The 46,042-nt window shown below is 30.0% G+C and carries 46 protein-coding genes and 1 pseudogene; 42 read left to right on the forward strand and 5 right to left on the reverse strand.

Features of this window, described 5'->3' with window-relative positions:
* Positions 1 to 1,356 (reverse strand): pyruvate kinase (gene pyk / locus JOC62_RS15630; RefSeq protein ID WP_204596226.1); only part of this gene is annotated, 1,356 nt, incomplete at its 3' end.
* A 182-nt stretch (positions 1,357 to 1,538) separates the two neighbouring features.
* On the opposite strand from pyk, the gene JOC62_RS15635 reads away from it, so the two are divergent.
* The 13 genes from JOC62_RS15635 to rodA all read left to right on the forward strand — a co-directional run bounded on the left by JOC62_RS15635 (position 1,539) and on the right by rodA (position 14,403).
* Complete coding sequence (locus tag JOC62_RS15635; protein ID WP_204596227.1) at positions 1,539 to 2,996, forward strand: aminoacyl-histidine dipeptidase; 1,458 nt, start codon at positions 1,539 to 1,541, stop codon at positions 2,994 to 2,996.
* A 96-nt stretch (positions 2,997 to 3,092) separates the two neighbouring features.
* Complete coding sequence (locus JOC62_RS15640; RefSeq protein WP_204596228.1) at positions 3,093 to 3,272, forward strand: HTH domain-containing protein; 180 nt, start codon at positions 3,093 to 3,095, stop codon at positions 3,270 to 3,272.
* A gap of 145 nt (positions 3,273 to 3,417) precedes the next feature.
* A complete protein-coding gene (locus tag JOC62_RS15645) occupies positions 3,418 to 4,185 on the forward strand; it encodes an SPOR domain-containing protein (RefSeq protein WP_204596229.1) in 768 nt (255 codons plus the stop codon).
* A 213-nt stretch (positions 4,186 to 4,398) separates the two neighbouring features.
* Positions 4,399 to 4,968 carry a Maf-like protein gene (locus JOC62_RS15650; RefSeq protein WP_204596230.1) on the forward strand — a complete coding sequence of 190 codons (570 nt, stop codon included), beginning with the start codon at positions 4,399 to 4,401 and terminating at the stop codon, positions 4,966 to 4,968.
* A gap of 46 nt (positions 4,969 to 5,014) precedes the next feature.
* Complete coding sequence (gene radC, locus JOC62_RS15655; protein ID WP_204596231.1) at positions 5,015 to 5,704, forward strand: RadC family protein; 690 nt, start codon at positions 5,015 to 5,017, stop codon at positions 5,702 to 5,704.
* An 18-nt stretch (positions 5,705 to 5,722) separates the two neighbouring features.
* On the forward strand, positions 5,723 to 6,736 hold the full coding sequence (locus JOC62_RS15660; protein WP_204596232.1) for a rod shape-determining protein: 1,014 nt from the start codon (positions 5,723 to 5,725) through the stop codon (positions 6,734 to 6,736).
* 4 nt (positions 6,737 to 6,740) lie between these two features.
* A complete protein-coding gene (mreC, locus tag JOC62_RS15665; RefSeq protein ID WP_204596233.1) occupies positions 6,741 to 7,586 on the forward strand; it encodes a rod shape-determining protein MreC in 846 nt (281 codons plus the stop codon).
* A gap of 11 nt (positions 7,587 to 7,597) precedes the next feature.
* Positions 7,598 to 8,089 carry a rod shape-determining protein MreD gene (gene mreD, locus JOC62_RS15670; RefSeq protein WP_204596234.1) on the forward strand — a complete coding sequence of 164 codons (492 nt, stop codon included), beginning with the start codon at positions 7,598 to 7,600 and terminating at the stop codon, positions 8,087 to 8,089.
* On the forward strand, positions 8,086 to 11,100 hold the full coding sequence (locus JOC62_RS15675; protein WP_204596235.1) for a penicillin-binding transpeptidase domain-containing protein: 3,015 nt from the start codon (positions 8,086 to 8,088) through the stop codon (positions 11,098 to 11,100). Before mreD ends, JOC62_RS15675 begins: the two co-directional genes overlap by 4 nt.
* Positions 11,101 to 11,300: 200 nt before the next feature.
* A complete protein-coding gene (gene minC, locus JOC62_RS15680) occupies positions 11,301 to 11,936 on the forward strand; it encodes a septum site-determining protein MinC (protein WP_204596236.1) in 636 nt (211 codons plus the stop codon).
* Positions 11,937 to 11,955: 19 nt separating this feature from the next.
* Entirely contained in the window at positions 11,956 to 12,753 is a 798-nt protein-coding gene (gene minD, locus JOC62_RS15685; RefSeq protein ID WP_204596237.1) for a septum site-determining protein MinD, read from the forward strand.
* A 12-nt stretch (positions 12,754 to 12,765) separates the two neighbouring features.
* On the forward strand, positions 12,766 to 13,038 hold the full coding sequence (gene minE, locus JOC62_RS15690) for a cell division topological specificity factor MinE (protein WP_204596238.1): 273 nt from the start codon (positions 12,766 to 12,768) through the stop codon (positions 13,036 to 13,038).
* A gap of 219 nt (positions 13,039 to 13,257) precedes the next feature.
* Positions 13,258 to 14,403 (forward strand): rod shape-determining protein RodA, encoded by a 1,146-nt coding sequence (rodA, locus tag JOC62_RS15695; RefSeq protein ID WP_423883116.1) that lies wholly within the window; start codon positions 13,258 to 13,260, stop codon positions 14,401 to 14,403.
* A gap of 146 nt (positions 14,404 to 14,549) precedes the next feature.
* Here rodA and JOC62_RS15700 read toward each other — a convergent pair whose 3' ends face one another.
* Positions 14,550 to 15,008: a hypothetical protein gene (locus JOC62_RS15700; RefSeq protein ID WP_204596240.1), complete on the reverse strand. Its 459-nt coding sequence runs from the start codon at positions 15,006 to 15,008 to the stop codon at positions 14,550 to 14,552.
* A gap of 21 nt (positions 15,009 to 15,029) precedes the next feature.
* The gene (locus JOC62_RS15705; RefSeq protein WP_204596241.1) at positions 15,030 to 16,520 is read right to left on the reverse strand and encodes a C69 family dipeptidase; all 1,491 of its coding nucleotides are present in this window, start codon (positions 16,518 to 16,520) and stop codon (positions 15,030 to 15,032) included.
* Positions 16,521 to 16,778: 258 nt separating this feature from the next.
* On the opposite strand from JOC62_RS15705, the gene JOC62_RS15710 reads away from it, so the two are divergent.
* The 14 genes from JOC62_RS15710 (at position 16,779) to JOC62_RS15775 (ending at position 29,153) form a co-directional block, all read left to right on the forward strand.
* Complete coding sequence (locus JOC62_RS15710) at positions 16,779 to 17,486, forward strand: M23 family metallopeptidase (protein ID WP_204596242.1); 708 nt, start codon at positions 16,779 to 16,781, stop codon at positions 17,484 to 17,486.
* 33 nt (positions 17,487 to 17,519) lie between these two features.
* Entirely contained in the window at positions 17,520 to 18,377 is an 858-nt protein-coding gene (locus JOC62_RS15715; protein ID WP_204596243.1) for a site-2 protease family protein, read from the forward strand.
* Positions 18,378 to 18,495: 118 nt separating this feature from the next.
* Positions 18,496 to 20,361, forward strand: coding sequence for a TIGR03960 family B12-binding radical SAM protein (locus JOC62_RS15720; protein ID WP_204596244.1), 1,866 nt, complete (start codon positions 18,496 to 18,498; stop codon positions 20,359 to 20,361).
* Positions 20,336 to 21,037, forward strand: coding sequence for a TIGR03936 family radical SAM-associated protein (locus JOC62_RS15725; RefSeq protein WP_204596266.1), 702 nt, complete (start codon positions 20,336 to 20,338; stop codon positions 21,035 to 21,037). The genes JOC62_RS15720 and JOC62_RS15725 overlap by 26 nt, the downstream gene beginning before the upstream one ends.
* 14 nt (positions 21,038 to 21,051) lie before the next feature.
* Positions 21,052 to 22,500 (forward strand): ribonuclease E/G, encoded by a 1,449-nt coding sequence (locus tag JOC62_RS15730; RefSeq protein WP_204596267.1) that lies wholly within the window; start codon positions 21,052 to 21,054, stop codon positions 22,498 to 22,500.
* A 128-nt stretch (positions 22,501 to 22,628) separates the two neighbouring features.
* Entirely contained in the window at positions 22,629 to 22,940 is a 312-nt protein-coding gene (gene rplU / locus JOC62_RS15735; protein ID WP_204596245.1) for a 50S ribosomal protein L21, read from the forward strand.
* Positions 22,941 to 22,943: 3 nt separating this feature from the next.
* Positions 22,944 to 23,330, forward strand: a complete 387-nt coding sequence (locus tag JOC62_RS15740; RefSeq protein WP_204596246.1) for a ribosomal-processing cysteine protease Prp — start codon at positions 22,944 to 22,946, stop codon at positions 23,328 to 23,330.
* A 4-nt stretch (positions 23,331 to 23,334) separates the two neighbouring features.
* On the forward strand, positions 23,335 to 23,634 hold the full coding sequence (gene rpmA / locus JOC62_RS15745) for a 50S ribosomal protein L27 (RefSeq protein ID WP_204596247.1): 300 nt from the start codon (positions 23,335 to 23,337) through the stop codon (positions 23,632 to 23,634).
* A 216-nt stretch (positions 23,635 to 23,850) separates the two neighbouring features.
* Positions 23,851 to 25,137, forward strand: coding sequence for a GTPase ObgE (gene obgE / locus JOC62_RS15750; RefSeq protein WP_204596248.1), 1,287 nt, complete (start codon positions 23,851 to 23,853; stop codon positions 25,135 to 25,137).
* An 11-nt stretch (positions 25,138 to 25,148) separates the two neighbouring features.
* Positions 25,149 to 25,457 carry a ribosome assembly RNA-binding protein YhbY gene (gene yhbY / locus JOC62_RS15755; protein WP_204596249.1) on the forward strand — a complete coding sequence of 103 codons (309 nt, stop codon included), beginning with the start codon at positions 25,149 to 25,151 and terminating at the stop codon, positions 25,455 to 25,457.
* Between the two features lie 3 nt (positions 25,458 to 25,460).
* Positions 25,461 to 26,060: a nicotinate-nucleotide adenylyltransferase gene (nadD, locus tag JOC62_RS15760; protein ID WP_204596250.1), complete on the forward strand. Its 600-nt coding sequence runs from the start codon at positions 25,461 to 25,463 to the stop codon at positions 26,058 to 26,060.
* Positions 26,050 to 26,640, forward strand: coding sequence for a bis(5'-nucleosyl)-tetraphosphatase (symmetrical) YqeK (yqeK, locus tag JOC62_RS15765; protein ID WP_243425092.1), 591 nt, complete (start codon positions 26,050 to 26,052; stop codon positions 26,638 to 26,640). The genes nadD and yqeK overlap by 11 nt, the downstream gene beginning before the upstream one ends.
* A gap of 34 nt (positions 26,641 to 26,674) precedes the next feature.
* Positions 26,675 to 28,216: an LCP family protein gene (locus JOC62_RS15770; protein WP_243425093.1), complete on the forward strand. Its 1,542-nt coding sequence runs from the start codon at positions 26,675 to 26,677 to the stop codon at positions 28,214 to 28,216.
* Between the two features lie 28 nt (positions 28,217 to 28,244).
* Complete coding sequence (locus JOC62_RS15775) at positions 28,245 to 29,153, forward strand: RluA family pseudouridine synthase (RefSeq protein ID WP_204596251.1); 909 nt, start codon at positions 28,245 to 28,247, stop codon at positions 29,151 to 29,153.
* Positions 29,154 to 29,197: 44 nt separating this feature from the next.
* Here JOC62_RS15775 and JOC62_RS15780 read toward each other — a convergent pair whose 3' ends face one another.
* Positions 29,198 to 30,496, reverse strand: a complete 1,299-nt coding sequence (locus JOC62_RS15780; RefSeq protein ID WP_204596252.1) for a D-alanyl-D-alanine carboxypeptidase family protein — start codon at positions 30,494 to 30,496, stop codon at positions 29,198 to 29,200.
* 123 nt (positions 30,497 to 30,619) lie between these two features.
* Here JOC62_RS15780 and JOC62_RS15785 point away from each other — a divergent pair, with 123 nt between their 5' ends.
* From JOC62_RS15785 to JOC62_RS15855, 15 genes and pseudogenes are all read left to right on the forward strand, one after another.
* Complete coding sequence (locus JOC62_RS15785; RefSeq protein WP_204596253.1) at positions 30,620 to 31,342, forward strand: helix-hairpin-helix domain-containing protein; 723 nt, start codon at positions 30,620 to 30,622, stop codon at positions 31,340 to 31,342.
* 68 nt (positions 31,343 to 31,410) lie between these two features.
* Positions 31,411 to 32,436: a selenide, water dikinase SelD gene (gene selD, locus JOC62_RS15790; protein ID WP_204596254.1), complete on the forward strand. Its 1,026-nt coding sequence runs from the start codon at positions 31,411 to 31,413 to the stop codon at positions 32,434 to 32,436.
* Positions 32,437 to 32,458: 22 nt separating this feature from the next.
* Positions 32,459 to 33,847 (forward strand): L-seryl-tRNA(Sec) selenium transferase, encoded by a 1,389-nt coding sequence (selA, locus tag JOC62_RS15795; RefSeq protein ID WP_204596255.1) that lies wholly within the window; start codon positions 32,459 to 32,461, stop codon positions 33,845 to 33,847.
* Entirely contained in the window at positions 33,844 to 35,730 is a 1,887-nt protein-coding gene (selB, locus tag JOC62_RS15800) for a selenocysteine-specific translation elongation factor (protein ID WP_204596256.1), read from the forward strand. The genes selA and selB overlap by 4 nt, the downstream gene beginning before the upstream one ends.
* 77 nt (positions 35,731 to 35,807) lie before the next feature.
* A complete protein-coding gene (locus JOC62_RS15805) occupies positions 35,808 to 36,512 on the forward strand; it encodes a lipoprotein (protein ID WP_204596257.1) in 705 nt (234 codons plus the stop codon).
* 29 nt (positions 36,513 to 36,541) lie between these two features.
* Complete coding sequence (locus JOC62_RS15810; RefSeq protein ID WP_204596258.1) at positions 36,542 to 36,982, forward strand: RDD family protein; 441 nt, start codon at positions 36,542 to 36,544, stop codon at positions 36,980 to 36,982.
* Positions 36,983 to 37,006: 24 nt separating this feature from the next.
* A complete protein-coding gene (gene rlmD, locus JOC62_RS15815) occupies positions 37,007 to 38,368 on the forward strand; it encodes a 23S rRNA (uracil(1939)-C(5))-methyltransferase RlmD (RefSeq protein WP_204596259.1) in 1,362 nt (453 codons plus the stop codon).
* A gap of 362 nt (positions 38,369 to 38,730) precedes the next feature.
* Positions 38,731 to 39,054, forward strand: a complete 324-nt coding sequence (locus tag JOC62_RS15820) for a PadR family transcriptional regulator (protein WP_204596270.1) — start codon at positions 38,731 to 38,733, stop codon at positions 39,052 to 39,054.
* A complete protein-coding gene (locus tag JOC62_RS15825; protein WP_204596260.1) occupies positions 39,054 to 39,401 on the forward strand; it encodes a DUF1048 domain-containing protein in 348 nt (115 codons plus the stop codon). The genes JOC62_RS15820 and JOC62_RS15825 overlap by 1 nt, the downstream gene beginning before the upstream one ends.
* Positions 39,402 to 39,410: 9 nt before the next feature.
* A complete protein-coding gene (locus JOC62_RS15830) occupies positions 39,411 to 39,761 on the forward strand; it encodes a DUF1048 domain-containing protein (protein ID WP_204596261.1) in 351 nt (116 codons plus the stop codon).
* A 236-nt stretch (positions 39,762 to 39,997) separates the two neighbouring features.
* Positions 39,998 to 40,750 carry an FAD-binding oxidoreductase gene (locus JOC62_RS15835; protein ID WP_204596262.1) on the forward strand — a complete coding sequence of 251 codons (753 nt, stop codon included), beginning with the start codon at positions 39,998 to 40,000 and terminating at the stop codon, positions 40,748 to 40,750.
* 139 nt (positions 40,751 to 40,889) lie between these two features.
* The gene (locus JOC62_RS15840; RefSeq protein ID WP_204596263.1) at positions 40,890 to 41,603 is read left to right on the forward strand and encodes a Crp/Fnr family transcriptional regulator; all 714 of its coding nucleotides are present in this window, start codon (positions 40,890 to 40,892) and stop codon (positions 41,601 to 41,603) included.
* A gap of 188 nt (positions 41,604 to 41,791) precedes the next feature.
* Positions 41,792 to 43,192, forward strand: a complete 1,401-nt coding sequence (locus JOC62_RS15845) for an aldehyde dehydrogenase family protein (RefSeq protein ID WP_204596271.1) — start codon at positions 41,792 to 41,794, stop codon at positions 43,190 to 43,192.
* Positions 43,193 to 43,215: 23 nt separating this feature from the next.
* A pseudogene (locus JOC62_RS15850) lies at positions 43,216 to 43,633 on the forward strand (flavodoxin).
* 283 nt (positions 43,634 to 43,916) lie between these two features.
* Positions 43,917 to 45,137 (forward strand): FprA family A-type flavoprotein, encoded by a 1,221-nt coding sequence (locus tag JOC62_RS15855; RefSeq protein ID WP_204596264.1) that lies wholly within the window; start codon positions 43,917 to 43,919, stop codon positions 45,135 to 45,137.
* 60 nt (positions 45,138 to 45,197) lie between these two features.
* Here the strand turns inward: JOC62_RS15855 and JOC62_RS15860 are convergent.
* A partial coding sequence (locus JOC62_RS15860) for a hypothetical protein (protein ID WP_204596265.1) occupies positions 45,198 to 46,042 on the reverse strand: 845 nt, incomplete at its 5' end.

The raw sequence follows: 46,042 nt of genomic DNA on the forward strand, positions 1-46,042 counted from the left end.
AACTATTATTTCATCATTTTCTTTTACGAAATCAAAAGTTTTTGCAATTCTTTTTGCTTCACGTAATATTTCATCTGTTGTATTAAACATTTCACAGTGTGCTGGAAGAACACCAAAATTAAGGGCTAATCCTCTCATTACATAATCAAATGGAGTTATAGCTATTATTGGTGCTTTAGGTCTATACTTGCAAAGTAGTCTAGCAGTTGCACCACTTTGAGTTGCAGCAACTATAGCCTCGGCATTTACTGCGTTTGCAGTTCTACAAGCAGAGTAACTTATAGCATCAGAAAATGAAAGGTTTGAAGGCTCCATACCTTTATAATTAAGATGGCTATAATCTAAATTTTCTTCAGTTTCTATAGCTATTTTAGACATAGTTTTTGCAGCTTCTATTGGGAAATTACCAGAAGCACTTTCACCACTAAGCATTATAGCATCAGTTCCGTCAAATATTGCATTACAGATATCACAAGCTTCAGCTCTAGTTGGCATTGAATTTCTAATCATAGAATCAAGCATTTGAGTTGCAGTAATAACTACTTTACCTGCCTTATTACACTTTCTTATAATCTTCTTTTGGATTATAGGAACTTTTTCTATAGGAATTTCAACTCCCATATCACCACGTGCGACCATTATTCCATCTGCAGCTTCAATTATAGAATCTATATTATTTACGCCTTCTTGACTCTCTATCTTAGCTATTACCTTAATATGACTTCCGTTATGATCATTAAGTATCTTTTTCACATCTAATATATCGGAAGCCTTTCTTATAAATGATGCAGCTATGAAGTCAACACCATTTTTGCAGCCGAAGATTATATCTTCTGTATCCTTTTCTGTAATTGATGGTAAGTTTATACTAACATTTGGGACGTTAACACCCTTGTGGTTTTTAATTGTGCCACCAACTTCAACAGTACAATTTATAGATTTACCTTCAATGTTATCAATTTTAAACACTAAAAGTCCATCATCAACTAACATAGTACCGCCAGGTTTAACATCTTTATAAAGATCTCTGTAAGTTATTGAACATTTAGAATTATCTCCAAGTATTTCGTCATCACATATAAATGAGAATTTATCACCTTGTTTTAGTTCAGCTTGATCATCTTTAAAATTATGAGTCCTTATCTTAGGTCCCTTAATATCAAGAATAATTGCTGTTGAGGAGTTCATGTCTTCTCTTATTTTTTTGATTAAATCAATCTTTTCTTTATGAGTTTCATGAGTTCCATGAGAAAAATTAAGTCTTGCAGTGCTCATACCTATTTTTATAAACTCTCTTAAGATTTCTTCTGAGTCACTTGCAGGTCCAATAGTAAAAATCATTTTTGTTTTTTGCATAAAATCACCTCGCAAATATTTATTAGATCATTTCAAATACCATAGATGATTAGTATGTGCAAATATTCAATAAACTAAATTAAATATTTATTATTAATTTAGTTTAAAATAAATAGACTATGATATACTAAAATTATCCACAATACAATTTTATCATAAATTAATAGGAGGCAAGATAAAAAATGTCAGTTTTAACAAATATTCAACCAGAATTAGTTTTTAAGTATTTTGAAGAAATTTCAAAAATTCCAAGAGGTTCAGGAAATGAAAAAGGAATAAGTGATTATTTAGTTTCATTTGCTAAAGACCTTGGATTAGAAGTAATACAAGATGAAGCTTTAAATGTAGTTATTAAAAAGCCAGCATCAAAAGGATATGAAAATGCACCTGGAGTTATACTTCAAGGTCATATGGATATGGTTTGTGAAAAGAATAAAGATACAGAGCATGATTTTACAAAGGATCCAATTGAATTAAGAGTCGATGGAGACTACATATATGCAAATGGAACAACACTTGGATCAGATAATGGAATAGCTGTTGCATATGGAATGGCAATTTTAGCTGATGATACTATAGAGCATCCAGCTATTGAAGTATTATTAACTTCAGATGAAGAGACAGGTATGACAGGAGCTATGAATATATCACCTGATCATATAGACGGAAAAATTTTATTAAACCTTGATTCAGAAGAAGAAGGAGAACTTCTAGTAAGCTGTGCTGGTGGAGTAAGAAGTAAAGCAGCTATGAATATCAACTGGGAAGCTAAAGAAGAAGAACATGTTACTTTAGAAGTTAAGCTTAGAGGTCTTATGGGTGGACACTCAGGAATGGAAATAAATAAAGGTCGTGGTAACTCCAATAAACTTATGGCAAGATTATTAAAAGATCTTTATGATAATTATGATATAAGATTAGTTCACTTAGAAGGTGGATCTAAAGATAATGCTATTCCAAGAGAAGCTGATGCAGTTATAACTGTTTCAAAAGGTCAAGTTGAAGACATAAAGGCAGAAATAGCTAGATATGATGGAATCTTTAAGCATGAATTTAAAGTTCAAGATCCAAATGTTACTTTAGAAATATTAGAATGTGATGATGCTAAAAAGACTTTTGATAAAAAATGTACAGAAAATGTTATAAATCTTTTATACCTTTATCCAAATGGTATAAATACAATGAGTAAATCTATGCATGGATTAGTAGAAAGTTCAACAAATATAGGTGTTGTTACTACTTCAGAAGATAGAGTAAGAATAGATAGTGCTGTAAGAAGTTCAGTTGCTACATTAAAAGATGAAATTGTTCTAAGAAGTAAAACAATCACAGAAATATTAGGTGGAAGCTTTACAACTAATGCAGAATATCCAGAATGGGAATATAACAGTGAATCAAAAATAAGAGAAATCTGCAAAGATGTATATAAAGAAATGTATGGAGAAGAACCAAAGATAGTTGCAATTCATGCAGGTGTTGAATGTGGACTATTTAAAGAAAGATTAGGAGATTTAGATATGATTAGCTTTGGTCCAAATCTTTACGATGTTCATACACCACAAGAGCATATGAGCATAAAATCAGTTCAACATGTTTGGGAATATCTATTAAATATTTTAAAAGCAATAAAAGAGTATTAATAATAATTATTAATTAAAAATTATTATTGAAATCCCGAGTGGATTAGTATATAATAAAATCATAGTAAAAAATATTGTTTTTGGAGGTAATTTTTTATGGATATAAAAGAAAAGGTATTAGAAATATTAAATAACTCAGAGGAACCGTTAAAAGGTGGCCAAATTGCAGAAGCTTCAGGAATTGATAAGAAAGAAGTTGATAAAGCAATTAAAGAGTTAAAAAAAGAGGAGAAAATTATCTCACCAAAAAGATGTTTTTACGCAGCTAACAATTAATTTTATATACATTGATTTATCAAAACAATCCCTTATTAGTTTTAAATCTTCACCTAAAATTTTAGGTGAAGATTTTTTTACATAATGAATATTATTGACTCCTTCCTAATATATTTTAATAAAGTAATGTTTTAGGAGGGATAAGATGGGATACACAAGATATAATTATAAGCCAAGAAAAAAGCCGGGAAGAAACTTTTTAACAATAGGAATTATTGGAGTACTTCTAGCAATAGTTATAGGATTGCTTATAGGAAAAGTTTTATTTAAGGGAAATAGTACTCCGAATGAAGAGCAAGCAAATGCAATTGAGGGGACAGAGCAGAGCGGTACTATAGATAATGAAGAAAAGGATAATGCTAATAAGGGTGAAGCTGATAAAGAAACAGTTGGAAAAGTTACAGAATCTGGGGATAACAAAAAATTTTCTATGATTCAATGTGGATATTATGGAAAGAAGGAAAATGCAGAGAAAGTACTAAATGATATTCCATCAAATTATAATAAATTTATAATAGAGGAAGATGGAAAATTTAGAGTAATCGCTGGAATCTATACAGAGGATTCTGTAGAAAAGGTAAGCGAGCAATTAACAAAGAAAGAAATAAGCAACGTTAAAATAAATTGTGAATATGCATTAAGTGATAATCAAAACTCAATGATATACGAAATAGTTACGGGTTTTATGAAAATTTTAAATGAATTAGAGAATGAACAAGTAAGAAGTGTAAATACGACAGATTTTAAAAAATGGACAAATGAACTTGGAAAAGATTCTAAAGATAAAGAAGATAATGAGGAACTTAAAAATTTAAGGGAACACATAGAAAAATTACCAGAGGAATTAAATAGAGATGGTGCCAAAAAATCACTTGAATTTATATATAAAATGCTTATAAAACATAGAGTGTAAGCAATTCTTAAAAAAAAATTAATTCTATCTTTATAAGGCGTTTTTACTTGTTTATGGTCTTATAAAATGATAAACTATATTAGGTGTAGTAATCTTTGATTTAAAGAATACTACACCTAATATTATTTTAAAAATATGTAGTATTTATATCTAAAGAAATTAAAAACTGGAAATACTATATTATATTAAAAGTTATTTATAAAGAGGGATATTATGAAGTTTATTTTAGCATCAGCATCCGCAAGAAGACAGGAATTATTAAAAAGAATAGTAGATGATTTCGACATTATTGTCAGTGAGTTTGAGGAGAAAAATGTCGAATTCAAAGATGACATTAATAAGTATGTGGAGGAGATTGCATTAGGTAAAGCTAAGGCTGTTTTAAATAATGCACAGAGCGAAGACATAATAATATCAGCAGATACAGTTGTTTCTTTTAATAACAATATCTTAGGAAAGCCTGTAGATGAGGAAGATGCCTTTAAAATGCTAAGAATGCTTAGTGGAAACACTCATGAAGTTTACTCTGGAGTTTGTATTATAAATAATAAAACAAAAGAGATAATATGTGAGAGTTTTAAAACAGAGGTAACTTTTTCAGAAATTAGTGATGACAGAATAAAAAAATACATTGAAAGTGGAAGTCCTCTTGATAAAGCAGGTTCTTACGGAATACAAGACGAAGGTGGAGTTTTCGTAGAAGGCATAAAAGGAGACTATTATAATGTAGTTGGATTACCGCTTAATGGGATATACAAGATGATTAAAAGAGTAACTAAATAATTTTAAAGGGGGATGGGTATTCTAATAAAAGTAAGGAGAAATAAATTTGGACAATTACCTTAGAATGTTGGATATACCTGAAAATGAGAGACCTAAAGAAAAATTATTAAGATACGGTGCAGAATCTTTAAGTAATCCAGAACTTTTAGCGATAGTTTTAAGAACTGGTACTAAGGGTGAAAATGTATTAAATTTAAGTCAAAAAATAATTGCAGAACTTAATGGGTTGAATGGTATTTTAAATGCATCAGTAAAAGAAATGACAAAAATTAAAGGTGTAAAAGAGGCAAAGGCTTCGCAAATACTTGCAATAGCTGAGCTTTTTAGAAGGTTTAATACCTATAAATCTTTTAATGAATTTAAGAGAATTACATCACCAAGAGAAGTTGCAAACATGCTCTATGGTGAAATGGGAGCAAGTAATCAAGAAGTATTAAAATTAATTATACTAAATACTAAAAATGAAGTTATAAAAATTAAAGATGTTTTTAAGGGGAGCTTAAATTCTTCTTTGGTTCATCCAAGAGAAATATTTAATGAAGCTATAAGAAGTAGTGCAGCTTCAATAATTATATGTCATAATCACCCATCAGGAGACCCAACTCCAAGTAGTGAGGACATAAAAGTTACTACCAGAATTAATCAAAGTGGAGAGATAATAGGGATTAAACTTATTGATCACATTATAATAGGTAGAAATAATTACGTAAGCTTAAAAGAAAAAGGAATATTATAATCGAAAGGGGAATGAAAAATGGGATTTTTCGGAACTAGTAAAGACATGGGAATAGATTTAGGAACAGCTAATACACTTGTATTTGTTAAAGGTAAAGGTGTAGTTCTTAGAGAGCCATCAGTTGTAGCAATAAACAGTACAACAAGAAGACCACTTGCAGTTGGTACAGAAGCAAAAATGATGATTGGTAGAACACCAGGAAATATAGTTGCTATAAGACCACTTAGAGATGGTGTAATTGCGGATTTTGATGTTGCACATACAATGATAAAGTCATTAATAGAAAAAGCAGCAAGTAAGAGTGCATTTAAGGCACCAAGAATAATAGTATGCTATCCTTCAGGAGTAACTGAAGTTGAAAAGAGAGCAATAGAAGAAGCAACTAAACTTGCAGGTGCAAGAGAAGTTATATTAATGGAAGAGCCAATGGCAGCAGCAATTGGAGCAGGACTTCCAGTAAGTGAACCAACAGGAAGTATGATTGTTGATATCGGTGGAGGTACTACAGAAGTAGCTATCATTTCACTTGGAGGAATAGTTACAAGCAGATCATTAAGAGTTGCTGGTGATGAATTAGATCAATCAATAATTGCTTATATTAAGAAAGAATTCAACTTAATGATTGGTGAAAGAACATCAGAACAAATTAAGATGGAAATCGGATCAGCTTATAAAGTTGATGATGAAGAAAAACTTATGGAAATTAAGGGAAGAGATTTAGTTACTGGATTACCTAAAGTAGTTGAAATTTCAGAATCATTAATAAGAGATGCTTTAAAAGAACCTGTATATGCAATAATTGAATCAATAAAGACAACACTTGAAAAAACACCGCCAGAACTTGCAGCTGATATAATGGAAAAAGGAATAATGTTAGCTGGTGGAGGTGCAATGCTTAAAGGATTAGATGTTTTAATAATGAAGGAAACTAATATGCCTGTACATATTGCGGAATCACCATTAGATTGTGTTGTTCTAGGAGCTGGAAAAGCTTTAGAAGATTTCGATAGAATTAGTAAGGAAGATAGATAAAGACATGAAGCGTCTTAAGAACAAACTGGCAGTCACTATAATAGTGCTGTCAGTTGCATTTTTAGGCTTAATTATCTATACATTCAAAGATCCTAATAAAAATGCTATTGAAAGTGGTGCAGGTGCAGCGTTAAATCCTATACAGAAAATTGCGTATACCGTTAATGTAAAGATTAAAGATTTTGTTGATTTATGTTTAAATTTCTCTACTGTAAAAGATGAGAACAATAATCTTACAAAAGAAAATGCAGAGCTTAAGAAACAACTTTTAGAGTATTCAGATCTTAAGCAAGAAAATGATCAATTAAGAAAAGTTTTGAAGTTTAAAGATTCAAGAGATAATTATAATTATGTAGCTACTAATATCATAGGATATGCTGGAGGAAATATATTAGATGGGTATATTGTTGATAAAGGCAAAGGTGATGGCATAGAAAAAGGTATGATAGTAATTGCGGCTGATGGTTTAGTTGGTCAAGTTACTTCAGTTGGTAGCAACTGGGCAATAATAAAGAGTATTTTAAATGAAAATATTGCAGTAAGTGTTAAAGTAGAAAGCACTAAAGAAAATACTGGTATATTAAGAGGTTATAGAAACGCAGATGGAACTGGAGCATGTAAAGTTGAAAATCTTCCTATGGATTCGAATATAAAAGAGGGAGATACAATAGTTACATCAGGTCTTGGACAAATATATCCTAAAGATATAATGATTGGAAAAGTAGTATCAGTTCAAGAAGATAAGGTAAATGTAATGAAAAATGCAGTTGTTAAACCAAGCGTTGACTTTAATAAACTTGAAGGATTATTTATTGTAGTACCTAAAGATAAACGTGAGATTAAATATTAAGAGGTGATGATATGAAAAAATTGATAGTGGTTTTAATATCTATTCTCTTATTAGTAATTGATAATTCGGTAATGCCATTTTTAAGTATATATGGTGGATTCCCAAGTTTATTATTTACTTTTGCTGTTCTATACTCATTAATAAATGGAGTTGAAGATGCAGTTTTTATTGGGGCAGTAAGTGGAATACTACAAGATATTTATTTTGCAAATGGGGTAGGAATAAATGCAATAGTTAATATGTTTATATGTATATTAGCAGCTTATATAGGTAATGGAGTATTTAAGAAGAGAAAATTAGTTCCTGTAGCTACAGTGTTTGGAGCTACTATAGTTAAGCATTTAGTTGTTCTTGCTATATTATACTTCTTAAATTACAAAGTAAATTTAAATAATATACTTATAGTTGCAATATATAATTCAGTAATAGCATTTATAGTATACAAATATGTATTAATGTTTTCAAATACTGAAGATGTAAACAATAAGTGGAGGTTTAAATGATAGTTAATAAACCAAAAAGTAAAAAGAAAAAACTTTCTAGGTATACAGTACTTAATATTATCATGCTAATAATCTTTTGCATAATATCATTAAAGTTAGTTTATTTACAAGTTTATAAACACGATGATTATGAAGATAGGGCAAACCAAAATGCTACTAGATTTATTGCAGAAAAAGCTCCGAGAGGAGAGATTTTAGATAAAAATGGTAATGTGTTAGCAACGAATAAACAAACTTACACATTAACATATACAACAACAGATGAGGCACAAAAGAAATTCTATAGTACAATGGATTCAATCTTTAAGGTTCTTAAAGAAAATGGAGAAAGTGTTCAAGATGATTTATTAGTAAAGATTGATGATAAAGGTGGATTTTATTTTGGATATAAAGATTCATCTCCTGATAATCAACAATATGAAAAGCTTAGATTTTTAAAAGATAGAGGAATGAATGAGCAAATTCAAAGAGAACTTTTTGGAGATGAAAGTAAAGATTTAACAGATAATCAGATTGCACAAATAGATCAAAAGTTATTAAAAGTCACTCCAGAGGAAGCGTTCTACTATTTAGTGAAAAGCTATGATCTTATAGGACTTGTTAATCCAGATCCATCAAAAGATGAAAAGAAAGAATATAAAGATATGACTGGTAAACAGCTGACAGATCTTATATTAAAGAAATATTCACTTAATGATATAAGAGATTATATGGTTGTTAAAGATGCTATAAAGATGCAAAGTTTTAAAGGGTATAAAGCTGTAACTATTGCAAGTAATATAAAGAAAGATACAGCGTTTATAATATATCAAAAACTTAATGATTTACCAGGGATAGGTGTTGATTTACAACCAGTTAGAGAATATCCTTATAAGAACTTAGGATCATCAGTCCTTGGATATGTTGGAACAATAGATAGTTCTTTAGAAGATGATTATAAATTAAGAGGATATGATCCATCAACTGACCTTGTAGGAAAATCAGGTATAGAATCAGCCTTTGAAGATGAACTTAAAGGTGTTAAAGGTGGAGAAACTGTTAAGGTAAACTCAGAAGGTAGAAAAACAGAAGAGTTATTTAAGTTAGAATCTTATCCAGGTAATAATGTAAATCTTACTATAGATAAAAATGTTCAGTATGCTATGCAAGAAGCATTAAAGGATACAATAAATAAAGTTAGAACACAAACTACAGATTCTGACGGTCATAGTTTCCCGAATGCAACTAGAGGGGCAGCTCTTGCAATTGATGTTAATACTGGTAAGATACTTGCAATGGCAAGTTATCCAGATTTTGATCCAAATCTTTTTGCAATACCAGGACAGCTTACAAAAGAACAAACAGAGCAATACTTCTCACCAGATCTTGAGAAGTTTGGTAAAGAGCTTATAAAGAAGACAGGAGTTAAAAAATCAGTAGATGATTTATTCCCTAAAGATAAAAATGGATATAGAACAGACCCATATGACTTATATGCAAAACCATTCTATAATTATGCAACTTTAGGTACATTACCTCCAGGTTCTATATTTAAGCCAATAACGGCTATAGCGGGTCTTCAAGAAGGGGTAATAAAACCAGGGGTGACTATAAACGCTACAGGTAAATTTAATATTCACCCTGAAACATTTGGTACTGGATTTGGACCGGTATGTTGGATATATCCAGGTAGTCATGGTCCTACTGATGTTGAAAAAGCGCTTCAAGTTTCATGTAACTTCTTCTTCTATGAAACTGCATATAGATTATATATGAAAGATGGGGGAAATGCTAATAGACCTGAAGCTTTAAATGTTATTGCAAAATATGCATGGAAATTTGGTCTTGGAGTTGACCCAAATAGTAAGACAAATCCTTCAACAGGAATAGAAATAGAAGAAAATACTACAGGGCAGACATACAACTTTAAGACATTTAAGGAGAGCACTATAGCACTTTCAAATTTTGAAATAGCAGACTTTTTAGAAAAGGAAGTTCCAAGTGGATCAGCATTATCTACTTATCAAGGAACGTATAATTTTATTCCTTTTGACTTCTCATATAAAGATGATGATTCAGAGAAGGTTAAGAACTTAAAAGTAGACTTAAAACAAAAAATTAAAGATAGATTTGAAGTAGTAGCTACAGGGAAATCTGCAATGGGTCAAAATGAATTTGCGGCTAGTATTTTATCAGATGTAAAAGGTATAATGCAAAACTCAGATGTTTATAAGAATAATGTTAAGAAGTATGAAGATAAGTATAACAAAAAAGCTAATATAGATGAGCAGGCATCAACTGTTTCTAGTGCAATTGCAAGGTATGTTGTTACTGATAAATCAGCAGAAATGACATCACCAGGTCAGGTTATTTATTCAGCTATTGGTCAAGGTATAAATCACTATACTCCACTTCAACTTGGAGCATATATATCAACACTTGCAAATGGAGGAACTAGATATGCTCTTCATTTAGTAGATAGTGTAACAGATGTAGATGGAAAAGTGGTAGAGCAATTTAAACCAAAAGTACTGGATAAAGTAGAGATGAATCCAGCAACACTTGCTGCAGTTAAAGAAGGTATGGCAAAAGTTAATGATGCTGAAGGTGGTACAGCCTCAGCAGTATTTAGTTCATTCCCTATAAAAACAGCAGGTAAGACAGGTACAGCCGATTATTCAAATGACCAAAGAGATTTTGGTAGATCGCCTTATGCAACATATGTAAGTTTTGCGCCTATTGATAAACCAGAAATAGCCTTTGTTGGGGTTATATATGACGGTGGTCATGGTTCATATACTGCACCAGTTGCGAAAGCTGTTTATGAAGCATACTTTAAAGATAAAATCTTAAAGGATTATCCAGAATATGCCAAGAGTTCATCTACATTTAAGAAATATGTTTTAGATGCACCTAAGGATAATAATGAAGCAGCACAAAAGGAAGAACAAGAAAAAGCTGATAAGAAGGATGCTTCAGACAAAAAGGATGCCAAAGATAAGGATAAAGACAAGAGTGCTTCTAACAACTAAAGCTAATAATTATTATATTTAAATAGTTTTCACTAATTAAAAAACAACATTGGACCTTACTGGTATCAATGTTGTTTTTACTTTAAAAAAGAAACTAAAACTACAAATACTTACATTTTAATGATATAATAATAGAAGGATTTTATTATGTTTTGTAGAATAATGTTAAAGTGACAAGGATTGGTGGAGGGAAACCAATAATGGATGATAAAATAGTTATAAAAGGTAATAGAAGTGGCTTAAGTGCTATTATAAATATGAATAAATTTAGTGATTTTGAAGAAATGCTAGAACATTTGCTTACTAAATTATCAAGAGGGAAGCGTTTTTATAAAAATTCTACGCTAACTATTAGCACAAATTTAAGCTCTATTAATGAGAAAAACCTAATACATCTTAAAGAAGTATTATTTAATGAAATAGAAATAAAAGATATTATATTGCAAGATGAATCTTCAAAGGATAAAGATAAGAAAACTTTTACGGGAGTGTATGAGGGGAGAACAAAATTTTTGAGAAAGACAGTAAGAAGTGGTCAGTGTATAAATTATAATGGAAATATCGTTATAGTTGGAGATATAAATAGCGGTGCAGAAGTTGTAGCAACTGGTAATATTATTGTCTTAGGTAGTATAAAAGGAAATGTTAGCGCAGGAGCTAATGGTAATGTAAAAGCAATAATTGCAGCCTTTAGTCTTCAGCCAGAAATATTAAAGATTTCAGATATTGCGACACTATCACCGGATTCAGAAAAGCCCCAATATCCAGAGGTTGCAAAAATAAAAGATGGGGCAATAATAGTAGAACCGTACTTACCGAATAAATATATTTATTAAAGCGTGGAGGGATTGTTAAATGGGAGTATCTATTGTAATTACATCAGGAAAAGGTGGAGTTGGAAAAACTACAACAACAGCTAATATTGGTACTGCATTAGCAGCACTTGGGAAAAGAGTAGTAGTTGTTGATGGTGATACAGGACTTAGAAATCTAGATGTACTAATGGGATTAGAAAACAGAATAGTGTATACTATAGTTGATGCTATAGAAGGAAGATGTAGATTAAAGCAAGCTTTAATTAAGGATAAAAGATTTCCAAATCTATGCCTTCTTCCAACAGCACAAACAAAGGATAAAGATGATATAAGTGCACAACAAATGCTTAAACTTGTAAAAGAACTAAAGGAAGATTTTGATTATGTAATTATAGATTCTCCAGCTGGTATTGAACAAGGTTTTGAAAACTCAGTAATCGGAGCTGATAAAGCTATAGTTGTAGTAAATCCTGAAATTACATCTGTTAGAGATGCCGATAGAGTAATTGGTAAACTGGATGCTAAAGGTCTTGAAGATCATTCTGTTATTATAAATAGAATGAACTATGCTATGACTCAAAGAGGAGACATGCTTGATGTAAGTGATATAATCGAAACACTTTCAATTGAACTAATAGGGGTTGTACCTGATGACAAAGAAATAACTGTTTCTACAAATAAAGGCGAACCAATAGTTCTAGAAGAATCAGCAAGAGCTGGAGAAGCATTTAGAAATATAGCAAAGAGAATAACTGGCGAAAATGTACCTTTTATGGATTTAAGTGATGCACCACAAGGTTTATTTGGATCTATAATGAAGTTATTCAAACGTAAGTAGGGGGTATTTGAAATGGGGTTCTTTAGTAGTTTTACAAATAGTAAGCCTAAGCCAAAGGATATTGCTAAAGATAGATTAAAGTTAATACTTATACATGATAGAGGAGATCTTCCAACTGATACTTTAGAGCAAATAAGAATGGAAATATTAGAAGTTCTTTCAAAGTATGTAGAGATATCAGCTGAGGATGTAGAAATATCAGTAAGTAAAAGCGATATTGAAGAGGGAGAAGCAGCTTCGTCATTAGTTGCTAATATACCTATTAAAAACATAAGAGGTCAATAAGTTAAGAAGTAAAATAAGAGAAAAACTTATAATTAAGAAAGGCTACATACATAAAATTATGTAGCCTTCTATATATAAAAAATGGAATATATTTATATATTAAAAATTTATTATTTTTTTTATTTAAGAAGCATTTATTATAGAGAATAACAAAATAATGATATATAATAGAAATACAGGTTTTTCGGGAGGTGAAAGATTTTGTTAAGAGGGGATTTATTGTTTGATAGACAAGGAACTTACAGTAAATATAAGCTGGATTTTAAAAAAATTAGAGATATAGATAAAGTACTATTATTTTCAACAATAATATTAGTACTATTTGGTATTTTAAACATATATCTTGCAACTAAAGGAACTTACGGATTTAGCTATGCTAAGAAGCAATTGATATGGTTTATAGTTTCTCTTGTAGCACTTTATATATTCATGGCTATTGATTACAGAGTTCTTTATAATTATGTTCCAATTTTCTATTGGGCTGGAGTTGTTTTACTTATCGCAACAAGATTTTTGGGTTCTGTTAGAGGTGGAGCTAGAGGATGGCTTGTATTTGGACCAGTTTCCTTGCAGCCAGCGGAACTTGCAAAGATTGGTATGATACTTATGCTTGCTAAAAAATTAGAAGAAATGGATTTAGAGATAAATAATCTAAGAAACTTCTTTACCCTTGTTTTTTATGCTGCGGTACCAGTTCTATTTATTGTAATTCAACCAGATATGGGAATGACTATGGTATCATTCTTTATAGTGCTTGGTATATTTTATGTTGCAGGACTTGATATGAAAGTAATAGGTGGAGGACTACTCGCACTTTTCATTGGAATAATAATTGTATGGAATTCAGGGCTTATACAAGATTATCAAAAAACAAGAATAACATCATTTATGAATCCAGAAGCTAATATGGCGGGATCTGGATATCATCTTAGCCAATCTTTAATTGCAATTGGATCTGGCGGGGTTACTGGTAATAGACCATCTCTTGCAAATGATGAAAGTTCAGGATATGCGGCACAACATGTACCAGAAGTTCAAACAGACTTTATTTTTGCATCAACGGCAGAAAACTGGGGGCTTCTAGGTATTATATTCTTGCTAACTATGTATGGATTACTTATAAGTAGGATGGTAGCTATTGCTCGAACATCAAAAGATATCTTTGGATCAATAATATGTGTTGGATTAGTGTCATATTTCTTATTTGCAATACTACAAAATATAGGAATGACTATAGGACTTATGCCTATAACAGGTATAACATTACCTCTTATAAGTTATGGTGGTAGCTCACTTTTAACTACAATAATGTCAATAGGTCTAGTATTAAATGTAGGTATGAGAAGAAAGAAAATCAGATTTTAGATATAAAGTAAGTGGAAGTGATTTAAATATTGCTTCCACTTATTAATTAGCAAGGAAATTTTAATAAGGATATTTTCTAAAAAAGTACTCTTATATAATTAATAAAATTTATTATATAAGAGTACTTTTTATTACTTAATAAAAGATTATCTATTTATTTTACTAGCATTTGTTACAAGTGTTTTTTGTGCGTCTGTTAAAGAGTCATAATCTTTAGTTACTTTTTGGACTTCTCCTTCATTATTCATATTTAAGTTTTTTATTTCTTGAGATACTTTTTCGCTTACTTTAAAATCTGTATCGGCAGCCTTATGTCCTTCTTTTATCGCTTTTATAACATCTAGGTCTTGGTTTAATTTATCAATGTTTTTAATCTTTTTTTGATCAGATTCTGAAAGTTTATCAAACTGATTTTTTATTTCAGTTATTTTTGAATCATCATTTAAAGTTATATAAGAGGCCTTTGGAAGAGCATCGATTTCTTTTGATATACTATTTACTGAGCCTTCTTTATTTCCACATCCATAGATTAATATAGATACTGTAAATATAGCTATAATTGAAAGTATAAGTTTTTTATGAAAAAGTTTATTTTTATTAATCATAACTTTAGTCCTCCTTATATGTTAAAGATTTGAATCATGATGAACAGGAGTTTGTTTAGTTGTTTCTGTTATCAAATTTTTATTTACTTCTTCAGTCTTTTTTTGTGAATAATCTGCCATTCTTGTACAATAATCTGTCATATAATTTTCTGCCTCTTTAGGATTTCTCTTATAAAGGTCTAAAACATATTTATCAGTTTCTTTTAGGTGCTCTGTAAGTTTATCTTCAACAGCTCTAAGGGTAGGTTTTGTATATTTATTAACATATTCATCGTAATAAGGAGTTGTTAATGCACCAGCTCTTCTATAAGTCCAATAAGCTGAGGTATAATCAGGTATATTTGTACCTTCTCTGTATGCTTTTGGAGTATTATTTATACCAGAATAGAAAGGAACATATACACTGGTTTCAGGAACTCCAAGAGCTAACCAATGGACAGCACCTACAGCACTTGGCATATTAGGTCTACATTGTAATATGTGAGATTCCATTGTATAGGCAACGTTTATTGGTCTATATTTATCCTTATATTCACCGTATGGATCATATTCTGTGCCGTTATAATGAGAACGCAAGACTTTTGCTACATCTTTAACTTCTATTTTCTTATCTGGCTTCATAAATAAGCTAAAGTCTTTGCTTGTTATATCTTGCTTTTTAGATGGAGTTAATATTCTTTGACCATCCCATATTCTTGGATTGTTGTACTTGGCATCCTTTTCATTTTCAGTGCCAAATGCTTTTTTAAAGCTAAAGTCTCCATCTTTTTTAGGATCATATAATCCTTTATCTTCTGAGAATTTAACTAAATCTTTAGAGCCTAAATAGTTTTTATCATCTTTTAAATCTACTTTATCTATACATAATTTATTTGGAATTACAGCATATGAATCATCAGGAACTCTTTGTGCCACCCAATGATGTCCAGATCCTATTTCCATGTACCAAACTTCATCTTTATCAGATATTATAACTCCGTTAACTTCAGATGAACCTTTTTCATCCACTATTTTTCCAAGCATCTTAACGCCATCTTTTGCAGTTTTTACATGAGGTAGAACTACTGATGTTATAGAATCTTCTCCAATACCATCTTTAACAAGAGGGTCTGTTTTTAGTGCTTTATCATTTGCAGTAGCACTTTCTGTGGCACTAAGTGCTACACCATGTTCATTTATGCCGTCTTCTTCAAATTGACCATCCTTTTCAGTCCATTCTGGAGTTGCAGTATATTTATAATTTGTCTTTGGAAGCTTGCATGTAAATCCATTTCCCTTTGACGTATAAGTTGCACCATCTTTATTTGTGCTATGAGGATGAACAACAAATCTTTTATCCCAAGCAGTTTTAGCATCTTCATTACGAGCAGCAATTGTTGACCCATCGGCAGTAGCATTTTTACCTACAACTACTGTGGTACAAGCAAATGCATTTAGCGCTAATGGTCCGAGCAAAATACTTGAGGTAATTGAAGCTAGAAAAAGTAATTTTGATATTTTTTTAGTTAACATAATTTCACTCCTTTTAATAAAGCCAATATATTCCCGCAGAAAAATATAAATTATATTAAGGCTATCATATAAAATTCTAGACCCATTGTAGGATTAATTCAATATTTCATAGAATAGGTTTACATTAACTTAATATAATTAAAATAATAATTATGTTAAATTGTGAAATTCTATAGGAGAATTTATACATGTGTTTTCATAAAATCTTAGCTTTTTAAATATAATAAAGTAGTGCTAAATAACAAGGAGATAAGAAGGATGGGAAGTTATAGAGATCAGTATGAAAAATACTACAAAAACATATGTGGAAATAATAGTAAATACGTACCAATTTCAAATAATGGAGGTAATTCAAGCTTCCACTATGGAGAAGGTAGAAGAAAAAAGAAGGAGGGGGGAATGCTCTCTATTTTAGCAACTCAAACTATAGGGATATTAATAATTACATTAATTATGATGGCATTAAAATATGCACCTTATAAAGAAGCAAATGATATTTACTTAAATGCAAAAGAAGTTATGGCCACAGAAATGGAGTTTGGAGACTTTAATGCTGTAGAAGTATTTAATGAATTTAAAAGTAAAATATCAAAAGATGAAGGAATAGAAAATAAAATAAATGGGAGTTTAATGGCTCCTTTAATAGGAGAAGTAGAAACTTTAGAAAATGGGGTTATCATAAAAACAGAAAAGAAAAAAGAGGTTTTTGCAATATTTGATGGTGAAATAAAAGATATGAAAGATAGCGATAAAGGAAAGGATGTTGTAATCGATCATGGTAATGGAGTAGAGAGTTACTATAATATGATAAGTGAGCCATTAGTTAAAAAAGGCGATAAGGTTGAGAAAGGAGAGTGTATAGGAGTTAATACAAAGATTGATGATAAAGGTTATAAAGTAGAATTTAAAATTAGTTATATGGGACAATTTAAGGAGCCTGGAAAATATATTAATTTTAAAGATTAGGAATCTGTAGCTAGCAATGTTTTGAGGGTAGAAATGAAGAAATCTTATAAATTAATGATTATAGAGGTAGTGTTATTATTACTTGCAATTAGTTTTGAAAGTAAAATCTTAATTGGAGTTATATCTATAATACTGCATGAATTTACACATATATATGTTGGAAGCAAACTAGGATGTAAGGTATATAATTTAGAGCTTGGAATAACTGGTGCAAAAGCAGAACTTTCAGAGATTGATGATCTTAGAGAGAATGAGAAACTTATATTATATTTAAGTGGACCAGCTATGAATTTTATTTTAGCATGTTTACTGTATGCCTTATATAGTGTTAGTCATATTCCTATATTGGAAATTGGATATGAAGTAAATATAGGTCTTTTTATATTTAATTTATTTCCTGCATATCCTTTAGATGGATCAAGAATATTAGAGATAATATTATCTAAATGTAATTCATATATAAAAAGCAAAAAAATAACTACTTGGATAAGCTATACTGCTTCAGTGTGTCTAATAGTATTATTTTTTATTATGATCTTTTTACATAAAGTGAATCTAAGTTTATTTTTAATGGGAATTTTGATAATATATTCAACTGTTCTAGAGAAAAATTGGACGATGTATATAATAATGGGAGATATAATTAAAAAGAGAAGGAAGCTTAAAAAATATGATTTTATAGAAAATAGGACAGTATCAATATTTTACAAAAATGAGCTACTTAATGTAATGAGATTAGTTGATAAAAGCAAGTTTAATACTTTTTATGTATTAGATGAAGAACTTAAACTTCTCAAAATAATTCATGAGGATGAATTACTTGAAGGGTTAAAAAATTATGGTAATATAACTTTAGAAGAGTATATAAATAGATTAAAGGAAACTCAGTGATGGGTTTCTTTTTTAGTAGAACAAAAATTTAATTTATGCTAGAATATAGGGATGTATATGGATAAGTATATTAAGTATGAAACTATATACAAAGTAATTTTTAGGAGGATGTAATTTAATGAATAAAATTTCAGATAACATCTTATGCAAGGTTGAGAAACCAGCAAGATATGTTGGTGGAGAACTAAATCAAGTAATTAAAGACCCAAAAGAAGTAGACATTAGATTTGCTTTTTGTTTTCCAGATGTTTATGAAGTAGGAATGTCTCATTTAGGAACAAGAATACTTTACCATACAATAAATAATAGAAAAGATACATACTGCGAAAGAGTTTTTGCACCATGGCCAGACATGGAAAGAGAAATGAGAATTAATAATGTATCTCTATATGCTTTAGAAACTAAAGACCCACTTAATAAATTCGATATTCTAGGCTTTACTCTACAATATGAGATGAGCTATACAAATATATTAAATATGCTTGATATGTCAGGTATAACAATAAGAGCATCAGAAAGAGGAGAAGATGAGCCAATAGTTATGGCTGGGGGACCTTGTGCATACAACCCAGAACCTCTATATGATATAGTAGATTTCTTTGAACTTGGAGAAGGCGAAGAAATGATGAATGATGTTTTAGATGTATATGCTAAGTATAAGGGCAAAGGAAAGAAGAAAGAATTCTTAAGAGAGATATCAAAGATAAGAGGTATATATGTACCTTCATTATATGATGTAACTTACAATGAGGATGGAACAATAAAAGAATTTACTCCAAAGTATGCTGATGTTCCTAAAGTAGTTAAGAAGAGAATAATAAGAGACTTTGATACTGTAGAATTCCCAATTGAGGATATGATAGTACCTTATACAGAAGTTGTTCATGACAGAATAGTACTTGAAACAGCTAGAGGATGTACTAATGGATGTAGATTCTGCCAAGCAGGTATGATTTATAGACCAGTTAGAGAAAAAACTAGGGAAACGCTAATTAATCAAGCAAGAGAATTAGTAAAAGCAACAGGATATCAAGAAATATCATTAGCGTCATTAAGTATATGTGACCATTCAGATATTCAAGGACTTATTCATGGATTAATGGAAGAACATGAAGCTAATAAAGTTGGTATAGCACTACCTTCAATAAGAGTTGATGCCTTTTCAGTTGATTTAATAAAGGAAATCCAAAAGGTTAGAAAAACAGGATTAACTTTTGCACCAGAAGCTGGTTCTCAAAGAATGAGAGACGTAATAAATAAAGGGTTAACTGAAGAGAGAATACTTGAAGCAACTAAGAGTGCTTTTGAAAATGGATGGAGTACAATAAAGCTTTACTTTATAATAGGTCTTCCTTATGAAAATATAGAAGATTGTGCTGCTATTGGTGAACTTGCAGAGAAGATGGTAAGTGAATACTATACTATTCCAAAGGAAGTTAGAAAAAAAGGACTTAAGATTACAGTAAGTACTTCAATACTTGTACCAAAACCATTTACACCATTCCAATGGGCTCCAATGGAGAAGATTGAAGTTGTTAATGAGAAGATAAATGCAGTTAAGGGTTCAATAAAATCAAGAAGCATTACATATAACTATCATGCACAAAAGACTTCATATATGGAAGCTGTATTTGCAAGAGGAGATAGAAAGCTTTGTGATGTTTTAATAAAGGCATTTGAAAAAGGATGTAAGTTTGATGGTTGGTCAGAATATTTTAACTTCTATGCTTGGCAAGAAGCTTTAGAGGCATGTGGTGTTGATGGAGATTTCTATGCTTATAGAGAGAGAGATTATGATGAAATATTACCTTGGGATTTCATTGATATCGGAGTTGATAGAGCATACTTAGTTGAAGAAAATGAGAAAGCTAGAAGAGTTGAGCTTACACAAAACTGTAGAAAAGGTTGTACAGGATGTGGAATTAACGTTAACTTTAAAGAAGGGAAGTGTTTTGAAGGTGCGATATCTAATAAAATTCACTAAAGAAGCAGATATAAAATTTGTAGCTCATTTAGATTTAATGAGAACAATTCAAAGAGTTATTAGAAGATCAGGATTACCTGTTGATTACTCAAAGGGATTTAATCCACATATGTCTCTTTCAATAGCACAACCACTTTCAGTTGGAGTATACTCAGAAGGTGAGTATATGGACGTAGTTTTTAAAGAAGAAGTTGATCCAAAAGAAATAGTAGAGAGACTTAATAAAAGCACTGCAAGTGGAGTAAGATTTTTAAGTGCAGTAGGAATTGAAGTAATAGAAAATGTTAAGAAATTACCACAAGCTATGGCTTTAATAGATGCAGCAAGATATACAATAAAGATGCATTACACAGATACTTCAAACTTTGAAGATGAAATGAAAACTCTTCTAAGTAGAGAAGATTGGGTAATGACAAAGAGAAGTAAAAAAGGTGTAAGAGATGTTGATATAAAGCCTTTAGTTCATGAATTAAAATACTGGATTAAAGATAATGAAGTTGTATTAAATGTATTAATAAGCTCAGGAAGTAGAGAGCATTTAGCACCAGACTTGTTAGTAAAACTTATAAAAGAAAATACAACTAACTGTGATGAAGAAGCTTTCGTTCAAGTAAAGAGAGAAGAAATGTACTTCATGAAAGATGATACATTAGTACCTCTTTATAAATGTGTATAGGAAGTGGAATTTTGATGAGAGAAATTTTTATTGAAAGAAGAGAAAAATCCATAAGGATTGCAGTTAAAAATAATAATGAATTAGAAGAGTGTTTTATAGAAGAAAAAAGTAGTGAACCAACTTATGGAGAAATCTATAAGGGAAGAGTTAAAAATATAGTACCTGCAATAAATTCATTATTTTTAGATATAGGATTAGATAAAGAAGGCTATATGTACTATAGCGAAGACTTAAAAAAGTTAAATATTAAAAAAGGTGATGAATTTCTAGTTGAAGTTTTAAAGGAACCTTTAAATGAAAAAGGCGCAAAGCTTACTAATAAATTCAATATACCTGGAAAGTATCTGGTATTTACAAAAGGTAAGAACGGTATATCATTTTCAAAAAGAATAACTGATGAAGTTAAAAAGAAATTAATTGAAGCAGAACTTGAAGAGGTTGATGGAATTAATATTGTTGTAAGAACTGAGGCTGTTAATGTTCCAATAGAAATCCTTAAAGCTGAAAGAAATAAGCTAAAAGGAATATTGGGTGAAATGAACAGAAAACTTAACTATAGTACTGAGCTTTCAAAGGTGTATGGAGAAGATGTATCTTTAAATAAGGTCTTAAGAGATAATATAACAAAGGGAAATCTAAAAATCTATGTTGATAACATTGAAGATGAAACTTATGTTAAGTCATTTTTAGATGGAGAAAAAGATGTTGAAGTTATAGTATACGATGGACTACGTACACTATTTGATTATTACAATATTGAAAAAGAAATATTAAAGCTTAGACATAACAAAGTAAAATTAAATTGTGGTGGAGATATTGTTATTGAAAAAACAGAAGCTATGTATGTTATAGATGTAAATAGTGGAAAGAATATTAAAGGAAGAAGTTTTGATAAAACAATTCTTCAGACAAATTTAGAAGCTGCAAAAGAAATTGGAAAGCAAATAATGCTTAGAAATCTAAGTGGAATAATTCTTATAGACTTTATCGATATGAGAGATCATAGTCAAAGAGCCAATGTAATGAAAGAATTAAAAGACTCACTTAAGAGCGACAAAGGAAATAGTAAGATATATCCTTTCACAGAACTTGATTTAGTACAAATTACAAGAAAGCGCAGGGGAAAAAGCATATATGATTCAATAGAAGATAAATGTCTACTTTGCAAAGGTTCAGGTAATATTCTTAAATTATCATATATTGAAGATTTAATAAGAAATGATATATTAAGATCTGTTGAAGACAATACTATAGGAAGCTTCTTTATAGAACTTGATAACATTTATAGAGAAGATGTAAAGGGAGACCTATTTAGTTTCTTAAAAAATATAGATGGCTTAGATAAAGAAATGTTCCTTAAATTCTCAGAAGGAATTGATGGATATAAAATAGAACCTTTAATATTTAAAAATCAAAAGGAAAACCTTGCAGATTATAAGGTTAAAGGTATTGAAAAATATTAATTAATTTCTTTACAAAAAATAGACGATATGTTAAGATAGGTTAGTAAACCGCTCACGATAGGGTTTTTTATAAAACAAAGTTTTACTTTGTACCCGTAGTGGCGAGACCGTTATGAGGAGGTGTTTTAATGTACGCAGTAGTATTAACAGGAGGAAAGCAATACAGAGTTCAAGAAGGAGACGTATTATTCGTTGAAAAGCTTGAAGCAGAAGTAGATTCACAAGTTGAATTAACAGAAGTATTAGCTGTTTCTAATGGAGAAACTTTAACAGTTGGTAAGCCAATGGTTGAAGGAGCTAAAGTTGTTGCTAAAGTTGTATCACAAGGTAAAGCTAAGAAGGTAACAGTATTCAAGTATAAGGCTAAAAAGGACTACAGAAGAAAAGCTGGTCACAGACAACCTTACACTAAGTTAGTTATCGAAAAGATCGAAGCATAATTTATGATTAAAGCAAAGATTTTTTATGAAAGTAACAACATTAAAGGATTCGTCATTGATAATCACGCAATGCCAGAAGACAGAGATTTTAATAATGATGTCTTATTGGTAGGAGAAGCTTTTGATATGGTTTGTAACTCAGTTTCAGTCTTATCACAAAGTGTTCTTATAGGTATAGATGAAGTTTTAAAACTGAATTGTACATACGAGATTGGAGACGGATATTTGAAATTAGACTTATCTGATTTCTCAGAAGAGGAATTAAGAGAGTCACAGGTTTTACTTAAAACCTTCGAGAAGAGTTTAGAAAGTGTAATTTCTAGCTTGGATCAAATGTTTGGAGATAATAAACGTAGAGAATATATAAAATTATTAAAAGAGGAGGTGTAGTGACATGATGATAATGAACCTTCAATTATTTGCCCACAAAAAAGGGGTAGGTAGCTCAAAGAATGGTAGAGATTCTGAGTCAAAAAGACTAGGTGTTAAATCAGCTGACGGAGAATTCGTACTTGCTGGAAACATCATCGTAAGACAAAGAGGAACTAAGATCCACCCAGGAAACAACGTTGGAAGGGGTAAGGATGATACTCTATTCGCTAAAATCGATGGAGTTGTTAAGTTCGAAAGAGTGGGAAGAGACAAGAAGAAAGCTTCTGTTTACCCAGTAAATGTAGAAGAAATAGCTGAATAGTAGTTATTTATATAAAGCACCCATGAATTTGGGTGCTTTTTAAATGTCAAAAAATAAAGAATTACTTAAATAATATTATTAAATAGTGCTTTTTTTCTTCATATATAATAGTATTATGTTATAATGAAGAAAATATTTTTAAATAAGTAGATTTATTATTCATATCTTAAGGAATAATATGAATATAGAGATTTTTACAAAAGGAGAGGTGAGTATATGTTTATAGATAAGGCCAAAGTATTTATAAGGTCTGGTAGAGGCGGAGATGGAGCAGTTTCTTTTAGAAGAGAAAAATATGTTCCACTTGGTGGACCAGATGGTGGAGATGGTGGAAAAGGTGGAAGTATAATTTTCACAGTTGATACTGGAATAACAACCTTAATGGATTTTAAATATAAGAGAAAATTCGTAGCAGCGCCAGGAGAAAATGGTGGTACATCAAAGTGTTACGGTAGAGATGGAGAAGATCTTTACATAAAAGTGCCAATGGGAACAATTATTAGAGAGGCTGAAAGCAACAAAATTATTTGTGACCTTTCAGAAAAAGATGATGAATATGTTCTTCTAAGAGGTGGAAAAGGCGGAAAAGGAAACTGTAAGTTCTGTACACCTACAAGACAGGCACCAAACTTTGCAGAGCCAGGTATGCCTGGAGAAGAAATGGATATAGTTTTAGAATTAAAACTACTTGCAGACGTTGGACTTTTAGGATTCCCAAATGTAGGAAAGTCAACGTTCCTATCAATGACAACTAAAGCAAAACCAAAGATAGCTAACTATCATTTCACAACATTAAAACCAAACTTAGGAGTAGTTGCAGCAGATGGCGTTGAAGCATTTGTAATGGCAGATATTCCAGGAATAATTGAAGGTGCAAGTGAAGGGGTAGGACTTGGACTTGAATTCTTAAGACACATAGAAAGAACTAGATTATTAGTTCATGTTGTTGATATATCAGGACTTGAAGGAAGAGATCCAATTGAAGATTTCATTAAAATAAATGAAGAACTTAAGAAATACTCAGTTAAACTTTGGGATAGACCTCAAATAGTAGTAGCTAATAAGACAGATCTTTTATTTGATGAAGAAGTATTTGAAAACTTTAAGAAAAAGGTTAATGAATTAGGATTTGATAAAGTTTATAAAATGTCAGCTGCAACTAGAAATGGTGTTGATGAAGTAATTAAAGAATGTGCAAGAATGCTTAAGGAAATTCCTATAACAGGACTTGAAATATCAGATGAAGAAAGATACATCCCAGAAGATAAGAAGTTCACTTACGAAATAAGAGTTGAAAAAGGCGAAGAATACGATACTTACTTTGTTGAAGGTAGCTTCGTAGACAGACTGTTAAATGCAGTTAATGTAAATGATGCAGATTCATTAAGATATTTCCATAAAGTATTAAACAATAAGGGCGTACTTAGCGAATTAAGAGAAATGGGAATTCAAGATGGTGATATGGTAAGCCTTAACGACTTCGAATTCGAATACTTATTATAGGAGGAACAAGAATGCTAATAGGAAAACAAAGAGCTTATTTAAGAAGCTTAGCTAATGATATGCAACCAATATTCCAAATTGGTAAAAATGGAATAGAGGAGAGCTTTTTAAAACAAGTAAGAGATGCACTAGAAGCTAGAGAACTTATTAAGATAAAAGTTTTAGAAAATAGTGGATTTACTGCAAGAGAAGCTTCAGATTTTATATGTAAAGAAATAAAATGTGAGGGCGTTCAAGCAATTGGAAGTAAAATAGTTTTATATAAAAGATCTTCAAAGAAACCAAAAATAGAGATACCAAGAAAATTTAAAAACCAATAATAGATGAAAAAGTATGGGATTATTGGAGGAACCTTTGATCCTATCCACAATGCACATCTTTATATAGCTTATGAGGCAAAGGTTAAATTAGGCTTAGATAAGGTGATCTTTATACCAAATGGAAGTCCCCCACATAAAACTTTAAGTAAAGTAACGGGGGCTTCTTTAAGGTATGAAATGGTTAAAGAAGCTATTAAAGATTTTGAGGATTTTGAGGTTTCGGATTATGAAATAGAAAAAAGAGAACTCAGTTACACATATAAAACATTAGAACACTTTAATAGTGATGATGTAATGCTATACTTTATAACAGGTGCAGATTGCCTTGTTGATTTAGACAAGTGGAAAAATGTAAGTGAGATTTTTTCTCTTTGTAATTTTGTTGTATTTACAAGACCAGGTTTCAAAGAAGAAGATTTACAAAAAGAAAAAGAAGAAGCTGAAAAAAAATATAATGGAAGAATTATATTTTTAAATATATTAGATTTAGAAATTTCATCAACAGATATTAGAAGAAGGATTAGAGAAGGGAAAAAAGTGGACTTTTTTGTGCCAAAAGAGGTACTTAATATTATTGAAAGAGAGAAGCTTTATGAAAAGTAGAACTAATATGGAAATTACTTGTATTTATGATTATTTAAAAGAAAATTTAAAACCAAAAAGATATATACACACATTAGGAGTTGTATCTACAGCAAAGAAGCTAGCTAAGTTAAATGGTGTAGATGAAGATAAGGCAGCATTAGCTGCATTATGCCATGATGTAGGTAAGAACTTAACAATTGAAGAATTAATGAGTATTATTAAAGAAAATAATATAGAATTAACAATGGATGAGAAAAAAACACCAGAGCTTTGGCATGGAATTGTTTCAAGAATACTTGCTAAAGAAAAGTTTAATATAGATGATGAAGAAGTGCTTGAAGCAATGAGATGGCACACAACTGGAAAAGAAAATATGAGTACTCTAGAAAAGATTATTTATATTGCAGATATGATAGAACCATCAAGAGTTTATGATGGAGTTCAGGAAATTAGAGAGAAAGTATTAGAGAATTTAGATGAAGGAGTTCTTATGGGTATGAATCATACTATAAAATACTTATTATCTAAAGGGCAGCTTATAGATTTAAATACTGTTAAAGCAAGAAACTATTTAATATTAAATAGAGGAGAGGTATAACTCAAATTTATACTGGAGATGGGGTGTAGAAAATTTGACGGATGATAGAAGATCTAATGATTCTTCCAGAAGAAAAAGAAACGAAAGTGAAAGAGAAGAAGCTATAAGAAGAAAAAGACGTATTGCAAAAAGAAATGAAGAGCTAAAAAGGGGAAAAAAAGTAAGCAAGAGAAGTTTAGATGAAGGATATATTCCTGCTAATGATGCAAGAAGAAGAGTTGAGTCTCCAAGGAGATCGCAAGAAGGCTTTACAGATAGAGACTTTGAAAGTAGAAAGAATCCATCTAGAAAAGCTGTACCTAGCAATTTGCAAAATAAAAGTAGGAATTCAAAAAAGAATATATCAAAGAAAAAGAAGAAAAAGAGAATATCATTTAAGAAAATATTTGGAATAATAATTGCAGCATTTTTAATACTTCTTGTAATAGGTGGAGTAAGAATAGCAAAACTTGTTAACAATATAAGTACTGATAAGATGATAGCGCCAGTGGAAGTTCCTATGGATCAGACCGTAAATATTTTACTTCTTGGAATGGACGTTGGGGATGTAAATAATCCAAATGATGAAGCTATTAAAAGAACTGATACTATGATGCTTGTAAACTTTAACCCTAAAACTAAAAAAGTAAATATAGTATCAATCCCAAGAGATACTCTAATCACTATAAATGGACGTAGATGGAAGATGAATGCTGCGTATCCAATTGGAGGAGATCAAAGAGTAATAACAGAAGTAGAGCAATTACTAAATGTTAAAATAAATTATCTAGCTAAAGTAAATTATAAAGGCTTCAGAGATTTTATTGATGCAATTGGTGGAGTTGATATGAAGATAGAACACAATATGGATTACACTGATAAATCTCAAAATCTACGTATTGACTTCAAAAAGGGAACAACGGTTCATCTAGATGGTAAGAAGGCAGAAGAATTCTTTAGATGGAGAAAAAATAATGATGGAACAGGGCTTCCAAATGGAGATATAGATAGAATAAAGAATCAACATGCATTCTTAGAGCAAGTTGTTAAAAAATGTACTAGTCCAGCAATAATATTTAGGATACCAGGAATACTTAAAGCAGTAGAGCAAAATGTAGAGACTAATATGACTGGAAGTACAATATTTAAATATGGACTAAAATTAGCCACATTAAAGCCAAGTAATATTAAAATGACTACAGTTAAAGGAGACTCTAAAATGATAGAGGGTCAATCTTACTTTATATTTAATAAAGAAGCAAATGCAGATTTAATAAAAGCACTTAACTCATCAGATACTGGAAGTGCAGATATAAAGCCTGAAGATGTAAGAATAAAGGTGTTAAATGCAACAAAAATAAGTGGACTTGCAGCAACTTACCAAATAGAACTTAAACAACTTGGTTATAAAAATGTTGATACAGGAAATACAGATCTTAGAGATAAGAGTGTAATCATGGTCGACAATGACAATATAAAGAATTCTCTTAAAAAGAATTTTAAATCAATAACTGATTATGAGAGTATTAATTCAAAGTACGCAGATACAGGGTATGATGTAATAGTTATACTTGGAAATGATGCTAAAAATTATTAAGATTTATAAATTAGGAGGACTTTAAGCTTTGAGTACCTTAGAAAAAACTGTCCCATCAGAATATGATGGAGTTAAAATTAGAAATTACTTAAAAGAGGGATTAAACTTTTCATCAAGACTTATAAGTAGAGCAGCTAGGGAAGAAAGAATATTTATAAATGATGAAGTAGTTAGAATGAATTTTAAGGTATCTACAGGGGATAACCTAAAGATAAACTTGGATAGAGAAGAAAATCAAGATATTGCACCAGAAAAAATGGATTTAGATATCGTATATGAAGATGAGGAAATACTAGTTGTGAATAAAAGACCATTTCTAGTTGTTCATCCTACAAAAAGTTATCAATCAGGAACCTTAGCAAATGGTGTTATAAATTATTTTAAGGAAACTGGATCAAATTGTATAGTAAGACTTGTAAGTAGACTAGATATGAATACTTCAGGACTTATTTTAATTGCAAAAAATCAATTTGCACATATGGCACTATCAAAGGAGATGGAGAAAAACAATATTAAAAAAAGATATATTGCAGTTGTCCATGGAAACCTTGAAGAAAAAGAAGGAACTATAGATCTTCCAATATATAAGCCTCAAGAAGGTGATGGGTTCGATAGTATAAAGAGAGTTGTAGATGATAGAGGACAAAGAAGTATAACGCATTACAAAGTGTTAGAGAGCCTTAAAGGCGGAGATGTAGTTGAATGTCTACTTGAAACTGGTAGAACACATCAAATAAGAGTTCATCTATCTCATTTAGGTCATCCTATATATGGAGATTTCTTATACGGCGATGGAGATGAAGAGAAGGATTTTATAAATAGGCAGGCACTTCATGCATATGGATTAGATTTTAAATCACCAAAGACTGAAAAACCATTGAGCTTAAGAGCAAATCTTCCAGATGATTTAAAACAATTAATTGAAAAGATTAAATAAATCAAAAAACATCAGTTACAATTAAGTAATTGATGTTTTTTATATTAATAAATATTTTTTTTCTTCTTAATACGTTTTAATTTATTATAGAAAGCTCTCTTTTTTCTTCTATTTCTAACTATAATAATTCTAATAATGATTAAAATTATAAGTATAACTAATGATATCCCAATAATATTAAATAAATTATTTGTAATCATTTCTGATATTGCTATTTTAAAGCTATATTCTCTATCTATACCACTTAATAAATTAACTTCAGATACAGCTTTTCCATTTACAATGACCTTAGCAGTTGTTATTACATCACCTTTCTTTAGTGATTTCTTTTTTATCATTCTAGGTAATTTGTAATCTAAAGTAGGATTTATACCATCTAAATTAGATTTTTCAGCAGTAAAAAATACATCATTATCAATAACTATAGGTATGTTAATATCATCTGTAACCTTTATATCATCGATTTCTTGATCTTTAGAATATAACTTATGCTCCTTAAAATTATTAAATCCATACTCTAAAAGATTTGCCATATCTTTATAATTTGCATCTTTATCTTCTGCTTTCAAAAATGTTGCAACTAATACCTGATCATCTTTTTGGCCAGATATAGTAAAGGTATGTCTAGCAACATCTGTATAACCACTTTTACCAACAAGAGCATTAGGATAATAGTATTTAGAATTTGGATTAATTAAGTAATTATGATTATTAGCCCATCTTTTAGCTCCATCTAAATTACTAGGTGGAAGTTCTACAGATAATAATTTTGAAATTCTAATATAATCAGGGTTCTTTATTGCCTCATTCATTATTAAAGCTAAATCATAAGCCGTTGTTACATGCTTATCATCAGGTAGACCACTTGGATTTTCAAAATTAGAATTTTTACAGCCAATAGATTTTGCCTTTTTATTCATCATTTTTGCAAAGCCATCAATAGATCCCCCAACATGTTCAGCTAAAGCTTCAGCACAATCATTACCAGATTCAAGTAAAAGACCTGTAAGAAGTGTTTCAACACTAAACTTTTCTCCTTCTTTTAAGCCAATTGAACTGCCCTTTGCAAAAGGAGGGTTAGCTCCTACTGTAACAATATCACTGAGCTTACTATTCTCTAGTACAACTAGTGCTGTAAGGACTTTAGTTGTGGACGCAGGGAAATGTTTAACATCATCATTTTTAGAATATAAAACTTGACCAGTTTTACTATCAATTAATATTGCAGATTCTGCATTTAGCTCTGGAGGGGCTTCTTGTGCGTTTGCACTAGTTAAAATTAAACTATAGAAAATAGGTATAAAAAATAGAAATTTTACCACAGATTTAAATTTTTTACTCATAAGCTCTCCTTATTATTAAGTTTGACTTTTTTATTTTAACAAAAAGTTCTTTTATTTTCCACAATTGTATCATAAATTATTTAAAAAATGTTAATAATCTAGAAAAAAACTAGGAGATTTTATATGGATTCAAAAAAGAAGAGCATTGGATTAATAGCTATACTTATAATTTTAGGAAGTGGATTTTTTATAAATTACTTATTTAGTGGTAGAAGAGAGCTTAATAAAAATAATAATGATAGTATTTTTGTTGAAGAAGATATTAATGAAGAAGAGTCTGAAAGTAAAAGTAGTAAAGAGAAAATATCAAGTGGGAATGAATCAAAAGGTGAAAACAAAGAAAGCGGAGAAGCTATAAAGCTTAAAGATAATAAAATAGCTGTTGATATAAAAGGAGAAGTTAGGAATCAAGGAGTGTATTATCTAGATGAAGGTAGTATAGTTGAGGATCTTATAAAAGAAGCTGGAGGACTTACGGAAAAAGCATCACTAGATTTAGTAAATAGAGCAGAAAAGCTTACAAATAATAAATGTGTTGTAATACCAAGTAAGGAAGAGAGTGCAGAGATTAAAGAAACTAAAAATGATTCTAAAGAAAAATCTATACCTACAGTATCAGGTAATGGAAGTTTAAATAGTAGCAATGATAGCAACGGAATAATAAATATTAATACAGCAGACGAGAGTGACCTTGTTAAAATAAATGGTATAGGTCCATCAAAGGCTAAGGCTATCATAAGTTATAGAGAAGAAAATGGGAACTTTAAATCTATCGAAGATATTAAAAATGTAAGTGGAATTGGTGAAGGAACCTTCTTAAAGATAAAGGATTCTATATCAGTATAAAGTATTTTGAGATTTTATAATCATGATGTACAATAAATATATAAACCTTTAGAGAAGGGGTGACATAAATGATTAAGTTAACCAATTATGCAAAGACTGCTGGTTGAGCAGCTAAAATAGAGCCGGGTGCTCTTTCAGATATTTTAAAAAGTATACCAAGTATGGTAGATGACAACTTATTAGTAGGAATTGATACCTCAGATGATGGGGCAGTATATAAATTAAGTGATGATATAGCACTTATTCAGACTTTAGATTTCTTTACACCGGTTGTGGATGATCCTTATACATTTGGACAAATAGCAGCTGCAAATTCATTAAGTGATGTTTATGCAATGGGAGGAGAACCAAAGGTAGCATTAAATATTGTATGCTTCCCTAACTGCTTAGATAGAAGTATACTTGGTGAAATCCTTAGAGGTGGTGCAGATAAAGTATTAGAGGCTGGTGCTGTTGTTATTGGAGGTCATTCTGTTCAAGATGATGAACCAAAGTATGGACTTTCAGTTTCAGGAGTAGTTCATCCAGATAAAATCCTGAAAAATTGTGGATCTAAGCCAGGTGATATATTAATACTTACAAAGCCTTTAGGAGTAGGAATTATAAATACTGCAGCTAAAGGGGAGATGGCATCAAAAGAAAGTTTAGATGAAGCTATAAAATGGATGGCACTTCTTAATAAATATGCTGGAGAAGTTATAAGAAAATATGAGATTACAGCTTGTACAGATATAACTGGATTTGGTCTTATGGGTCATGTAAATGAAATGGCTGAAGGATCAAATATTACATTTGAGTTATACAAAGAAAGTATACCTTACATAAAAGAAGCAAAGGAATATGCAAACTTTGGACTTATACCACAAGGTGCTTACCAAAATAAAGCTTATATTAGTAATAGCTATAAGCTTTATGATGTTCCAAATTGGCTTGAAGATATACTATTCGATCCTCAAACATCAGGAGGACTTCTTATATCCTGTAGTGAAGAGGTTGGAAATAATATTCTAAAAGAATTTAAAGAGAAGGATATAAAGTCTTGGGTAGTAGGGCATGTAATAGAAAAGGAAGAATACAATATAGTTGTCAAATAAAAGTTTAACGGAGGAGTTTTATATGGAACTATTAAGAAGATTACCAAAAGTTGATACTCTTTTAAAAGAAGAAGAGGTTCAAAAGTATCTTAATAGATTACCAAGGGATTTAGTTGTAGAAAAATTAAGACTCTCCATAGACATTATAAGAAAAAGAATTTTAAAAATGGAGGATACTTCCTCCATTTTTTCTTTGCAGGAAGAATGTTTAATGGAATTTAAAAGGATTATTAGTTTATTAGATGATATGAATTTTAAAAGAGTTATAAATGGAACGGGAATAGTTATACATACAAACCTTGGAAGGTCAATATTATCAGAAGGTAGTAAAAAGGCTTTAATTAAAGCAGCAACTCATTATTCAAATTTGGAATATGATTTAGAGTCAGGAAAGCGTGGAAGTAGATATAAGAATGTAATTGAAGATATAAAGTATTTAACAGGAGCGGAGGATGGACTAGTTGTAAATAATAATGCAGCAGCAGTTTTATTAGTTCTAAATACAATATGTAAAGATAAAGAAGCAATAATATCAAGAGGGGAACTAGTTGAGATTGGAGGTTCCTTTAGGATACCAGAAATAATGAAATTAAGTGGTGGAACTCTTGTAGAAGTTGGAACTACAAATAGAACACATCTTAAAGATTATGAAGAAGCAATAAGTGAAAATACAAGAGCAATACTTAAAGTACATACATCAAATTATAAGATATTAGGTTTTACAAAAGAAGTTAAGTCCAAGGAACTTGTAGATGTTAGTTTAAAATACAATATTCCTATAATTGAGGATTTAGGAAGTGGACTTATTGAAAGATTAGATATAGATGGAGCATCTGATGAAAAGACAGCAAGAGAATGTATAGAAGATGGTGTTGATATTCTTACATTTAGCGGAGATAAGCTTTTAGGTGGTCCACAGTGTGGAATAATTGTAGGTAAAAAGATATGGATAGAAAAGATTAAGAAAAATCAATTAAATAGAGCACTTAGAGTTGATAAATTTACATTAGCTGCCCTTGAAGGAACTCTTAAAGAATATGTTAAAGGATGCAGTTTCAATATACCAACTATAAATATGTTAACTATGCCACTTAAAGATATAGAAAATAAAATTGATTTATTAATTAAAGAATTATCATTTTTAGATGATAAATTTAACATAGAGAAAAGCTTAGAAAAATCCCTAGTTGGAGGAGGATCTCTGCCACTTCTAGAGCTTGATACATATGTTTTAAAGATTAATAGTGAGCTATTAAAGGAACATGTAATAGAAGAAGAACTTAGAAAAAATCACATACCAATAGTTGTTAGAGTTAATAAAGGAAATATTATTATTGATGGAAGATGTCTTATACTTGATGATATAGACGTAATAAAGGAAGCCTTTAAAAATATAGGAGAAAAGATATGAAAACATTAATGATAGGAACTTGTGGACATATAGATCATGGAAAAACATCTCTTATAAAGGAACTTACAGGTGTTGACACTGATAGGTTAGAAGAAGAGAAAAGAAGAGGGATAACAATAGATTTAGGATTTACTGATTTAATTCTTAAGTCAAAGAGAAGAGTAGCTTTTGTTGATGTTCCAGGGCATGAAAAGTTTATAAGAAATATGATTGCAGGAATAACTGGAGTAGATACAGTATTATTTGTAATTGCAGCAGATGAAGGGATAATGCCTCAAACCATAGAGCACTTAGAAATAATAAATGGACTTAATATAAAAAATGGAGTAATAGCCTTAACAAAGTGCGATAAAAGTGATGAGGAGCTTATACAGTTAATCATTGATGATATAAGAGAGGCTTTTAAAGGTAGCATATTAGAAAATGCAAGAATAATAAAAACATCAACAAAAACAAAAGAAGGTATACAAGAGTTAATAGATTTTTTTGAGAGAACCTTAGATAATAAGAAGGAAAATGATTTATATGATCTCCAATTTAGAATGTGTATAGATAGAGTATTTTCTATAAAAGGTTCTGGAACTGTAGTTACTGGAACAGCTCTTGAAGGGGAAGTAAGAGAAGGAGATATATTAAAGTTGTATCCATCAAATAAGGTTGTAAGAGTTCGAGAGATTCAAAGCTATGGAAAGAAGGAGAGCATAGGGGTATGTGGAAATAGATGTGCAATTAATCTTACGGGAATAGCAAAAGATGATATTAAGCGTGGAGAAGTGATAAGTAGTGAAGAAGATATGGAGGCATCGTTTATATTAGATTGCTCCTTTAACATAACGAACAATAAAGTACATAATATAAAGAATAGACAAAGAGTTAGAGTTTATCATGGAACAAAAGAAGTTATGGGAAGAATATATATTTTTGATGAAGATAAGAAGTACGTACAAATACGATTAGAAGAAGGTATAGTAAGTAAAAAGGGAGATTACTATTACTTAAGAAATTACTCTCCTATGTATAATATTGGTGGTGGAAGAGTAATTGAGCCTAATGGAAATAAGATAAGAGAAAGTAATAAGTTATATTTAGATAATATTATATTAAAAGAAAAGGGAAGTCTTGAAGATAATATACTAGATAGATTGGGGAAAGAGGAATTTTTATATACAAGTGAACTGTTTAATATGAATGATTCTAACAAAACTAATATAGATGAGGCTATAGAAAAATCACTTTATAGGAAAAAAGTAGTAATTATTGAAAATTGTAAGGAAAATATTATATTCTCAGTTAAACAGTTAGGTATAATAAAAGATGAGTTATTAGAGTCACTCTCAGACTATCATAATAAAAATCCATTAGAAATCGGAATGCCCAAGGAGTCATTAAGAAAAATCATAATAAAGAAGGATATTAAATCTAAAGAATTTAATGAAATTTTAAAGTTATTAAACAAAGACGAAGTTATGACAATTTCCGGGGAAATAATCTCATTATCTAATTTCAAGAGAAGATTAAATTTAAATCAGAAAAACTTTAAAAGAGATTTATTAAAAGAGCTTGAAATTGGATTTATAAATGTTGATTTAGATTTTATAAAACAGAGAAATAATATTAGTGAATTAGAGCACAAGAAAATTATAAATATTTTAGAGCAAGAGGGGGAGATACTTCAGTTAAATGATGACGTGATAATAAAAGTTGAAGTCTTTAATTATGGAGTATTAAAAGTAAAAGAGTATTTAAAGGATAAAGGAGAGATAACTCTTGGAGAATGTAGGGATATCTTAAAAACAAATAGAAAGATAGCTTTAGCTTTTTTAGAAGAGTTAGATTGTAGAAAAATAACAAAAAGAGTTGAAAATAGACGCGTAATGTTGTAAGAATAGCAGCAAGAATGTTATAATTAAAAAATATGAACAAATTTCAATAATAGAGGGTCTATTTAGGAGGTAAATATATGACTAAAAAGATTATAGGTCTAGTGATAACAACTACATTATTATTTTCACTAGCAGGATGTGGAAGCAATGAAAAGCAAAAAACTGCAGATGAAGATACAAAAAAAGCAGAAATTAATATAGATAATCAAAAGCAATTTAAAGATTTAAAAGGGGATTGGATTAGAGATTTTACTCATGATGAATTTGTTGATAAGAGTAATAGTTTAATGACTTCTATTGAAGATAAAACCAAAGAATTTGGTTTGGATTATAAAAAAGAAGATAAGGTCGAGCAAATAGATGGAGTTACAGCTAATATTAAATCAATATATCTAGATAACAAAAATCCAGAAGCTAACAAACTTGAAAGTATGCAATTCCAATCACAACTTTTAGGAGATGCACAAGATTCAGGAAGACTTCAATTAAAACTTTCACTTAAGTTTGATGGGGAAGGTGCAATAAAAGATGATAAATTCAATCTAGGAGATACTTCAATAGCTAAATATGCAGCTATAATGACTGGTGTTCAAGATAGAAATTATGATGATATAAATAAAAAGATAATGGATATAATTAAGAGTGATAAAAAAGAAGGCATAATAGAAGATAATATTAATGGATTAGCTGAGGAGTTTGCAGTAAGTAAAGATTATATAGTGTATACTTTATCAACTAAGGTATATAAATTTGTTGAAAAGACAAATGAGGGAATAAAATAATTAAATAAATTAAATTTAGGAGGACTATCATGAGTAAAAAAGAAGGTATGGATATTAATAATCAAGAAGATACTAACGTAGAAGAAGTAGTAGAGAGTTTAGAATTAAAGAAAGAAGAAGGTCCTGAGGAAGAATTAGTTAAAGAGGATATCGTAGCTGAATCAATTGATGAGGACGAAGCTGAAGAAAAAAATAATAAAAATAAAGATAAAATTATTGTAGAAGTTGATGCAAATCCATCATTTATAAAGAAATTATTTTCAAATATATTAGATCAAGCAGTAATATTAGGAGTATCAGCAATTTTATTATTAGTATTTGATTTATTAATAGGATTTATAGGTTACATGGTAGTTGAACCAACATCAATTTTACTTATAATTTATGTAATAGTTAATATATTATACTTCCCTATATTTGAGGCAAAGAATATAAGAACTATTGGAAAGAGAATATTAGCAATCGGATAATTTAAAGAATAGGAGAAACAAAGAGTGGGCAGAAGAAGAGCGAGAGAAATTACAGTTAAAATAGAAAAAACTGAATTCCCATCAGTAGGTGTAGGAACTCAGGAGGATAAGAAAATATATGTTAAAAATGCTTTCCCAGGAGAGACAATAAAGGGAAGAGTTAAAAAGAGCAGAGCAGATTTTATAGAACTTAAACTTTTAGAAGTTTTAGAAAAGGCACCTTATGAAATAGAAGCTAAATGTCCCCACTTTGGAATATGTGGTGGATGTTCATCACAGAACCTTACTTATGAAAAGCAATTAGAACTTTTAAGTGAAGAAGTTCTTGAGTTATTTAAAGATGCTGAAGTTACAACAGGAGAATATGAAGGTGTAACTGGAAGCGATGATCAATGGGAATATAGAAATAAAATGGAGTTTACATTTGGTGACGAATATAAAGGTGGAGAACTTTGCCTTGGTATGCACATGAAAAATGCAAGCTTTGGAATTATAACAGTTGATCAATGTAAATTAGTAGATGAAGACTTTAGAAAAGTTATAAAAGCTACAGTAGAGTACTTTAGAGGAACAGATCTTCCTTACTATAGAGTAATGAAGAGAGAAGGATTCTTAAGACACTTAGTTATTAGAAAAGCTAAAAATACTGGTGAATTATTAGTCAATCTTGTAACAACAACACAAGTTGATTTTGATTTAACAGAATGGGTTAATATAATTAAAGGATTAGATTTTGATGGTGAATTAGTTTCACTTCTTCATACTGAAAATGATTCATTATCAGATGCAGTAATACCTGAAAAAATTAATCTTCTTTATGGAAAAGATCATATAATGGAAGAACTTTTAGGATTAAAGTTTAAGATATCACCATTCTCATTCTTCCAAACTAACACTAAAGGGGCAGCAAGTCTTTATAGTATAGTTAGAGAATTCATGGGAGAGTCAGAAAATAAGGTAGTATTTGACCTTTATTGTGGTACAGGAACTATAGGTCAAATAGTTGCACCTAAGGCTAAAAAGGTTATAGGACTTGAGCTTGTTGAAGAAGCAGTTGAAGCTGCACGTGAAAATGCAAAGCTTAATGGACTTGATAACTGTACATTTATAGCTGGTGATGTTGCTGATACTATAAAGCAAGTTAAGGATAAGCCAGACATTATAATATTAGACCCACCAAGAAGTGGAGTAAGCCCTAAAGCATTAGAATATGTAATAAGATTTAATGCAAAGGAAATTGTATATGTATCATGTAATCCTAAGACTTTAGTGAATGATCTTAAGGGATTAATTGAGGCTGGATACAACATAGAAAAGACAAGAGTTAAGGATATGTTCCCTAATACTCCACACGCTGAGACAGTTGTTAGGTTAATTAAGAAATAAGCATTGAATACTTAGTGAAACGATAGCTTAACTTAGTGTGAAGGCTCATCTTACGCAGCGTAATGGAGTAAGATAGGCTTTTTTAATAGATTTTAAGCTAATATTAAAGTGTGTTTTATATTCCCTAAGACTACGGTCTTGGGGAATTTTTTTATACAAATGTTTAAAATAATCGTATTTAGGTATAGAAAAGTATAGTATGTACTTTTATTATAAATTGTTTGTTTTCAGCTTTAGTATTATTTAAAATTTAATTGCTAAAATTAAACATAAAAAATAATTATATAATATTGACACTAATACTACTGAGTGATACTATATAGTAGTAGTAAGTAATACTAGATAGTAAAGAGGTGATTTATCTGGAAAATATAACAGAAATGCTAAAAGGGGTACTTGAAGGCTGTGTTCTTGAAATTATCAGTCATGAAGAAATATATGGTTATGAAATTACTAGGAGGCTGAATGCTCTCGGATTTTCAGATGTTGTAGATGGGACAGTATATACTATCTTGGTGCGACTTGAGAAAAATAAATTGGTGGACATTACAAAAAAGAAATCCGATATAGGACCGCCGAGAAAGTTTTTTACCCTTAATGATGCGGGACGTGAAGAGCTAAAGAAGTTCTGGGCAAAATGGGAATTTGTTTCAACAAAAATTAACGAATTAAAGGAGAGGAAGTAATGAATTTTTGGGAAAAGATTACGGGAAGTGATATGACTAAAGAACTTAAAAATTTTGAAATGAGAGCCGAAAAGCTACCAGCTGATTATCAAGCGGCATGGGAAAAAATTAAGGCTAATCTTTGGCAGTACTCAGATTTCAGCGGTCGTAACCTCATGCCAATCCTTGATGGTGTGCTTGGCTTGCTAGAAGAAACTGCTACTGACGGGCAGAGTGTACAAGAGGTTTTGGGTGACGACATCAAAGGCTTCTGCTCAGCGCTGGTTGGCGAAGAAGGAGCAAAGACTTTTAGAGACAAGTGGCGCAAGCAACTCAATAGTAATATCGCTAAAAAATTAGGTGAATAGGAGGATAAAATGGGAATACAAGATATCATCGAAGGCAAAAAAGAGTGGCGAGCACATATGGCGCGTGTCAAAGCGCTCCCAAAAGATTATCAGATTGTTTATAAAGAGATTCAAAAATATCTATTTAAGGTCGGTCCTGTTGAGCTAAATGAAGGGATAGGTTTGCTATCTGGGATTGTTGATCTTTTTGAAGAAGGTGCAGCCTTAGGAAAAGGTGTGCTGGAAGTAACTGGCAGTGATGTAGCGGCTTTCTGCGACGATCTAATTAAAGATTCAAAAACGTATGCTGACATCTATCAAGAATCTGTTGACCAAGAAGTTAACAAAGCTATAAAAAAGGCTACTGATAAAACAAAGTAAAATGGAGTTATAGATATTAAAATAATAGTGCTTAACAAAAATATTAACTAGAGGGTAGAGTGTATAAATATCATGTTATCACGCATAGTAAGATTATAGTTAAGCTAAGTAAATGGGTTAAGCAAGTATAATTTCTACTTGCTTTTTATTTTAAATCACATTCTTTTTTTATACCTGTAGTTATAATGATGACAAATGCGAAAAAGCAGTGAAATATAATTGGAGGTATACTTAAAATGGAAAGCTTAAAATGGAAGGGATTCAAAGAAGTTAAAGTAGTTAAGAAAATAGAAGAAAGCATTGGAATATATTCATTTTACTTAAAAGATTTAGACAATAAAGAACTACCTAAATTCTTAGCAGGTCAGTTCATAGCAATAAGAGTTAAAAATAAAGACAATACATATACAAAGCCAAGGCAATATACGTTATCTATGAATCACAAAGATGATTTTTATAGAATTAGTGTAAAAAGAGAAGAAAATGGATATGTAAGCAAAGTATTAGTTGATGAAGTAAATGAAGGAGATACTATTGAGATAACTATGCCACTTGGAAACTTCTTTTTAAAAGATAACGATAGAAATGTTGTTTTAATTGGGGGAGGAATAGGTGTGACGCCAATGCTGACTATGGCATATGAAGCAGCTAATACTTCTAAGAATGTTAAGTTTATATATAGCACACAAAACTTAGAAAATCATAGTTTTAAAGATGAGATAGAAAAGTTATGTGAGAAAAATACTAATATAACAAGTACTATATTCTATACAAGAGCTGCTGAAGAAACGGCCAATAATTCTGGGTGCATATCTGGAAGAATAAGTAGAGAGTGGATGGAAGAGAATTTAGATAAAGATAGTGAATTTTATTTTTGTGGACCAACAGAATTTATGAGATGTGTGTATAGAAATCTAGTATCTATGGGAATAAATAAAGAAGATATAAATTTTGAAATGTTTGATAAGGGTGATGATATAACAAAATAATACTGTAATATATGTTACGTAATTAAAATTGAATAAAGTATATAATTGGAATATATGATTATGGATAAAGAGTAATTAGGAATTAAATCTGATTACTCTTTATGTGATTTAAAAAATAATTTATGAAAAGGTAGTTAATATGAATAGTAATTGTGCGAATTGTTGTAATGAATGTAGAGGAAAGTACTGTGCAAGCAAAGTTCCGATATTTGAAAACTTAGATTGTGATGAACTTTCTGAAATAGTAAAGAGTATTAATCATAAGGAGTATTCAAAGGGTGAAGTATTGTTTGATGAGGGAAGTATAGCAAATAATATGTTTTTTGTTAATGAAGGAAAAGTTAAATTATATAAATATACAAGAGATGGTAAAGAGCAAATATTGCACATATTATCTGAAGGTGAATTCTTTGGAGAGCTTAACTTAGTAAATAGTTCTATCCATAACTTTAGTGCTAAAGCAATAAAGGATACTAAGATATGCATTCTTAGTAACGAAGAAATGAAAAAGATAATAATTAAGAATCCTCAAATAGGGATAAAGCTATTACAAAGCGTAGGAGAAAGATTATCTAATATGGAAAACTTAGCACAAAACTTAGCTACAAATGATGCAGATTCAAGAGTTGCATATTTACTAATAGATCTATTAGAAAAGAGCGAGAAAGTTAATGGAGATAAAAATGAGATTAAGATCCAAATGTCAAGAGAAGATATGGCAAACTGTGTTGGGGTAACTAGGGAGACCTTAAGTAGAAAACTTAGAAGTTTTGAGGAAGAAGGTTTAATAAAAATAGTAAAAATAAAACAAATACGTGTATTAGATGAAGATGGATTAAGAAATTATATATAAATTTTCAGTTTTTATTTTGAATCATATTTTCAAAAAAGATTAGCATTTATAATTAGCTCATAAATTAAGTTTTGGACAAAACATATTAGTACAACTTAAGAAGAAAATTGTAAATGGAGTGATAAATATGATAAACACGATAAAAGAAAAATGGGGATACATTTAAGAATCTATTAAATGGAGAATGGATTCCAAGTGAAGGTAACCTAATTGAAATAAAGTCACCTTTAAATAAAGAGGTGATTGGAAAAGTTAAAGCTATGTCAAAGGAAGATGTTGATAAAGCTATAGAAGGTGCTAAGGAGGCACAAAAATCATGGAGTGATACGCCTTTAAATGAAAGATGTGAAATTCTATATAAGACAGCAGATATATTACTTCAAAATCAAGAACCATTAATTGATCTTATGATAATGGAAATTGCTAAAGACAGAAAGAGTGCAAAATCAGAGATCGTTAGAACAGCAGATTTTATAAGATTTACAGCAGATTCAGCTAAAAATATTGAAGGAGAAAGTATTCTAGGAGATAGTTTTCCAGGAGGTAGAAATAATAAGATCTTAATTGTAAATAGAGATCCAGTTGGTGTAGTACTTGCAATATCACCATTTAATTATCCAGTAAACTTAGTAGCCTCTAAAATAGCACCAGCTATAGTTTCAGGAAATACTGTAGTGTTTAAGCCAGCAACTCAAGGAGCTTTAAGTGGATTATACTTAGCAAAGGTATTTGATATGGCAGGAGTACCGGTAGGCGTTATAAATACAATTACAGGAAAGGGAAGCGAAATCGGAGATTATACTGTATCTCATAAGGATATAAATTTTGTAAACTTTACAGGTAGTACAGAAGTTGGACAAAGGATTTCAAAAATAACAACTATGAAACCACTTCTTATGGAACTTGGTGGAAAAGATGCAGCAATAGTTTTAGAAGATGCTGATTTAGATTTAGCAGCTAAAAATATAGTATCTGGAGCATTCTCATATTCAGGACAAAGATGTACAGCTGTTAAGAGAGTTTTAGTCTTAAATAAGGTAGCAGATAAGCTAGTAGATAAAGTATCTAAAGAGATAGAGAAATTAACAGTAGGAAATCCAATTGAGGATAGTGGAAATTTAGATGTAGTACCATTAATAGATTCAAAATCAGCAGATTTTGTTATGGGACTAATTGAAGAAGCAAAAGAAAAAGGTGCAACGTTATTAAAAGGTGGAGAAAGAGAAGGAAACTTAATTAGACCTACTTTATTAGATAAAGTGACATTAGATATGAGAGTTGCTTGGGAAGAGCCATTTGGACCAGTATTACCAATCATAAGAGTAAAAGATATTGAAGAAGCTATAAAAATATCTAATGAATCAGAGTATGGATTACAAAGTTCAGTATTTACAGAAAATATGAATGATGCATTCTATGTGGCTAATAAATTAGAAGTTGGAACTGTACAAGTTAATAATAAAACTGAAAGAGGACCAGATCATTTTCCATTCTTAGGAGTAAAGAATTCTGGTATGGGAACACAAGGGATAAAATACTCAATTCAATCAATGACGAGACCAAAAGCAGTTGTTATAAATTTAAAGTAGGAATCAAGAAAGAGGTAAGAAATATGAAAGTAATTTATTGGAGTCAAACAGGAAACACAAAAAGAATGGCAGAATTAATAGCACAAGGTATTGAAGAAGAAGGAAAGAGAGCAGAATTAGTTGAACTATCAGAAATATCAGTTGATGATTTAAAGAATGAAGAAGTTATTATATTTGGTAGTCCTGCATATGGAGCAGAAGAACTAGAAGATACAGAAGTTGAACCTTTTGTTGCAGCGCTAGAAGGTAATATATCAGGAAAAAAAGTTGCACTATTTGGTTCATAGGGCTGGGGGTGATGGCGCATGGATGAAAGATTTAGAAGAAAGGATTGAATCTTATGGTGCAAAACTTATATCAGAAGGTTTAATAGTTAAAGAATTACCAGAAGGTGAAGATGAAGTTAGATGTATTGAGTTTGGAAAATTAATAGCAAAATAAATTAAATACATATTATAAAAGGCAGGTCTACAGTTAGCGTAGATCTGCCTTTTATTTAAACAAATATTCAATTCTAATCTTTTTATTATAATATTAGCTTTTAATAGCTTTATTTTCATTTAAAATTAGTTGATATCAACTTATATAAATTAATTGATATTAGATATCAGTTATTTTATATATTTTATTTTAAATCACATAAAGACTAAATAGAATTAACTATAATAAGGTCATAAGATTGATGCAGGAGCAAATGAATTTGCTCAGGTTAGGAGGAATAGTAATGAAAAGACAAGTTGAATTAAAGAATAATATTTATTCAGTAGGAGTTATAGATGATAGAAAGGTACCATTTCATAGATTAATATTAGAAGATGGAACTACATATAATAGCTATTTATTAAAGACAGAGAAACCAACAGTAATAGATACAGTAGATTTAATATACACAAAAGAATATATAGAAAATTTAAAATCACTTATTGATTTAAAAGATATACAATATATAGTAATAAATCATACAGAGCCAGATCACTCAGGTGCTTTAGGAGGACTTGCAAGACAAGCTACTAATGCAACTATAGTTTGCAGTGAAGAAGCTGTTTACCACTTAAAAGAATTATATAAATTACATGATAGAAACTTTTTAGTTGTAGGGGATGGAGAAACTCTTGATATTGGAGGAAAAACATTACTATTTAGAATGACTCCATATCTTCATACAGAAGAGACAATGATTACATATTGTATTGATGATAAAATATTATTTCCTTGTGATATATTTAGTACACATTTAACAGCTAAAGAGTATTTTTTAAGCAAAACAGATTTAGATATAACAGAAGCTTTCACTGTATACTATGATCTTATAATGTCACCACATAAGAAATATGTAAGACCAATGATTTCAATAGTAAAGAATTTAGATATTGATATGATAGCGCCATCTCATGGATATATAATAGACGAAAATGTTGAAAAGTATATTTCAATATATGATGAAAGAAGTAGGGCGACTAAAAAAGGTAAGAAGGCTACAATAGTTTATACAACAATGAGAAATTCTACAAAGGGAATTGCAGAAAAATTCAAAGAAGAATTTGAAACAGAAGATATTGAAGTAGATATATTTAATGCTGATAAGAGTGATGAAGAAGAAATATTAGAAGCTATTAAAGAGTCTGATGCAATATTATTTGGTACATCAACAAGATATGGTGATTTAATAGGTTCAATTGAAAATATATTAAAGAAATTACCTGAAATGAACTTAGAAGGTAAGGCTGCTTGTGCATTTGGATCATTTGGATGGAGTGGAGAGCCTATTGAAATCATTCAAGACTATTTAAACAATACTAATTCCAATGTTTTAAGTACATCTTCAATAATAAAATCAACAGGTATGATTGATGTTAATTTCCCAGTAAGAATTAGATTTTCACTTAATGAAGAATCAAAGAAAGATGTAATAAAAGCAGCAGATTATATAAGCTCAATATTATAAAATTTTAAGGGACTGTCTTAAAACAGTCCCTTTGTGATATTTAAGTTATAAAATTCTTATCTAAAAGAAGCTTGAAATCAAATCCTTATTAATAAAAACAGTTATATTATTTTTAAGCTTTAATGCAATTACAGAGTCCAAATTTAATACAATATTTCCTGTAATTACTCCTAAATCACGAACTATAATAGAGACAGTTGAACCTCTATAATATTCATTTAATATAGATGCGATTTCATTAGACTTAATTTTATCACTCTCAATATAGTTGTTTTTAATATAATTATGTTTAGAGTTTGATTTAGTTGTGGAACCAGAGTTTAATGTAGTTTTATCAGAAGTATTTTTAAAGTTATTAATTGCAGGATTCTCAGGAGCTTTTTTTAAGTTATCAATTATAGGATCATTAGAAGCTTTTTTAGAGTGTTTATCTAATGTATGTGTAAATTTATTAGAATTAAATTTATCATATTTATTTTTACTATTATTATTTACAGAGCAAGAGTTTAATATAGATTTTTTATAAGTATTTTTAAAGTTATTAATTTTAGGTTTAATAGAAGGTTTTTCAGTATGTTCATCTAATATAGATATATATTTATTAGTATTAAATTTATCATTTTTATTATAATAATTTTTAGGTTTATTATTCATAGGATTTGATCTAATTATAGAATCATAATTAGATACAACCGGTTTAGAAATATTTTTTGAATTATTAGTTTTAGTATGGATATCATTATTTTTATTAATTGATCTTATGCTTTTACTTGGGGTTTGGTTAATAGATATTTTTTTGTTTTGTTTAGGGGTTCTGTTTTTATTTTGGTCATTAGCATTAAATTTATTAGAATTGCAGGAGGCTGTATTAAAGTTATTCTTTTTCTTTAGAGATGAAGAAGAAA

This window comes from Clostridium sardiniense (assembly GCF_016907995.1).
Lineage (GTDB): Bacteria > Bacillota > Clostridia > Clostridiales > Clostridiaceae > Clostridium > Clostridium sardiniense.

Coding starts and splice junctions, on each gene's coding strand:
- JOC62_RS15635 (WP_204596227.1), top strand. CDS start 1,539: ATGTCAGTTTTAACAAATATTCAACCAGAATTAGTTTTTAAGTATTTT.
- JOC62_RS15640 (WP_204596228.1), top strand. CDS start 3,093: ATGGATATAAAAGAAAAGGTATTAGAAATATTAAATAACTCAGAGGAA.
- JOC62_RS15645 (WP_204596229.1), top strand. CDS start 3,418: ATGGGATACACAAGATATAATTATAAGCCAAGAAAAAAGCCGGGAAGA.
- JOC62_RS15650 (WP_204596230.1), top strand. CDS start 4,399: ATGAAGTTTATTTTAGCATCAGCATCCGCAAGAAGACAGGAATTATTA.
- JOC62_RS15660 (WP_204596232.1), top strand. CDS start 5,723: ATGGGATTTTTCGGAACTAGTAAAGACATGGGAATAGATTTAGGAACA.
- mreC (WP_204596233.1), top strand. CDS start 6,741: ATGAAGCGTCTTAAGAACAAACTGGCAGTCACTATAATAGTGCTGTCA.
- mreD (WP_204596234.1), top strand. CDS start 7,598: ATGAAAAAATTGATAGTGGTTTTAATATCTATTCTCTTATTAGTAATT.
- JOC62_RS15675 (WP_204596235.1), top strand. CDS start 8,086: ATGATAGTTAATAAACCAAAAAGTAAAAAGAAAAAACTTTCTAGGTAT.
- minC (WP_204596236.1), top strand. CDS start 11,301: ATGGATGATAAAATAGTTATAAAAGGTAATAGAAGTGGCTTAAGTGCT.
- minD (WP_204596237.1), top strand. CDS start 11,956: ATGGGAGTATCTATTGTAATTACATCAGGAAAAGGTGGAGTTGGAAAA.
- minE (WP_204596238.1), top strand. CDS start 12,766: ATGGGGTTCTTTAGTAGTTTTACAAATAGTAAGCCTAAGCCAAAGGAT.
- JOC62_RS15700 (WP_204596240.1), bottom strand. CDS start 15,008: ATGATTAATAAAAATAAACTTTTTCATAAAAAACTTATACTTTCAATT.
- JOC62_RS15705 (WP_204596241.1), bottom strand. CDS start 16,520: ATGTTAACTAAAAAAATATCAAAATTACTTTTTCTAGCTTCAATTACC.
- JOC62_RS15710 (WP_204596242.1), top strand. CDS start 16,779: ATGGGAAGTTATAGAGATCAGTATGAAAAATACTACAAAAACATATGT.
- JOC62_RS15715 (WP_204596243.1), top strand. CDS start 17,520: ATGAAGAAATCTTATAAATTAATGATTATAGAGGTAGTGTTATTATTA.
- JOC62_RS15720 (WP_204596244.1), top strand. CDS start 18,496: ATGAATAAAATTTCAGATAACATCTTATGCAAGGTTGAGAAACCAGCA.
- JOC62_RS15730 (WP_204596267.1), top strand. CDS start 21,052: ATGAGAGAAATTTTTATTGAAAGAAGAGAAAAATCCATAAGGATTGCA.
- rplU (WP_204596245.1), top strand. CDS start 22,629: ATGTACGCAGTAGTATTAACAGGAGGAAAGCAATACAGAGTTCAAGAA.
- JOC62_RS15740 (WP_204596246.1), top strand. CDS start 22,944: ATGATTAAAGCAAAGATTTTTTATGAAAGTAACAACATTAAAGGATTC.
- rpmA (WP_204596247.1), top strand. CDS start 23,335: ATGATGATAATGAACCTTCAATTATTTGCCCACAAAAAAGGGGTAGGT.
- obgE (WP_204596248.1), top strand. CDS start 23,851: ATGTTTATAGATAAGGCCAAAGTATTTATAAGGTCTGGTAGAGGCGGA.
- yhbY (WP_204596249.1), top strand. CDS start 25,149: ATGCTAATAGGAAAACAAAGAGCTTATTTAAGAAGCTTAGCTAATGAT.
- nadD (WP_204596250.1), top strand. CDS start 25,461: ATGAAAAAGTATGGGATTATTGGAGGAACCTTTGATCCTATCCACAAT.
- yqeK (WP_243425092.1), top strand. CDS start 26,050: ATGAAAAGTAGAACTAATATGGAAATTACTTGTATTTATGATTATTTA.
- JOC62_RS15780 (WP_204596252.1), bottom strand. CDS start 30,496: ATGAGTAAAAAATTTAAATCTGTGGTAAAATTTCTATTTTTTATACCT.
- JOC62_RS15785 (WP_204596253.1), top strand. CDS start 30,620: ATGGATTCAAAAAAGAAGAGCATTGGATTAATAGCTATACTTATAATT.
- selA (WP_204596255.1), top strand. CDS start 32,459: ATGGAACTATTAAGAAGATTACCAAAAGTTGATACTCTTTTAAAAGAA.
- selB (WP_204596256.1), top strand. CDS start 33,844: ATGAAAACATTAATGATAGGAACTTGTGGACATATAGATCATGGAAAA.
- JOC62_RS15805 (WP_204596257.1), top strand. CDS start 35,808: ATGACTAAAAAGATTATAGGTCTAGTGATAACAACTACATTATTATTT.
- JOC62_RS15810 (WP_204596258.1), top strand. CDS start 36,542: ATGAGTAAAAAAGAAGGTATGGATATTAATAATCAAGAAGATACTAAC.
- JOC62_RS15825 (WP_204596260.1), top strand. CDS start 39,054: ATGAATTTTTGGGAAAAGATTACGGGAAGTGATATGACTAAAGAACTT.
- JOC62_RS15830 (WP_204596261.1), top strand. CDS start 39,411: ATGGGAATACAAGATATCATCGAAGGCAAAAAAGAGTGGCGAGCACAT.
- JOC62_RS15835 (WP_204596262.1), top strand. CDS start 39,998: ATGGAAAGCTTAAAATGGAAGGGATTCAAAGAAGTTAAAGTAGTTAAG.
- JOC62_RS15840 (WP_204596263.1), top strand. CDS start 40,890: ATGAATAGTAATTGTGCGAATTGTTGTAATGAATGTAGAGGAAAGTAC.
- JOC62_RS15855 (WP_204596264.1), top strand. CDS start 43,917: ATGAAAAGACAAGTTGAATTAAAGAATAATATTTATTCAGTAGGAGTT.